Source organism: Maribacter vaceletii (assembly GCF_003634105.1).
GTDB classification, from domain to species: Bacteria; Bacteroidota; Bacteroidia; order Flavobacteriales; family Flavobacteriaceae; genus Maribacter_B; species Maribacter_B vaceletii.
Map to the genome: position 1 here is coordinate 22,121 of NZ_RBIQ01000013.1, position 57,671 is coordinate 79,791.

Genomic DNA, 57,671 nt, shown 5'->3' on the forward strand with positions numbered 1-57,671 from the left:
ATTATCATCGTTTATAATTGTACCAGTTTTAGTATTGGTTGTATTTCCATCTACAAATCCGGTAGTAAATCCGTTTGCTGTAGAAATATTAGAAAGTTGAACGGTAAAGTTCTCATCCGCTTCGATGTTTAGGTCTTCAATGACATCTACAAGAATAGTTTGTGATGTATTCCCGTTAGTAAAGTTGATTGTACCATTAGTCATTGTAAAGTCACTAGCATCGGCAGTACCTACAATAGTATTGTAATCTACAGAAACTGTTTCCCCAGCAGGGATAGTTCCCGAATAGTTTACAACGAATGCAAGTTGTACATTATCTCCAGGATTTCCTTCGTTAACCGCAACGGCTGCATTGTTAAAAGAAATACCATCCCCAGGTGCAGCATTATCATCGTTTATAATTGTACCAGTTTTAGTATTGGTCGTATTTCCATCTACAAATCCGGTAGTAAATCCGTTTGCTGTAGAAATATTATCAAGCAGTACTGTAAAGTTTTCATCGGCTTCAATGTTGGTATCTTCTGTTACTTGCACCGTGATATCCACAGATTGGTTTCCAGAAGTAAATTGTACGGTACCCGAGTTACTTTCATAATCCGAAGCATTAAGGGCAGACCCATCTACGGTAGCATAATCTACAGAAACAGTTTCTCCCGCAGGAATAGTACCAGTATAGGTAACATTAAAAGTAAGGGTTACATTATCTGCAGCCGTATTACCTTCTAGAGTACTAACAGTAGCATTAGAAAAAGAAATACCATCCCCAGGTGCAGCATTATCATCGTTTATAATTGTACCAGTTTTAGTATTGGTCGTATTTCCATCTACAAATCCGGTAGTAAATCCGTTTGCTGTAGAAATATTAGAAAGTTGAACGGTAAAGTTCTCATCTGCTTCAATAGTAATATCTTCCGTTACTTGTATTATAATATTATGGGATAGGATAGTAGTTGTAAACTCTAGAGTACCAGAATTACTTTCATAATCTGAAACATTTAGCGCAGTTCCATCTATAGTTTGAAAGTCAACAGATACCGTTTCTCCCAAAGGAATAACACCAGTATAAGTTACTGTGAAATTAAGATTTACATTATCCGTAGCAATATCTCCTTCATCTTCAGAAATAGTAACAGTAGAAAAAGAGATACCGTCTCCAGGTGCTGCATTATCGTTATCTATAATGATTGCAGTAGCGGAGTTGGAACTAATTGTTACTCCAGAATAAGATACATTACTAATTTGAGTAATTATAGTTTCATTACCTTCTATTAAAATATCTTGAGTTGTTGGGATGTTAATAGTACCAGTTGTAGCTCCATCAGCAATAGTGATTGTTGAATTAGCAGGAACAGCTGTATAATCTGTTCCAGAAGTTGCAGAACCAGTAGTTAGGTCGGCAAAGTCTACAGTAATAGGAGCGCCAGTATTATTGACTGTAGATAGTGTTGCTGTAAATATTGCATCATTACCTTCAGTAGAATTAGTTGCAGAAAGTGCTATGGTTGCATTTTCATCATCAGTAATTGTTATTACAGCTGGTTCTCGTGAAAATACAATGTTAGCAGCTACAGCATTTGTTGTTGGTGTAGTTGGTAAAACACCAGTATAAGAAGGATTTACGTGAAAGTTTTCAGTGCTTTCAAGTGAAGTATCATTATTAATAGTAAAGGATACTGTTTCCGTCTCTCCATCAGTGCCAGTAAAATTAAGTGTTGTTGTTCCAACTGCATTAAAATCATTAGGAGAAATAGCAGTGTTATCTGATGTGTTATAGGTAATATCAAAAGGATATTGAACTTCACCATCTAATATAAAAGTATAGTTAAAAGTCCCATCGGCTTCATTTACTGTTCTGTCTTCTAATATAATTGTTGCAGTATCATTATCATGAATACGTACCATACCAGACCCTGCAATGCCAATACCAGAAATAGAACTGTTATTTACGTTTTGTCTTATTTGTTCAGATGGTTCAGTAATAGCATCATCAATAATTTGAAGAGGAACAAAAAACTCAGTATTTACTGGAGAGTTAGCAGGGAAAGTAATTGTAGTTATAGTTTCTATATAATCACTTCCTTTAGTAGCAGTACCGCCCCATGATATTGGTCTTTCATCACCAATTGTAGAAAAATCTACTGTAAACTCTTCTTCTACACCAACAGCACCTTCATGAGGAGATAAAAACACTCTTAATTGAATAGTGCCCGCGTCTTCAATAATATCATAATTTCCTGTAGAAACGGTTGCTTTATCAGTGTCAATTATAGTACCTACTCCAGTATCATCAATAGCAGTAGTACTATTAGAAGTATCTGTAAATGTAACATCAAAAGTTTGGTTATTTTCAAACCAGTCATCATTTAACGCAGCAACATCAAAAGTTACACTACTTGCATTTGCAGGTAAAGTTACTGTAGAAGGACCTGAATAATCTGCATTAGTTGTTGTGTTATTACTATAGGATAAGTTAAAATTAATATCAGTATCTAAGGGGTCGTTAATAGAGATTGTGAAAGTCATGTTATTTCCTTCATCTGCAGATGCATTGTCTATTGTAACACCAGGTTTAACGTTTAGTGTAACAGTAGAAGTGTTACAAACAGAACTATTAGGAGCAGGCAAACAAACTTGAACTTCAAAAACGTCAGTACCAGTAAAACCAGGGTCTGGAGTATAGGAAAAAGTTCCATCAGTATTTACAATTAAAGTACCATTAAATGGAGGTACACTTGAGTGGTAACTATAATTAGAACCAGCAGGAACATTATCATTAGCACCTACATCTCCATGAAAAATTGTTTCAAAATCAGGGTTAAAAGTATCATCAATAGCATAGGTTTGCATTAAAAAGAATTTACCATCGCCATGATCTGTAGTAGCACCAAGGTATTTTATAGATGTTATGGTTGATCCAACAGGAGCAATACTTGATAATTCATATAAAGCAATTCCAATAGGGGAACCAATATGGGTAACTCTACCGCTATGCCAATAATCAGAAGTTGCTGTATTAGGTGGTGATTGAGGCCCTGGGCCTCCAAGGTGATTTCCATTGTTTATAAATGTTGAGCCAAGTAATTGCTCTGATCCACCACCAGCAGGAATTCCATACATTTCAATATACAAACAGTTATTACCAGCTCTTTCAGTAACTGCTAAAATTCCATCCGGATTTGATGGTATACCTGGACTGTAATTAATTGTTTGTACTTGCGCGTTTGTTGTAGCAACTTGGCTTGGGTCATTACAAAAATCTTCCCCATTATTATCAGCCTGAAAATAATAATTTAAGTTTAAAGATTGGTAGGCAAGAATAGCTTCTGAATTCCAATTAGTACTATTACTTCCAGAGACTACATTATTACCGTCTCTAAATATATTATTTATGGAATGACCTCCAGGTCCTACAGCATTTAATTCATAAGAACTAGGAACAACAAAGGTACTGTATACAATACCATTTATTGTGATGTAATCTAAAGTTGCTGGATCACTATTAGATGTTTGTGTATCTGTCCAGTTAAATGTAACTCCAGTTTTTATTCCTTGCGCAAAACTACTTGCGCTTGAACAAAAGAATATAATGGTCAATAAGGGTGCTAAAAATAATTTAGCAGTTTGTTTAGTAGGAATAAAGTTTTCCATATGATTTGGTTTTGTTGATAGGAAAAAAGTATTTTTATTTTTTACAACATTTTAGTTGACTTTAAAAACAGCATTCATTAAAGCGAAGTCAAAGAACGTTGTTCGCTTGTCTATATTGCAGATTTACTTGTTTAAGCTTTAGCATTAATCGATGATGAACAAAAATGTCGATTAACCGATATTTTTATCGGATGACTATTTTATAACTGAAAATGCTGTTTGTCGATGAAGGGTTAAAAAGGTTCTTTGAGGGGGTGTTTTTAATAGTTAAAATTGATGTGTTTTATCCAATATTTTAGAAGTGAAAGTCAACTAAATATAGTTTTTAACGCAATTTTTATTAGCTAAAATCTGATACATATGTAGGTAAATACATGTTTTTTTAGTAATAATGTTTTTTCATTGTTGTAAATAAAACAAAATAAGTTTAATATTTTAGACTTAAAGAGTAAGTCTGTTCTGTTTTTGTGTAAAATTCCAAGCAATTTATTATTTGCTATTTTTGTAAACAACTTAAAAATTAACATAAAAACATTTATGTCTCATTCTAAGAAAAAAATCGCGATAATTGGATCGGGTTTAGTAGGTTCTTTATTAGCTATTTATTTACGAAAATATGGGCATGATATTACTGTTTTTGATAGGCGACCAGATATTAGAAATGTAAAATTTTCTGGACGTTCTATAAATCTTGCAATGAGTAATAGAGGTTGGAAAGCTTTACATGAAGTTGGTATAGATCAAGAAATAAAAAAAATTGCAATTCCTCTTAATAAAAGAGCCATGCATGTTATTGGAAAGCCTCTTTATTTTCAGAATTACGGTAAAGAAAACGAAGCTATCTGGTCTATTTCTAGAGGGGTTTTAAATAGGAGAATGATTGATTTGGCTGAAGCCTCTGGAGTAATCTTTAAGTTTGAAGAGAAAGTTTGGGATGTAGACCTCCCTTCTGCAGAATTATTTACAGGAGAAACCGAAAAAGGGGAGTGGAAGTCTTATAAATATGATTTGATTTTTGGTTGCGATGGTGCTTTCTCTCGTGTTAGACATAAAATGCAACGAAGAAGTAGATTTGATTACTCTCAAGATTTTATTGATGTTGGTTATAAAGAACTTACCATTTTACCAAATGCAGATGGAACTCATAAATTAGATAAAAATTCTTTTCATATTTGGCCAAGGGGTAATTTTATGTTTATAGCTATGCCTAATTTAGATGGTAGTTTTACATGTACTCTTTTTATGCCTTTTGAAGGAGAAGTATCTTTTGAAAATATAAAAACTAAGGAAGATGCTAAAGAGTTTTTTACTACTTATTTTCCTAATGTAATGCATGACATAGAAAACTTAACCCAAGATTTTTTTAATAACCCTACAAGTGCAATGGTAACCATGAAATGTTATCCTTGGACCTATTGGGATAAAGTAGCTTTGGTAGGCGATTCTGCGCATGCTATTGTACCTTTTTACGGTCAGGGCATGAATGCAGGTTTTGAAGATATTTTTGTTTTAAATAAGCTTATACAAGAGAATAAAGACAATTGGGGAACAATATTTAAAAAATATCAGGAAAGTAGAAAACCTAATGCCGATGCAATAGCAGAACTCAGTTATCGTAATTTTATGGAAATGAGCCATAAAACAGCAGATCCAATGTTTTTGTTGCAAAAGAAAATTGAAAAGCATTTTGCGGCTTTACATCCAGAAAAATGGATTCCGGTATATTCTAGAGTAACTTTTTCTGACAAACCCTATGCAGATGCTTTGGCCTATGGAGACAAGCAAGAAGCCATTATGCAACAAGTAATGAAAATTCCAAACATTGAAACTCTTTGGAACAGTAAAATAGTTGAGGATAAGATTTTAGAACTTCTTTCTTAATAATGAGAAACTATTGTAAAAAAGAAAAGCCATCTACTTAGTAAATGGCTTTTCTTTTGTGTTGGTAATTGCTAATTAAAGTTTAGCAAATAATTTTCCCATTTTTACAGCTTCTTCTTCTGCTAAAACAGGGTCTACTAATATTCTACCACTGTGCTCATCTGTAATAATTTTTTTACGAGAAGCAATCTCTACTTGTACTTGAGGTGGAATAGTAAAGAAAGAACCTCCAGAAGCACCTCTTTCAATAGGTACTACTGCTAAACCATTTTTTACATTAGTTCTAATACGAGCGTATGCTTTTACCAAACGGTCTTCAATTTTTCCTTGGTATTTTTCAGATTCTTCTAAAAGTGCTTTTTCTTCTTTTTCAGTTTCTGCCAAAATTGCATTTAACTCACTCTTCTTATGCTTAAGATGCGCATCTCTTTGAGATAAACGTTCTTTAGTTTCAGAAATAACCACTTTCTTTTGCTCTATTTGAGCTTTAAATTCTTTGATGTTCTTTTCAGCAAGTTGAATTTCTAATTCTTGAAATTCTAGTTCTTTACTAATAGAGTTAAACTCTCTACTATTACGAACATTTTTTTGTTGCTCTGCGTACTTTTTAATTAAAGTTTTCGCTTCTTCAATTAAATTCTTTTTTGCACCAATTTCAAAATTAACAGTTTCAACATCAGTTTTTAACTTGTCTAATCTTGTTTTTAGTCCTAGTACGTCATCTTCCAAATCTTCAACCTCTAATGGTAACTCTCCTCGAACATTACGAATCTCGTCAACTCTAGAATCAATTAATTGCAAATCATACAATGCTCTTAACTTATCTTCTACCGTAGCTTCTGCTTTTTTTGCCATATTTATAAATACTTGATTGGATTTGTTATACTTTCCGATAAATGGATTGCAAAATTAGGGATTTTTTTTGTAAGATAATCAACTAAAAGGTTTTTTGTAAACTGCTCAGTTTCATAGTGTCCAATGTCTGCAATCACAATTTTACTTTCTGCCTGATAAAATTCATGGTATTTTATATCCGAAGAAATAAAAATTTGCGCTCCAGATTGTTTTGCCGCATTAATGGCAAATGCACCGCTACCCCCTAAAACAGCAACTTTAGAGATGTTGTTTCCTAAAAATGTAGAGTGCCTAATTCCAGAAGCCGACATTTGTTTTTTTACAAAATTTAAGAAGTCTTTTTCTTTAGCAGGGGCTTTTAACTCTCCTACCATTCCCATTCCTATATTCTGATTTTTATTTTCTAAAGTCGTAATTTCATAGGCAACCTCTTCATAAGGATGATTTTTAAACAATGCATTTAGAACTTTTTCTTCTTTAGACTTAGAAAATGTAATGTTTATTTGCACTTCTTTTTCATGATGTAGCTTATTAATTTCTCCTAGTGTTGGGTTTGCATTTTCATTTGCTTTAAAACTACCAACCCCCTCTGTGGTAAAACTACAATTACTGTAATTTCCAATATTTCCTGCTCCAGCATTAAATAGGGCTTCTTTTATAGTATCTATAGCGTTAATAGGTACGTAGGTGGTTAGCTTTTTTATAGTGTCTTTCTGTGGAATTAAAATTTTAGTATTTACTAATCCTAATATTTCACAAATTTTTGCATTTACACCAGCTTGGTTGTTATCTAGAGCTGTATGCATGCTGTATATAGCAATGTTATGTTGTATGGCTTTTATAACTACTCTTTCTACATAATTAGCCCCAGTTATTTTTTTTAACCCCTTAAATATTATGGGATGAAAACTTACGATTAAGTTACATTTTTTTATAATTGCTTCTTCTACAACATTTTCTAAAGTATCTAAAGTAACCAGTATTCCTGTTACATCGGCATTTTTGTTTCCAACTAACAAACCTACATTGTCAAAACTTTCGGCATAATTTAGTGGTGCAAATTCTTCTAATATATTGGTAACTTCTTTAACAGTCATTTTTAATTAAGATTATTAAGGTTATCAAAGATAAAATATTATATTTTCGTTCTAATGCAACTATTTAGAAAATTACTTTTTCCTTTTTCATTACTTTATGCTGTAGTGGTGTATTTACGTAATTGGTTTTTTGATATTGGTTTATTTAGGTCTAAATCGTACAAGAAGCCTATAATTTGTATAGGAAACTTAAGTACTGGTGGTACAGGAAAAACACCAATGATTGAAGTTTTACTGAGTTTATTTACAAAAACCCATAAAATTGCGGTGCTAAGTAGGGGGTATGGGCGTAAATCTGATGGCTTTTTATTGGCTACTAAGAATTCTACAGTAGAAGAACTAGGGGATGAGCCTTACCAGATATATTCAAAATTCCCTGAAATTACAATGGTAGTAGATGCCGATAGGCAAAATGGTATTGCTTCTATGGAGTCTAAAAGTTCTTTAGATTTTATTTTGTTGGATGATGGTTTTCAGCATAGAAAAGTTACACCAGGTTTTTCTATTCTCCTAACTACTTATGATAAATTATATGTGGATGATTGGTATTTACCAACCGGAAACTTAAGAGATAGTAAAAAAGAAGCAAAACGAGCATCTATTATTATTGTAACAAAGTGTCCTGATGATTTATCTAACGATGAGCAGCTTAAGATTAAAAAAAGGCTACACGTGCATCCAAATCAAGAGGTTTTATTTACTTACTTTGGTTATAACTCTATTCTAAAAGGAAATTTTAATAAGCCTACTTTAGAAACATTAAAAAATAAAAAAATAACCCTAGTTACTGGTATTGCAAACCCAAAACCTTTGGAAAATTATTTAAGTAAACTGGCTATACAATTTGAGCATTTAAAATATAAAGACCATCATTTTTTTACAGACTCAGAGATTAAGTTATTACAATCTAAAGAATGTATAATTACTACAGAAAAAGATTATGTTAGGTTAAAAGATAAAGTAAGGAACCTTAGTTATATTGAAGTCACTCATCGTTTTTTAAACAAAGGAGAAGAGGAATTAACCAAGCAAATTGAATCTTATTTGTCTAGGAGTCGCTAATTTTTTTATCGAAAATATTTTCTCCAATTTTCTTATAAAATACTTCGGGTTTAAAAGGTTTAGTAACCACATCATTACAACCTGCGGCATAAAAACTTTCTAAACTATCATCTAAAGAAATTGCGGTAAGAGCAATAATGGGGGTCTTAGTGTCAAATTCTCTTATACGAATAGTTGCTTCTTCACCACTAATTCCTGGCATATGAATATCCATTAAAATGGCATCATAGGTATTGTTTTTAGCAAGCTCTACCGCATCCATACCATTACTAGCTATATCGCTAGTAATTTCTTTTTTGGTAAGCATTTTTTTGGTAATTACTTGGTTTATTTTATTATCCTCTACAATCATTAAGTGCAAGCCTTTAAACTCATATTCTTTTTCTGTAATTTCAAAAGGAATATCGTCTACAATGGCATCTTTGCTTTTTACAGTAACTTCAAAAAAGAAAGAACTACCATTTCCTAATTCACTTTCTAATTGTATTTTACTATCAAATAAACCTAATAAACTTTTTACAATAGTTAGTCCTAGCCCAGTGCCGCCATATTCTCTATTAATTTGGATAGAACCTTGTTCAAAACCTTCAAAAATGCTTTCTTGCATTTCTTTAGAAATACCAATACCAGTATCTTCTACTTCAAAATATAAGGTAACATCATCATCTACTTTCTTTAGAAGCTTAGCTATAACTTTTACCTCACCATTTTTAGTAAATTTAAGAGCATTACCAACAAGATTCATGAAAATTTGGGAGAGTTTAAGAGGGTCACTCATTAAATGTCCAGGAATATCCTCATCGTATTGTAAAATAATTTTTGTGCTATTTTCTTTTGCACTTTGTTGTAAAGAGTCAATAACTTCTTTTAAAACCTTTTTAAGGTTAAACTCCATATTTAAAGGCTCTAATTTATCTGCATCAATTTTATTAATCTGTAAAATATCATTAATAAAATTTAATAGGTAATCTCCAGAAAATTTTAATGCTTTTAGATGTTCTTTTTGGTTCTCACTAGGGTTTTCTTCTAGGAGTAAATGGGTGAGCCCCGTTACAGCATATAAGGGTGTCCGTAGCTCATGACTAACTGTAGAAAGAAAATTAGTTTTAGCTTCCATAGCTTGTACAGCACCATCCCTAGCAGCCTGTAATTCTTTGTTTTTAGTTTGTAGTAAGTCGTTTGTTTTTAACTTAATTTGATTGTTTCTATAAAGCGAAACTGCTAATAGCGATATAATAATTAAAAAGGCAGAAGTTAAAACAGCTGTAATTTCTGACCGGTTAGCCGACTCATTTAATTCTTCATTTAATCTTTCTAATCTGTTAATTTCAGACGTTTTAAAATCGTCTCTAATTTTATCTGCAGTTTTTTGTTCTACTTTTAATTTGTCAATATTAAAAACAGAATCTTTTAAAACTACTAATTTTTGACTTTGCTCAAGAGCTAAACTAAATTCGTTTTTCTTTTCATAAGCTGTGGTTAAAAGCTCTCTGGCTTCAAAAACTTCTTTACTAAATTCTTGTTGCTCTGCAAGTTTTAAGGCGGCTTCTCCGTTTGTTATACTTTCTTCAAATTTTTGTGTTTTTATATAAAGTTTAGTTAGCCCAATATGTGCTTTCGTAGCTAAATATTCTTTTTCAAAAACGTCTGTATTAATAACTAAAGAGTTAAAGTTTTTAGAGGCATTTTCATATTTTTCTAAGTTTAGATAAATGTCTCCTTCAGCTAATAAAATATGATTAAAGAAGTTACGGTCATTATTTAACTGTTTAGCCTCATTTAACATAAAAATTGCTTGAAAATTTTTATTGTTTCTATAAAGTACTAGAGCTTCTATAAATTTATGAATGGCATCTCCGTATGGGTATTCTATATCTTTTAACAAAACTTCAGCTCTGTCCCAATAAAAAAGAGTAGTTTCTTCGTTATCTAATTTTAAGTATAACTGAGCAAATTCGTGGTAACTATCTATTAAAGATTTTACATCTTCATTTTTTTCTGCTTGTTCAGAAGCTTTATTTAATGCTTCTAAAGCCAAATCTATTTTATTTTGATTTTTTAATGTTCTAGCTAAATTAAAGTAAGAAACAGCATCTTTTTCTTGTATAGAATCTTGTGAAAAAGAGTAAGAGCATACTAAAAGTAGTACTATTACTAAAAATATGTATTTAAAATTTTTATATGTAGATACAATTTTCAAATGTAATTTTTACGAATCATTATATTAATTAGGTCTATTATTCTGGAACTATAACCAGTCTCATTATCATACCAACCAATAATTTTAACCATTTTTCCGATAACTGATGTCATCTGAGAATCAAACGTACAAGAATACGAACTATTGTTTATATCTATAGATACTATAGGGTCTTCTGTATAATATAGTATATTTTTTAATGTATTGTTTGATGCTTTTTCAAAAGTATCATTAATTTCTTTAATATTTGTAAGTCTTTTTACGTTAAATGTGATATCTGTAAGAGATCCATTTGGGACAGGAACTCGAATTCCACAACCACCAATAACGTTTTCTAGTTTTGGAAAAATTTTTGTTAAGGCTTTTGCAGCCCCAGTTGTTGTTGGAACAATAGATTGCCCGGCAGCTCTTGCTCTTCTTAAATCTTTATGGGGTTGGTCATGTAAACTTTGGTCCGAGGTATAAGAATGTATCGTAGTAATATATGCCTGTTCTATACCACAAAGTTCCTCTATAACCTTTATCATTGGAGCGGCATTGTTTGTAGTACAAGATGCGTTAGATATAATATGGTCATTGTTGGTAAGAGAATCTTCATTAATGCCGCAAACAATCATTTTAATAGCATCTTCTTCTGGGGGTACCGATAAAATTACTTTTTTAGCACCATTGGTAATGTGAAAGTCTAAATCTTTTTTAGATTTAAACTTTCCAGTAGATTCTATAACAAGATCAACAGCTTGGTCTTTCCAATTAATATCTTTTGGATGGTTGTTATTAAATAGCTTTATAAATTGTTCTCCAATAATAATATGATCTTGGTTATGGCTTATGTTTTCATTAAATACGCCATGAATACTATCATATTTTAAAAGGTGTGCTAATGTTTTTGCATCAGCTAAATCATTAATTGCAACTACTTCTAAATGATTATGTTGGTTTAATAATCTACAAACTGTTCTTCCAATTCTTCCAAAACCATTAATACCAATTTTTATTTTTTTCATGGAAAAATAAGCTAAAAATTAGTTTATGTGTTTGTGTGCTTTGTAAGAAGACCTTACTAGAGCGCCACTTTCTACATGTCTAAAACCCATTTTTAAACCAATTTCTTCATACTTCTTAAATTGTTCAGGAAGTATAAATTGTTGAACAGGAAGGTGTTTTTTAGTAGGTTGTAAATATTGCCCAATAGTAACAACATCTACTTTTGCATTTCTTAAGTCTTCCATGGTTTGGATTACTTCTTCTTCTAACTCTCCTAAACCTAACATAATACCAGATTTTGTTCTGTTTATGCCATTTTCTCTTAAATACCTTAATACTTCAAGACTTCTTTCGTATTTAGCTTGTATTCTTACCTCTCTGGTTAATCTTTTTACAGTTTCCATATTGTGAGAAACAACTTCTGGAGAAACTTCTATAATACGATCTAAATGTCTTTCAATACCTTGAAAATCTGGAATTAAGGTTTCTAAAGTTGTGGTAGGGTTCATTCTACGAATAGCTTTCACCGTTTCTGCCCATATTATAGAACCCATATCTTTTAGGTCATCTCTATCTACAGATGTAATTACAGCATGTTTAATGCTCATTATTTTTATAGAACGAGCAACTTTCTCTGGCTCGGACCAATCTACAGTTTCTGGTCTTCCCGTTTTTACACCACAAAAACCACAAGATCTTGTGCAAACATTTCCTAAAATCATAAAAGTAGCAGTACCTTCTCCCCAACATTCGCCCATATTTGGACAACTACCAGAGGTGCAAATAGTATGTAAGTCATACTTGTCTACTAAGCCCCTTAGTTGCGTGTATTTTTTACCTGTAGGTAATTTTACACGTAACCATTTTGGTTTTCCTTTTGGTGGCTTAACATGATTTATAGAATCTGTACTCATAAAAAAAATTTATACAAATATACGAACTAAATTAAGGTCTTCCGTTTCTAAAAAGCTAGATAGCCTTATTAGAAAAATGTATATTTTATTTGTTTCGGGTAATAACTTCTGCCAATAATTTTTTTGCTCTTAAGAGTTTTACTTTCACATTATTAACCGGTTCATTTAATTGGGTAGCAATTGCAGCATAGGAAAGTTCATTAAAATATCTAAGATTAATAACTTCTTGGTAGTGTGGTTTTAATTTTTTTATATGTTGTAAAAGCGTTGCTAAATTCTGTTCTGTTATAAGTTGGTCTTCTGCAGAAGGAGCATCATCTAAAACTTTTTTGTAGTCTTCGTTATTATCTTTTACGTTTATAATATCTTTTTTTCTTTTTCTTAAAAGGTCTACGTGTATGTTTTTAGAAATTGTAATTAGCCATGTTTTAAACTTATAAGAAGAATCGTAAGTGCTTAATTTGTCAAAAGCTTTAGAGAAAGTTTGTATAGTTATATCTTCTGCATCACTTTCGTTTTCCGTTCTTTTTAATTGAAAACCATAAACATCATTCCAAAAGGTATGTAATAATTTACTATAAGCAATTTGATTGCCTAATTTAGCTTTTTCTATAATGTTTTTAATGGTTTGCTTGCTGTCCAAAACAGGGGCTTTAGATAATGACAGTTTATTTGTGATTTTTAACTACTGTAATTCTGGAGTAGTGTCTTTTTTGCAATCTTGTTCGCTTGGCAATTTTCCACACATTCCGCAAGCTTCACCTTCTTTATTTAAAAATGGACTTTGACTAGCGCAAGTGCCAGCAAATTTACCATCTTTTTTAGCCCATATTTTAATAGCAATTCCTGCAAAAGCAATGGAAAGTAGACCTATAGTAAGTAGTATCAACTTCATAAGTAAATTTTTTACAAAGATATAAAAATAAAGCCCCAAAAAGGGGCTTTATGAATACTTTATGAAGGGTTTAATTAATAAGCAATATTAGCAACTATTTTGTTTGTAGTTGGGCTTATGTTACCACCTTTAGGTTCTATTGTTATATAACTAACTGCGTTATCGGAATAGGGAAGTGCTGTTAATTTATCTTTACTAGCAGCTTCTTGAACTATTCCTAAATTTAACATTTCTCCATTTACCTCTGCCCACATTTGGTAACATTGGTCTTCAGGTAATTCAGGTAACTTACTAACGTTTATGTAAGATAATTTCTTTACTGGGTTAATGTAAGCAACAGCTTTTAAATCTCTAGCCATTTTATTACCTCGTACATTGTATTTTTTAGTCTGCGGATTGTTAAGAACAATAAATTGGTTTCTTACGTCTTCCAACTGTTGTCTCATATCTGCTTCTAATGTTTTTATTTTATTAGTAACAATAGTGTTTTCTTGTTGTAAATTCTGGTTTTGATTCCAGAAAAAATAGGATGCACTAGCAAACATACATGCAACAATACTTGCTGCAATTGCATATCTGAAAAATTGCTTACGTCCAGAACGCTCTGATTTTATTCTAGCATGTATTTTTTCTTTAAGACCTTCAGGAGTTTTTATAGCATGTAATTTTGCATAATTCTCTAAGTTGTCTTGTAGCTCATCATAGGTTTTTTTTACTTCCGGATACATCGCTATATAGCGTTCTACTTGCATAGACTCCATATCATTAGTAGTACCTAATAGATATTTTTCTAGTAGATCAGAATCTAAAAATATTTTTATCTTTTCTTTCATAATTATATATTTAATAGAAGCGCAAGTAGTATAACTGGGTTGTATATCTTCTTTAATTCACGTAAACCAATTTTTAATCTAGATTTAATAGTTCCTAAAGGAATATCTAACTCATCACTAGCTTCTTGTTGTGTCATTCCTTGAAAAAACAAAGCTTCTAAAACAATTTGATATTTACTTTCTATCTTATCTAAATTTTCTCGAACGTCAATTAAATCAGGTTTAATACTTTCTACGCCTAAATTATATACGTCAGAAACATCCATTTGGATTTCCTTATCTGTTTTTGTGTTAACACTTCTTAATTTATCTATAGCAGTATTCCTAGTTATTCTAAATAACCAGGTAAATAATTTTGCTTTAGAGGGGTCATAAGAATCCGATTTTTTCCAGATTTTAACAAAACTTTCTTGTAAAACGTCTTGAGCTAAATCATTATTTCTTACAACTTTATGGGCTACACCATATAAAGTATCTCCATAATTTTCATAGAGAAGAGAAATTGCTTTTTCATTTCTCTCTTGCAAAAGTTCTACAATATGTTTTTCAAGTAGTGTGCTCATATAATATTCTAAAGCTTTATAAATATGGAGTTCTCGGCATCCAATAGCTTCTTTTATACCGTATATATTTGTAAACGCTAAATTATTAAATTGATTGTTATACTTAGCGTTATATAAAAAATATTAAAGTTGTAAATGTACAACTGGTTATTGTACATTTATTTTTTGGTTGGTTTGATGTAACCCTCGTATGTAATACGGGGGTTATTTTATTATGTTAACTTCTGGTACAATAGCAATATTAAATTTCATTTGTACCTCTTTTATAATTTTAGATGCTAATTGTACTATTTCTTCTCCAGAAGCATTTCCGTAATTTACTAAAACTAATGCTTGTTTAGTATGTACGCCTGCATCTCCATATCGTTTTCCTTTAAACCCACTTTGTTCAATAAGCCAACCTGCTGGTATTTTATATTCTTTTTCTGATAGTTTATAGAATGGAGCATCTGGATTTTTACTGCTAAATTCTTTAAATTCTTTTTCCAAAATAATTGGGTTCTTAAAAAAGCTACCGCTATTTCCTATTTCTTTTGGGTCTGGTAGTTTACTTTGTCTTATAGCTATAACAGCATTAGAAACATCTTGAATAGTAGGATTTGTAATATTTTCCTTTTTTAATTCTTCTTCTATAGAGCCGTAAGATGTATTTAAGATATGATTTTTTTTGGTAAGCTCTAGAAAAACAGCAGTTATTATATGCTTACCTTTTCCTTCCTGTTTAAAAAATGAGTCTCTATATCCAAATTTGCAGTCTTCTTTAGAAAAAAAATGTTCTTCTAAAGTTTTGGTATTTATAGTTTGGCATTTTACAAAATGGTCTTTTAATTCTACCCCATAAGCACCTATATTTTGTATTGGAGCAGTGCCAACTTTACCAGGAATTAAAGACATGTTTTCTAAGCCACCGTAATTGTTTTTTAGTGTCCACAAAACCATGTTATGCCAGTTTTCACCGGCCATTATTTTTAAGGTTACATGGTTTTCGTCTTCATTAACAACAGTAATCCCTTTAAGGTTAATGTAAATTACAAGCGCATTTATATTTGTAGTAAGTAGCATATTGCTTCCGCCACTTAAAATAAATTTAGAAGGGTAGTCTTTTAGACAAAGAGCTTCTTTTAGTTCTTCTAAAGTAGTAACCTCACAAAAGTATTTTGCTGTAACAGCAATACCAAAAGTGTTGTAATTTTTTAAAGGTATATCTTGTAATATCTGCATTACCCTATATAACTCTTAAGTGCTTCTTTTAGTATAGTAACGGCTCTTTTTAAACTTTCTTGGTCTAAAACATATGCAATTCTTATTTGGTTTAGTCCTAAACCTTTAGTAGCATAAAAACCAGCTGCAGGAGCTACCATTACTGTTTCCCCTTTGTATCTAAAATCTTCTAACAGCCATTGTGCAAAATCATCAGCACTTTTTATGGGTAATTCTGCAATACAGTAAAAAGCACCATTTGGCATTGCAACTTTTACACCATCTATTTTTTTTAGTTCTGTTGTTAATGTGTTTCTTCTTTCTACATATTCTTCTTTTACATCATCAAAATAACTTTGCGGCGTATCTAATGCAGCTTCACTTGCTATTTGTGCATAGGTAGGTGGGGATAGCCTTGCTTGTGCAAACTTTATGGCTGTTTTAATAAATTCTTTGTTTTTAGAAACTAAATACCCAATTCTTGCACCGCACATGCTATATCTTTTAGAAACAGAATCTATTACAATAGCATTGTCTTCCAGACCTTCTTCTTGTAAAATAGAGTAATGTTCTTTGTTGTCATAGGTAAATTCTCTATAAACTTCATCGGCAATTAAAAACAGGTCGTGTTTTTTTACAATTTCTGAAAGCCTTTTAATTTCTTCTTTGCTATACAAGTACCCAGTTGGGTTGCCTGGATTACATATTAATATAGCTTTTGTTTTTGGGGTAATTAATTTTTCAAAATCATCAATAGGGGGCAGTGCAAAATTATTTTCTAGTGTAGAGACAACTGGTACTACTTTAACTCCAGTAGCAGTTGCAAACCCATTGTAATTAGCGTAAAAAGGTTCTGGAATAATAATTTCATCATCATAATCCGCAATACTACCCATAGCAAAAGAAAGTGCTTCAGAACCACCAGTGGTTACAATAATGTCCGAAGAATTAACCGTAATATCATTTTTGGAATAATATGCAGCAATCTTTTCTCTAAATATATCAGAGCCTTCTGTTCTACTGTAAGCAATAACACTTAATGTATTATTTTTTACAGCATCTAGAGCTATCTGTGGGGTTTTAATATCTGGTTGCCCTATGTTTAAGTGTATTACCTTAGCACCATTCTTTTTTGCTTGTTCGGCAAACGGTACTAATTTACGTATAGGTGACTCGGGCATATTAACCCCTTTATTAGAAATATTAGGCATATAACAAATTTTCCACAAAAATGATAAAACCCAACAAGACTTACAATAAATACGAAGGTTTATTTAGAAGACTTTTTTTGTTAAATACCTAGGAAATTCGTCCTATTTTTTATAATTTTTACAACGTAATGTGTTAAAAATTAAAGGTTTGAAGTATAGGTTCTCTTTGTGTGTGCTACTTATTGCGTTCTTTTTTAGTAAAGGACTTTCGCAAACGTTTTCGTTGCCTGCTTCAAAAAAGAGTCAAAAAGTAAAATTTCAACTAATAAATAACTTAATTATAATGCCAATTGAGGTGAATGGCACAGAGTTATCTTTTATTTTAGATTCTGGTGTTCAGAAACCTATATTATTTAACTTATCAGACCGAGATTCTATTCAAATTAATAATGTATCAGAAATAAGTATTAGAGGATTAGGTAAGGGAGAACCAATAAAAGGTCTTAGCTCTATAGGTAACACTTTTAGGCTAGGTGATATTAAAAATCGTAATCAGCATTTATATGTTGTATTGGATAAAGATTTGAATCTTTCTCCTAGTATTGGAATTCCAATTCATGGAATTATAGGATACGATTTATTTAGAGATTTTATTGTAGATATAAACTATTCAAAAAAAGTGATTAGGTTTTATTCTCCAGAAAATTACACTTATAAAGAGCGTAGGAAAAGTGAAACTTTGCCTTTAAATATTATAAGAAAAAAAGCGTATGTTGGCGCTAGTATTTATTTAAATGGAAAAGAAAATTTACCAGTTAAGATGTTAGTAGATACTGGTAGTAGTGATGCTATATGGTTGTTTGAAGATGAAGATATTGATGTTCCTCAAGATAATTATGAAGATTTTTTAGGGAAAGGTTTAGGGGGTAATATTTTTGGAAGACGTACTAAAATTAACAGTATTACATTAGGAACTTTTTCTGTAAAAGATGCTAAAGCTGCTTTTCCGGATATGGAAACTTTTAATTCTATAAAAAGATTGGGAAATAGAAATGGAAGTGTTGGCGGAGAAATATTAAAACGTTTTAATATTGTTTTTGATTATAGAAATAAAAAAATGACGATTCGTAAGAATGGAAATTTTAAAACATCTTTTCAATACAATTTAAGCGGAATAGATTTACAGCATGATGGAGTGCGGTATGTTTCTGAACGTATTGCAAATACAAATGGTCTAGTAAAGAAAAACGATAAATCTTTTGGAAACGTTCAAATTCTTTTAGAGAATACTACCAGATTAAGTTTGGTGCCAGAGATTGTGGTATCTGGAATAAGAATGGGAAGCCCAGCGGAAGCAGCAGGATTACAACAGGGAGATGTAATATTAGCTGTAAATGGTAAAAGCATACATAAATACAAAATTCAAGAGGTATTACAAATGCTAAACGATAAAGAAGGAAAAAGAATTAAAGTACTTATAGAAAGATATAATCAAGATGTACTTTTTAGTTTTGTTCTTAAAAATTTGTTTAAATAAAAAAAGCCCGGTAAAACCGAGCTTTTCTATATATTATTTAAAGTAAAATTATTTTCCTGCTCCAGAATCTTTTACTTCTCCTTTTATTTTTAAAACTTTTGTAGGAGTGTCTGCATTAGAAATAACTGTTATAGCCTTTCTAATAGGACCTACTCTGTTAGTATCGTATTTAACAGAAATTTCTCCAGTTTTACCAGGTAAAATTGGGTCTTCTGGCTTTTTTGGAATGGTACATCCACAGCTAGAGCTAACTTTACTTATAATTAATGGAGCATTACCAGTATTTGTAAATTCAAATACACGTACACCATTAGCGCCTTTAACAACTTCTCCGTAATCTACGGTTTCTGATTTAAATTCAATTTTTGCAGCAGTTTCCTGTGCAGTAAGGCTAAATCCTAATAAACCTACAAATAATACAAGTACTATTTTTTTCATCATTTTTAGTTTTGGGTGAATTTCAAAAATAAATCTTTTAAGATGAACCTCCAAAATTCTTTTGTTATACTGTAACGTTACTTATTTTTGTTTCGTATTTAAAATTAGATGCAATTTAGATATTTTAACATATCTTTTAATTTAAATATTTAGTAACGTAAAAAATATTATTCAAAAACTGTTCCAAAATGGAAATGCCATCAAAATATAACCCCCAATCAGTAGAGAACCACTGGTATGATTATTGGATGAAAAAAAACTTTTTTCATTCTACCCCAGACACTAGAGAACCTTATACAATTGTAATACCTCCACCAAATGTTACAGGAGTGCTTCATATGGGGCATATGCTTAATAATACCATACAAGATGTTTTGGTAAGAAGAGCAAGGTTAATGGGGAAAAATGCTTGTTGGGTGCCTGGTACAGACCATGCCTCTATTGCTACAGAAGCTAAAGTTGTAGCAAAATTAAAAGAACAAGGAATAAATAAAACCGACCTAAGTAGAGAAGATTTTTTAATACATGCATGGAACTGGACAGAGGAGTATGGAGGAGTAATCCTTGAGCAACTAAAAAAACTTGGTTGTTCTTGTGATTGGGAACGTACTAAATTTACTATGGATGACGATATGTCTGCCTCTGTAATAAAAGTTTTTGTAGACTTATTTAATAAAGGTAAAATTTACAAAGGAAACCGTATGGTAAATTGGGATCCTGAAGCTAAAACTACCCTTTCTGATGAAGAAGTAATCTATGAAGAAAAGCAAGGTTTATTATATTATTTATCATACGCTATTGAAGGGTCAGACGAAAAAGTTACAATTGCTACCACAAGGCCAGAAACTATTTTAGGAGATAGTGCTATCTGTATAAATCCAAATGATGAGCGTTTTACGCATTTAAAAGGTAAGAAAGTAATAGTTCCTTTGTGCGATAGAGTTATTCCTATAATTGAAGACAATTATGTAGATATGGAGTTTGGTACTGGTTGTTTAAAAGTTACACCAGCACATGATATTAATGATAAGGCATTAGGAGAGAAGCATAATTTAGAAATAATCGATATTTTTAATGAAGATGCCTCTTTAAATAGTTTTGGGTTACACTATGAAGGTAAAGACCGTTTTGTAGTACGTAAAGAGATATCTAAAGAACTAGAAGAGAAAGGTTTTTTAATTAAAACAGAACAACATATTAATAAAGTAGGAACTTCTGAAAGAACAAAAGCGGTTATAGAACCTAGACTTTCGGATCAGTGGTTTCTTAAAATGGAAGAGCTTGCTAAGCCAGCTTTAGATGCTGTTTTAAAAACTAACGATGTAAAATTATTTCCTAAAAAGTTTGAAAATACTTATCGTCATTGGATGGAAAATATTCGTGATTGGAATATTTCTAGACAATTATGGTGGGGGCAGCAAATACCAGCTTTTTATTTTGGTGATGGACAAGATGAATTTGTAGTTGCAGAAACCATTGAAGAAGCTTTAGAGTTAGCCAAAATTAAATCAGGTAACTCTAATTTAAGTCAGGAAGACCTAAATCAAGATCCAGATGTGTTAGATACTTGGTTTTCTTCTTGGTTATGGCCAATAAGTGTTTTTGGCGGAATTTTAGAACCAGAAAATGAAGAGATTCAATACTATTATCCAACAAACGATTTAGTAACTGGGCCAGATATTTTATTTTTCTGGGTAGCACGTATGATTGTTTCTGGATATGAATATAGAGATACTAGGCCTTTTGAGAATGTTTATTTTACAGGATTGGTAAGAGATAAGCAACGCCGTAAAATGTCTAAGTCATTAGGAAATTCTCCAGATGCTTTAAAATTAATTCAAGATTATGGAGCAGATGGGGTTCGTGTAGGTCTGTTACTAAGTGCTGCTGCTGGTAATGATTTAATGTTTGATGAAGCACTTTGCCAACAAGGAAAGAATTTTGCAAATAAAATCTGGAATGGCTTTAGATTAGTAAAAGGGTGGGAGGTAAAAGATTTACCACAGCCTGAAGCATCTAAACTTGGAATTGAATGGTATACTGCTAAGTTTAATGAAACCTTAGTAGAGATAGAAGACCATTTTAGTAAATACAGAATTTCAGATGCATTAATGGCAATTTATAAATTAGTTTGGGACGATTATAGCTCATGGTTATTAGAAATAATTAAACCTGCCTATCAAAAACCAATAGATAAAACTACTTTTAATGCTGTAATTAATTTGTTGGAACAAAATCTAAAATTATTACACCCATTTATGCCTTTCTTAACAGAGGAGGTATGGCAGCATATTACAAAAAGAACGTCAGAGGAGGCACTTATGGTGTCTAAGTGGCCAGTTTCTAAGGAGAAAAATAAAGATATAATTTCGGAATTTAATTTTGCATCGGATGTTATTTCGGGCATAAGAACTATTCGTAAAGAAAAGAATATTCCTATGAAAGAGGCTCTTTCATTATCCGTTTTAAATACCGAGAAAAATAACGATACATGGGACTCTATTATTCGTAAGTTAACTAATGTAGAATCTATAACCTATGTAGATACTGCTGTAGAAGGAGCATTAACATTTAGAGTAAAAAGTAATGAATACTTTATTCCAATGGAGGGAGCTATAGATGTTGAAGCCGAAATTTTGAAGATAGAAGAAGAATTAAAGTATACAAAAGGATTCTTAATTTCAGTTCAAAAGAAACTTTCTAATGAGCGTTTTGTAAATAATGCTCCAGAAAAAGTTATTACAATTGAAAGGCAAAAACAGAGTGATGCAGAGGCTAAAATTGAAACCTTAGAAAAAAGTTTAGCAAGTTTAAAATAATTATATAATAGATAATAAGATGAAAATAATTGGAATAGGTAAAAATTATGTAAATAATTTAAGTGAAATGCCAAAAGGAGAAGTTGTTCCTTTGATTTTCACAAAACCAGACAGCTCATTACTAGAAAATGATGAGGATTTAGAGTTGCCTACATTCTCTGATGATGTTTGGTATGAGGTAGAACTTGCCTTTAGAATTGGTAAAAAGTGTAAAAATGCAACAACAGAAAATGCTTTAAGTTTTGTTGATGCTGTAGCTTTAGCAAATGATTTAACTGCAAAAGATGTTCTAACAAAAAGTAGAGTACCAAATAAAGGCCCTTGGGCTTTAGCAAAGGGTTTTGATGGGGCTACACCAATATCTTCTTTTTTGCCTATTTCAGATTTTTCAGATGTTAAGAATATAAATTTCTCTATGACTGTAAATGGCGAAGAAACGCAAAAAGGTAATAGTAGTTTAATGATTACTACTTTAGAGGAGTTAATAATATATGTATCAGGAATAATGACACTAAACCCTGGAGATGTTTTATTATCAGGAACACCTGCAACTGGCGCTAATAAAGTAAACTCTGGAGATCATATGGTTGGTTTTCTAGAAGGGAAACAAATGTTTAGTACAAAGGTGAAATAAAGAGTGCATTTCTTTAAGATAAAAAGAGCCAAGTATTTTACTTGGCTCTTTTTATTTAAGTTCTTTTTCAACTAATAGAATATACTCCCTCATAGCATCTTCTACAGAGTATTTTTTCGCTTGTATTAATGCATTAGCTTTAAAAGCATTAATTAAAGGGGTTTTACTTCCTGGAGAGCTATGATTTTTATTAGCAATTCTGTAGTAGGCATATAGTTTTAATAAAATATCTGGGGGAATAGGATCATTATAACTATTAATATAATCTACAGTTTTAAGGTAATTATTATATAGTTTTTTGTTTTTCATTTGTGTCTACAAAACTAGCAATACATGTTTTAGCTCCTTTAACTTTTTGGTTTAGCTTAACTGTAATAGCACAGTCTAAAGGTAAGAATAAGTCTACCCTTGAGCCAAATTTAATAAACCCAGCATCATCACCTTGTTGTACACTATCTCCTTTCTCAGCATAATTTACAATTCGCCTTGCTAGAGCTCCAGCAATTTGTCTGTATAAAATATCGCCAAATTTAGGGGTGTTTATAACTACGGTGGTGCGTTCGTTTTCTTCACTAGCTTTAGGATGCCATGCTACTAAATATTTGCCTGGGTGGTATTTAGAAAATTTAATACTTCCGCTTGCTGCATACCTAGTAACGTGAACATTTAAAGGAGACATGAAAATAGAAACTTGTTTTCTTTTTCCTTTAAAGTATTCATTTTCTTCTACTTCTTCAATTACTACTACTTTACCATCTACGGGGGCTAAAATTTCATCAAAACTTTTTACAGCAACCCTTTTTGGGTTTCTAAAAAATTGGAGAATTAATATAAGTATTGCAATAGCAACAATTTGTATTCCCCAACGTAACCAAAGAGGAGTAACATAAAATTGTGCTGAAAGAATAAGTATACTAACAATAAAAAAAGTTGTTAGTATTATGGTTTGGCCCTCTTTATGAAACATAATTGAATATATATAAAATTAAATAGGCAAACGGTGCCGCAAATATTAAACTGTCTAATCTATCTAACATACCGCCATGACCAGGAAGTATTGCACCACTATCTTTAACACCAGCAACCCTTTTTAATTTAGATTCTATTAAATCTCCAAGGCTACCAGTAATTACAATTATAGTAGATAAAATAATCCATTGCATTGGGCTAATTAGTGTTTCAAATTCACTAATAATGTACGCTGCTATTAGTGCAAATATAAAGCCTCCAACGGAACCTTCTATAGTTTTTTTTGGAGAAACTGAAGAATAAAGTTTTGTTTTTCCTAAACTACGACCTACGAGATAGGCAAAAGTGTCATTTACCCATATTAAAATAAAAATTCCCATGATTAGAATTTTTGCAAATTCATTTTCTTGGTAAGGTATCATGGTTAAAAATATACACCCGCCACCTACATAAAATAGACCAATAACAAACTTTTTTGAGGTGTTAAATGGTTTGCTTTTTTTTGAAAATAAGAAATATAAAAGAGCAAAATCTACTACTAAAGTTATGCTTAGTAAAAGGTTAATAAGAATTTTATCGTGAATAAAATATATAAACAACCACCATAGCGCTAAATAGGCCATAAATATATAGTAGCCTTTAAGCTGAACTAATTTTTTATATTCATACAGACAAGCTAGGCCAAAGGCCATAAACAAAAAATCAAAAGCATCTGAATTTAAAAAAACGGCAGACAGTAGTAATATAATGTATACGGCTCCTGTTAATGCCCTTCTTAAAATTTCTTTCATACTATAAATCTTCCAAAAATAGCAGGTATAAATTTTTTGTTGTACTACCGTATGTTAAAAAATCATCTGCATTTTCTTTTGTAGCATGAAAGTGTTTTAGAGTAGTAATGTTTGCAGGAATACTATGTCCGTATTTTTTCTTTATTGTTTTTAAGCCTTCGCCAATATTTTCAACTAACTGGCTCGTAGTAGCAAACACGATAACATTGTCAGGAAGTTCATTTAATTTTTTTTCATTTAGTTGATTGGAGCAAACTAAAATAGAACCGTTTTGAGCTATTAAGTGTTCACAGGTGGTAAAAAAGACTTCACTATCATTTGCTTGTGCTGTAAATTTTACACCCTCCTTAGAAAATTTAGTTTTTAGCTGTTTGTTCATCACAAAAAATGGAGAGTTTTCCCAATTATTTTCTTGAACAATACTTTTTAATGCTAAAGATATTTCATTAAAAGAGTCACAATACAAAAATTTACCGCCATTTTTTTTAAAATGGATGGTAAATTTTTCATCTACAGGTAGATTTAAATCTGGCATATGGACCCCTCTGGTTTCCGCAGTTTCTTTGGAAATTTTCTTTTTGCCACCGCCAAAAAGGATATCAAATAGCCCCATTTAATTTTTTAAACTTCTGTTTTTATTACTTCGTAGTATACTTGGACAACGAATATATTTAATATTTATTATTTATTCGTGTCTTCTTGCGTGTTATTAACTGTAGTATCTTCAATAATGGTACTTTCTAGTTTTTTATCTTCATCGGTAAATAACCTTTCTCCAAATATTTTTTCTAAATCCTCTTTGAAAATAACTTCTTTCTCTAAAAGACGTTCTGCTAATACTGTAAGCTTATCTTTATGTTCTGTTAAAACTTCTATGGCTCTTTGGTATTGCTCTTCAATAATTTTAGAAATTTCTTCGTCTATTTTCCTTGCAGTTTCTTCGCTGTAAGGTTTGGAGAAACCATAAGAATCTTGTCCTGAAGAATCATAATACGTTAAGTTTCCAATTTCATCATTAAGTCCGTATACAGTAACCATAGCTCTTGCTTGTTTGGTAACTTTTTCTAAATCACTTAATGCGCCTGTAGATATTTTATTAAAAATCACTTTTTCTGCTGCTCTACCACCTAAAGTAGCACACATTTCATCTAGCATTTGCTCAGGGCGTACTATTAACCTTTCTTCTGGTAGATACCAAGCAGCTCCTAGAGATTGCCCTCTTGGAACTATAGTTACTTTTACTAATGGAGCAGCATGTTCTAACATCCAACTAGTAGTTGCATGTCCAGCTTCGTGGTATGCTATTGTTTTCTTTTCTCCAGGAGTAATTATTTTATTCTTTTTCTCAAGACCACCAACAATTCTATCCACTGCATCTAAGAAATCTTGTTTGTCTACTGCTTTCTTTTCGTTTCTAGCAGCAATTAATGCCGCTTCATTACAAACATTAGCAATATCTGCTCCAGAGAATCCAGGAGTTTGTCTTGCTAAGAATTCTAAATCTAAAGTTTCTAATGTTTTAATTGGTCTTAAGTGAACTTCAAAAATTTCTTTACGTTCTCTAATGTCTGGGAGGTCTACATAAATTTGTCTATCAAATCTACCAGCTCTCATTAAGGCTTTGTCTAATACATCTGCCCTGTTAGTTGCTGCAAGTACAATAACATTAGTATTAGTGCCAAAACCATCCATTTCTGTTAAAAGTTGGTTTAAGGTATTCTCACGCTCGTCATTAGATCCTGTGAAATTATTTTTTCCTCTTGCTCTACCAATAGCATCAATTTCGTCAATAAATATTATAGCAGGTGATTTGTCTTTGGCTTGTTTAAATAGGTCTCTAACTCTAGATGCTCCTACACCAACAAACATTTCTACAAAATCTGAACCAGAAAGAGAGAAGAAAGGAACTTTAGCTTCCCCAGCAACTGCTTTAGCTAATAATGTTTTACCAGTACCTGGAGGGCCTACTAATAATGCACCTTTTGGAATTTTACCACCTAATGAGGTGTATTTGTCTGGGTTTCTTAAAAATTCTACAATCTCTTCAACTTCTTCTTTTGCACCTTCTAAGCCTGCAACGTCTTTAAAAGAAGTTCTTGTGTCTGTTTTTTCATCAAAAAGTTTTGCTTTAGATTTTCCAATATTAAATATTTGGCCACCAGCACCGCCGCCGCCGCCGCCAGACATTCTACGCATTAAGTATATCCAAATGCCAATAATTATTACAAATGGTAATAGGGATATTAAAATATCAGCAAAAAAGTTAGATTCTTTTCCAAATTCTACAACTGTATCTAAATTATTTTCCTTTTTTATTGCTGTAATTTCATTTTGGAAAATTGCTAAATCTCCATAATCCAAAGTGTATTGTGCTACAGAACCAGAAGAAGGTATTATAGGTTTAGAAACAATGTCTTTATGTACCTCTTTTTCTAAAGCTTCATTGGTAAGAAAAACCTTTGCTTGGTTTGTGTTGGTAATGATTAATATTTTATCTACATCGCCATTACGTAAATAATCCTGTAATTCTGATGTTGTAGTTTTTTTAGCACTTGAAAAATTTTCACTACTAAAATATTGAAAACCTATTAGTAGAACAGCTATTATGCCATAAATCCACCAAGAATTAAATTTAGGTTTTTTTGAATTTGTATTGTTGTCTTTTGCCATTCTTTTATTAATTATTTATGCTAGTTTCTATGGTAGAAAATTTTGCGTCACCCCATAGACCTTCTATGTCGTAAAATTCGCGTACTTGTTTTTGAAAAACATGTACTACTACATTTACATAATCCATTAAAACCCACTCTGCGTTATCCTCGCCTTCTACATGCCAAGGTTTATCTTTAATTGCTTTGCTAACTGTTTTTTGGATAGAGCCGACTATTGCTTTTACGTGTGTATTAGATGTACCGTTACAGATTATAAAATAGTCGCATACTGTATTTTCAATTTCTCTTAAATCAAGTAAGTTTATATCAACTCCTTTTACTTCTTCAATTCCTTGTAAAATTAATGCAATTAACTCATCTGGACTAACTTTCCCTTTCTGCATTCAAAATTTTTAGTTTATACAAAGTTATTATTTTTTTGTTCTTTTACCTCTAGTTTTTAACAATACATTATAAGTTTGTCAAAAAGAATATCAATGGAGATAATCAAACTTAATGCCACGAGCTCTACAAATGTGTATTTGAAAGACTTAATGTTATCTTCTTCTGTTAATGATTTTACAGTTGTTACAGCAAAAAAGCAAACATTTGGTAGAGGGCAAATGGGAACTTCTTGGAACTCTGAAGATGGTAAAAACCTGACTTTTAGTGTTTTAAAAAAGTTTGATAATTTTCCTATCGTTAATCAATTTTTATTAAGCATTTGTGTTTCTTTATCTATCTATGAGACGTTACATAAATTAAAAGTCCCTAATTTAACTATAAAGTGGCCAAACGACATTCTGTCAGGTACTTCAAAAATTTGTGGAATACTTATAGAAAATTCACTTTCTGGAAGTAAAATACAAACTTCAATAATTGGAATAGGGTTAAATGTTAACCAAATAGTTTTTAATAACTTATTAAACGTGTCCTCTTTAAAATTGTTGTTGGGTAAAAGTATTAATTTAGAAGAGTTATTACAATTAATACTTAAAGATTTAAAGGAACACTTATTTTCTTTTTTAAATAAAGATATACAAGGGCTGCGTTCTGTTTATGAAAGTAAGATGTTTAGGCGTAATAAACCATCTACTTTTGAAGATAATAATGGTAATATTATAATGGGTTTTATTAGGGGAATTTCCCCACAGGGAAAGCTCCTTGTGGAGTTAGAAGATTCTATTCTAAAAGAATATGGATTAAAAGAATTGAAGCTTAAGTACTAAATTTTTGTAAGATTTTCAGATAGTGTCCCCATAAAGTTTGTAATAGGAGATTTTATCATCATAGCCATCATAGCATTAAATTCTCCTAAAAAACTTAAAACTACTTCGCTTTCATTTGTATTTACAGCAGTAATGTCTGCTGTTAAAGTAAAGGGTAATTTTTCACTAGCAGCTCCTAGTACTAATTTGCTATAAGGTGTTTGCGATTTTCTTTCTAATACAATTTCTGGCATTCCTTTTAAAGCAAATAGGAACCTATCTTCAGATAATACTTCAAACTTTGCTATATTATCGGGCATTAATTGCTCAAAATTTTCAAGATTAGTTAAAAATTCAAAGGTTGCTTTATCTCCTTTTGCAATTTTCTTTTTTGGGGTTTCTAAAAACATAACTTTATTATTGGTTCCATTGGGATGGGCTTTTACGCCACTCCATTAATGTGTTTAATTGCTCTTCTTTTATATATCCTGTATTAGAAGCTTGCTCCATTAAATGCGCATAGTCTCCTAATGTATTAAGTGCTACATTTTTTTCTTCAAAATTCTTTTCGGCTACATCAAAGCCATAAGTAAAAACAGCTACCATGCCTTTTACATTAGCATTTTGTTCCCTTAAGGCGTCTACGGCTTTTAAACTACTCATTCCTGTGCTAATTAAATCTTCAATAACTACTACAGTTTGGTTTGCTTCTAAATAACCTTCTATTTGATTTTTTCTTCCGTGAGATTTTGGTTCTGGACGAACATAAACAAAAGGTAATCCTAAATAGTCTGCTACTAAAGCTCCCATTCCAATAGCTCCCGTAGCAACGCCAGCAATAACATCTGGCTTACCGTAAAGTTTGTCTACTTGTTTTGCTATTTCTTCTTTAATATAGTTGCGTATTGTAGGATAAGAGAGTATAATTCTGTTATCACAATATATTGGAGATTTCCATCCAGAAGCCCATGTAAAAGGATTTTCTGGTTTCAACTTTATTGCATTAATTTGCAATAGTAGTTCTGCTGTTTTTTTAGCTGTATCTTTATCTAAAACCATAACGCAAATGTATAAAGTTTTTGTGAATGAATTGCCTCTTATTTTAACAAATAAAATGCCAGAGACAAGTAGTAGTAATGTTTTTTTATTAAACGACGAAGATGCTATAGACGAAGCAATTAACGCGTTAAATAAGAAAAAGTTTTTTAAAGCCTACATATATCATCCTGTTGCAGAGGAGATATTAATAAAATTTACAGAAAAAATTCCTTTAGTTGCTGCAGCAGGTGGTGTAGTAACTAATGACAAAGGAAAAGTACTTTTTATTTATAGAAATGATAAGTGGGATTTACCTAAAGGGAAATTAGACCCAGGAGAAACTATAGAAGAATGTGCTATACGTGAAGTGGAAGAGGAAACAGGTGTGAGAGGTTTAGAAATTCAGAATTTTTTAAAAACAACCTACCATATTTTTAAAAGACATAATATTTATAAGCTAAAGGAAGTGCATTGGTTTGCTATGAAAACCAGTTTTGATGGCGAGTTAAAAGGGCAAAAAAGTGAAGGTATTGAAAAAGTAAAATGGAGAGGTCCTAAAAAAATTAAAGAGCTTTTGCGAAATTCTTATGTGAATATTAAAATACTTTTTGATGAATAAGAAGTGTTAATCTTCTTTTAGAACTCTGTAAACTGGATAGCTTAAGTGTTCTTTTTCATAATATTTAGATTTTTTGTATAACCAGTTTAGTTGCTTTTCCCAATTAGTGGCGAAAGTAGAATCGGTTATTTTTTTTAAATTAAACTCTTTCAGTAAAACTGAATCTTTTTCTAATATTTTTATAGCAGTATCTTCAAAAATATAAGGAGAAAAATGTTCTTTTTGTTGAAGAATAGTGTCAAAGAAATTCCAGTTAAAAAAAGAATCTACACAGGCTGGCTCAAGTGTTTCTATTATATATCTAATACCAGTTTGGTTTGTGGGTATTATGTAATCTCCTTTATGTAACGCTGTTTTGTTAAAATATTTTTCTACGGTTGTATTATAGTGGTTATAATGCCCTTCATAGGAATATGTATTTGTTTCAAAACTTTTTATCCTATAGTTTTCTAAATTAACAACAGTATCCTTTTCTACTAGGGAATATTCTATATTGTTTAGGGATAAAAGGTCTACAATTTTGATCCATTCTTTTTTAATAATGTAAGCTTTGGGTACGGTTATAGAATCTGTTGCTTTATAATAATTTTGATATTTTACTTCTTTTGTAAAAGGTTTTGTTCTATCGTATTTTAATCTAGGTAGGCCTGTTATTTCGCTAATAAGGGTATCAGCTTTAAAACCTTTAAAATTTAGTTTTGTATTTTTCAAAGTATCTATTTCCCATCCAATAGGATAATGTTTTAAGGTGCTTATGTTTTTTACAGCTTCTTTTCTTATTTCTTTTATTTTCTTATAGTTTTTCTCACTTATAGTTATCATAGATTGTAATAAGCTATACGTGCCTAAAACCCTTTTCTTGTATGATTTTAACATATGTGTTTCTACCATTAAACCTAGGGTATTCCATAATGTAGTGTATCCTGTAGAGTATCTGGGGTTATCCATAAACTGAGAAAAACCAATTTCTGGAGCCTGGTTATATACATTTACAAAGGGGGTTATATCCCAATTCTTTTTTTCTAACTCAGTTTCTAAATTTGGCATAAGTTCTTTGTGTAAATAGTTGCCTAGTTTTCCGCCAAGTTTATTGTGTTGGGTAAATAAATGTGTAAGTGTATATTGGTAATCAGCACCATTGCTTACATGATTGTCTATAAAAATATCGGGTTTTACAAGATGAAAAATTTGAGAAAAGGTTTTAGAGTTTTTAGTGTCCGATTTAATAAAGTCTCTATTTAAATCATAATTTAACGCATTTCCCCTAAACCCATAAGATTCAGGCCCGTTTTGATTGGCTCTTGAATTAGAATTTCTGTTTAAAGCACCACCAATATTATAAATTGGGATAGTGGTGAGAATAGTGTTTTTTGGTGTTTTTGTTTCTTTATTTGCTAGGTCTCTAAATAGTAACATTGTGGCATCTATACCGTCTGGTTCTCCTGGGTGAATACCATTGTTTACTAGTATTGTAATTTTTTTAGGGTCTATTTTCTTAAAATTAAATTCGCCCTCAGGATTAAAAGTTACCAAATGTAATGGGTGTCCACTATCTGTTTCTCCAATGGTTTGTACATTAATGGAAGAATACTCTTTAGCTAATTTTAAGTAAAATGAAATGACTTCGTCATAAGTTGCGGTTTGCTGTCCAGAAGATTTTTCAAAAGGGGTGGAAAATTCTGCTTTTTTTTCTTCCTCAGTAGTTTCACAAGAAAATAGTAAAACTAAACTTAGTATGCTTAATAAGATTCTCATTATCATTTATTTAAAATACGATTACAAGTAAAATGTACTGTATTTTATTATGACAAAAATAGGTAAAATCTTATAGTTATGCTTTAAGCTACTTTTGTAATTTGCTCCATTTCTTCTTTTTTAATTGGTTTATTATTAAAAGTGATTAAATGGTGTGTTTGTTCTTTGTAATGGTTCCAATTGTTACGGTCAAAATCATCTATAGAGGAAGTAACTATATTAATACGAACAGTTTCTTTTATTGGAAGCTTAATAAATTCTTCAAGAAATTGCCACCCATCCATTATTGGCATATTTATGTCAAGAAAAATTACTTGCGGTAATGGAGTATTGTTATTTAACATGTCTATAATTGCATCTATAGCAGCTTTCCCATTTACAAATTTGTAAAGTTGTTCATATTCCGTAACCAACCCTAGCATTTTTTGTATGCCAAATACGGTTATTGGGTCATCGTCTATTATACAGATAGAATTAATCTTTTTCATTGAAAAATATGTTAAATGTGGTTCCTACTCCAACTTCACTAGTAACAGTTACTTTACCATTCATAGCTTCAATTTGATTTTTTGTAATGTATAACCCAATCCCTCTAGAATCTTTATGATTGTGAAAAGTTTTATACATACCAAACAATTTAGAGCCATATTTTTTTAAGTCAATACCTAACCCATTATCCGAAATACTAACAACAGAGTAATTATTTTCTTTCTTATAGCTAATTTTTATAATAGGATCTTTGTCTGGGTTTTTGTATTTTACACCGTTAGTAATAAAGTTCATTAATATGCTATCTATATATGCAGGAATTACTTTTATTTTAGCATTTATAGGAATTTTATTTACTATTGTTGCTTTGTTTTGAACGATATAGGCAGATAAGTTTTGCTTAACATCTTCTATTTTACTATTTAGTTTAATAGGTTTTTTTTCTATGTTAATGTTAGTGCTAATAGCAACTACTTCATTAAGGTTGTCTAAGGTTTCTAATAAATTATCAGAAGCATTCTTAAGCATATTTAAGATGTTTTCTTTTTCTGTTTCTTCTTTTTCATTTGCTAAGAAATCTAGAAGCATGGAGAAATTGGCGGTATGAGATCTTAAATTGTGTGAAACAATATGTGCAAAATTTATTAATTTTTTATTCTGTAATGAAGTAACATTTATTAGGTGCCTTAATTCTTCTTCTTTTTGTTTTAAATGCGTAATATCTGTACTTATACCTACAATACCATACGCTTCTCCTTTGTCATTAGTAAGGGGTATTTTAGACACAAGAAACGTTGTGGCATTGCCATCTTTTTTTATGCTAACAGTTTCTTTGTTTAAAATTGGGCGAAGTGATTTTATGACACTCACATCATCTTTTATATTCTCTACAGCAACTTCTTTAGTAAAAAAATCGTAATCATTTTTGCCTAATAATTCACTTGGACCACTTACGCCCATATATTCGCATTCAGATTTGTTTACTAAAATTTTTCTAGACTCTCTGTCTTTAATATATACATTTAAAGGTAAGTTGTCTATTAATGTTTTTAATAAATGCTCGTTCTCTTTTACTTTATTATCGCCTTCTACTTGGTCAGATATATCTTGAAAAGTTCCTATTAAACCAATTAGCTCATTATTTTTAAATATTGGTTGTCCAGATGCTATTACCCATTTTTCTACCCCGTTAGCAGAAACTATCTGTGATTTTTCGCTCCAAGGTTTTTTGTTTATCATTGCATTATGAAATGCCATGGAAATAGTATTTCTACTAATTCCATCTTTATAAAAATTTATTGCTGTATCTACATTAGGAATAAAGTCTAAAGGTACCTCATGTATGGTTTTTGTAATGTCGCACCAATTTAATTTGTTGGTTTTTATATTATAATCCCAAGTACCAATTTTAGTAATTTCAGATTTTTCTAAAAGTAGGGCTTCTAATTTTTCTATCTGTATTTCATTTATTACTCTGGAGGTTATATTTTCTGCTTGTATAATAACACCAACAATATTTTCATCACTATCATACCAAGGTATATTAGACCATTCAAACCATTGAGTATTGCTATTAGGATCTTTAAATTCTATATCAAAAAGTTCACTTGGTTGCCCTTTTAAACATTTATCAAGAATTAATCTCCATTCTTCATTTTTTTCACCATCTTTAAAGAGGCTAAAAATTGATTTTCCAAAAACGTTTTTAGTTTCAAAATTAAATTCTTTGATCCATTGGTTAGAGGCATGGATTACTTCGAACTTACTATTAATAAATGCAGTAGCTTTTGGCAGCTGCTTTATTAAATAATTATTAGCAAGTTTTAAGTCCTTCTTAAGCATGTTGTCGTATTTTCCTACTAATGTAGTTGTATCATGCCATATAAATAAAGGTTTGTTGTGAACTCGCAAAAAGACGTTGTGTTTTAATCAATTCCTATAGGTAAAGATAATAAATTTTATTAAATGAAAGTATTTTCTTACTAAATATTATACATATTGAAAATGAAAACCTCATGAAAAACAAGGTTTTCATTTGTATTGTAAGAATAGTCTTATTTGTGAATTTTTTTAGTTGGCTTTTACTGTATCTGGAACTAATAAAGAATAGTTTCCGCCATTACGAATTACGTCTCTTACAATTGAAGAGCTTATGTAAGATTTTCCGGAAGATGTAAGAAGAAAAACGGTTTCAATTTCAGAAAGATGTCTATTGGTATGTGCTATAGCTTTCTCGAACTCAAAATCTGCTGGATTACGTAATCCTCTTAAAATAAAGTTTGCCTCTACTTTTTTGCAGTAGTCAACTGTTAAGCCTTTATAGGTGTTTACTTTTATTTTGGGTTCATTTTTAAATGCCTCAGAAATAAAACGTATTCTTTCTTCAAGGCTAAACATGTATTTTTTATCTGCATTTATTCCAATTGCAATTATTAATTCATCAAAAAGAGGTAGTCCTCTAGTAATAATATCATGGTGCCCCAAGGTAAGCGGGTCAAAAGACCCAGGGAATATTGCTCGTCTCATGTTAGTAAAGTTACATGTTTTATTTTAAAGTTTCTTCTATGGCACTTTTAAATAGCTCGGCTAAAGATATTCCAGCTTTTTGTGCTTGTTGTGGTAAAATACTTTCTGTGGTTAAGCCTGGGGTGGTATTCATTTCTAGCATATATGGCTCATCGCCAATAAAAATAAATTCACTTCTAGAGTATCCAGTCATCTTTAAAATATCATATGCTTTTTTTGCAGCTGTAGTAACATTTTTAAGTTGGGTGTCATTTATTCTAGCAGGAGTTATCTCGGTAGATTTACCTTCGTATTTTGCTTGGTAATCAAAAAAATCATTTTCAGTTACAATCTCTGTAATTGGCAAAACTATAGTTTCTCCCTTATATTTTATAACTCCCACAGAAACCTCTGTGCCGTCTAAAAAACTTTCTATTAATATTTCATCATCTTCTTTATAGGCATTTTTTATAGCTGCTTGTAAATCTTCTTTTTTATGCACTTTAGAAATACCAAAGCTGCTACCCGCTTTATTAGCTTTTACAAAGCAAGGAAGTTTTACCTTATTAATTATGGCATCTTCATCAATTACATCTCCTAAATTTAAATAATAAGATTCTGCAGATTTAATTCCGTAGGCTTTTAAAACACTTAGTAAATCTCTTTTATTAAAGGTTAAAGAAGATTGGTAATAGTCGCAAGAAGTTTGCGGAATGTTTAGTAACTTAAAATAAGCTTGCATAAGACCATCTTCTCCTGGAGAGCCGTGTATGGCATTAAAAACACAGTCAAAAGTAATGTGTTGGTTTTCTATAGTAATAGAAAAATCATCTTTATTTATAGGGTATTCTTTATTATTTGAATCTACATATACCCACTTGTTTTTAAATATATGTACGCGGTAAGCGTCAAAAAGGGTACTGTCTAAATAGTTGTAAACTACATTACCACTGGTTAATGATATTTTGTACTCACTAGAGTAACCTCCCATAATTATGGCTACTTTTTTCTTCATACTATAACTTTACTATTTCTTAAAAATAAATAACAAGGTATCAAAGTAAAGAAAAAAGCAATCCGTTTCCTATATTTGTCGGGTCAATTATACTCCATGAGAAATTTATTTAATTTTTTAAGAAGCAAATCTTTTTTAATTCAAATAGGATTGGCTTTAGTAGTTTCAATAGTTTTAATATTTGTAATGTTAAATTGGTTAAATAGTACCACCAATCATGGTGAGTTTGTGGAGGTGCCAGATTTTTCTAAAATGTCTGTTATGGATATGCGCAAGGCAGTAGAAGAAGCAGATTTGCGTTATGAGGTTTTAGATTCGGCAAATTATAATCCAGATTACCCAAGGTTTTCTATTATTGAGCAAAATCCGCAAGCAGGTAATAAGGTAAAAGAAAATAGAAAAATATATTTTACAGTAAACCCATCTGGTTACAAAAAAGTAACCATTCCTAAAATTATACAGGTTACGCAAAGAAATGCTAAGTCTATGCTTAGGGCAGTAGGGTTAGATGTGCAGCGTGTAATTTATATAGATGAACTTGGTAAGGATATGGTGTATTCTATAAAGTATAAAGGAAAAGTAATTCATCCAGGAGATAAATTACCAAAAACTTCTAAAATAGAACTAATTTGTGGTAACGGAAAAATATCCGATAGAGCACAAATTAAAGCAGATTCAGAATAAAATATATGTTACCATTAGAAGAGGGGCCAGAGCCAAATGAAGAGGAGCTTTATGAACACCATAAAGTTGTAGCATCTAAGGGTCAAATACCTTTACGGGTAGATAAGTTCTTAATGAATTTTATTGAAAATGCTACACGTAATAAAATTCAGCAATCTGCAAAAGGAGGCCATATTTGGGTAAATGGTAAAGTAGTTAAGCAAAATTATAAAGTAAAAGCTGGTGATGAGGTAAAGGTACTTTTTGAACATCCGCCACATGAGTTTTTATTAGTACCAGAGAATATTCCTTTAGATATTGTTTATGAGGATGATGTACTCATGGTGGTAAATAAACCAGCAGGAATGGTAGTGCACCCAGGTCATGGAAATTATTCTGGCACTCTAATAAATGCACTTATTTATCATGTAGATAATTTACCAGCAAATAGTAATGAGCGCCCTGGTTTAGTACATAGGATAGATAAAGATACTTCTGGTCTTTTGGTTATAGCAAAGACAGAAGCTGCTATGACGCATTTATCTAAACAGTTTTTTAACAAAACTTCTGAAAGAGAATATGTTGCTTTAGTTTGGGGCAATATAGAAGAAGAGGAAGGTACTGTAGAAGGGCACGTAGGAAGGCATCCTAAGAACAGATTGCAAATGCATGTTTTTCCTGATGGAGAGCAAGGAAAAGAGGCAGTTACCCATTATAAAGTTATAGAACGTTTAGGCTATGTTACCTTGGTTTCTTGTAAATTAGAAACAGGAAGAACCCATCAAATAAGAGTGCATATGAAACATATAGGGCATACACTTTTTAATGATGAGCGTTACGGAGGCGAAAAAATATTAAAAGGAACCACCTTTACTAAATACAAACAATTTGTAGAAAATGCTTTTAAAATATTGCCAAGACAGGCATTACATGCAAAAACTTTAGGATTTGTACACCCAGTTACAGGAGAAAAAATGAATTTTGATTCTGAAATTCCAGAAGATATTGCAAATTGTATAGAAAAATGGAGGCAATACACCAAGCATAGTCAATAGTATAAGTTTCTTTATTACTGTTATTGATAAGTCTTTTTAAATGAGATTGTAAATCCAGTAAATCCTTTTTATTTTTATACTCTAATTGCAAGAAAATGAAAATTGTTATTTCTCCAGCAAAGTCTTTAGATTTTGATAGTAAATTACCAACAGAAAGGTTTACACAGCCAAAGTTTATAGAACAGGCAGTAAAGCTAAATACCATTTTGGCTAAGAAAAAGCCTAAAGATTTATCCGAATTAATGCATATTTCAGATAAATTGGCGCAATTAAATTGGCAAAGGAACCAAGATTTTACAGTTCCTTTTACAAAAGAAAATGCAAGACCTGCAGTTTATGCTTTTAGTGGCGATGTATACCAAGGGTTAGATGCTTATTCTTTAAAAGAAGATACGTTAGATGTACTTCAAAATTCTCTAAGAATATTGTCTGGACAATATGGTATTCTTAAACCACTAGATTTAATGCAAGCTTACCGTTTAGAAATGGGGACTAAGTTAAAAATAGGCCGTAAAGCTAATTTATATGAGTTTTGGAAAAAAGAACTTACCAACCACCTTAATTCCGAGCTAGAAGAAGGAGAACTTTTTGTGAATTTAGCAAGTAACGAGTATTTTTCTGCAATAGATACTAAAGTTTTAAAAGCTCCAGTAATAACCCCAATTTTTAAAGATTGGAAAAATGATAAACTTAAGATAATTAGTTTTTTTGCAAAAAAGGCAAGAGGTTCTATGGTTCGTTATATTGTAGACTCTAACGCTACTACTTTAGAAGATATAAAAGGTTTTAATTTAGACGATTACCAATTTAGTAAGGAGCATACTCTTAAAGAGAACGAGCCAGTTTTTATACGATAAAATATATTTTTTCTTCTGTCGTTTTCCTATGTATAGGATAAATTTATTAGTATGAAAAAGCAAATTGTATTTCTGGTTTTAGTTTTTATAGCAATAGTAGGTTGTACAGATAGGGATGATAATGTATCAAAAGTAAATCTTAGAATTAAAAATACAAGTACTGTAAATTTTGATGAGGTTACAGTTGTGTCTAGTGAAAATGTGTATAGTAATATTGCTGTAGATGCCTATTCAGATTATTTAGAGTTTGATGAATTATATTCTTACGCCTATGTGCAAATTTTAGCAGATGGGGAGACCTACACTTTACAACCCATAGATTTTGTTGGTGAAACACCTTTGGCAGTAGGATTTTACACCTATGAATTGGGTATTGATCAAACAGGAAACGTAGTTTTAGTCTTAAAAACGGATTAACAAATTTTCAGTAAAAAATACTTTAAATTTTATTTTTCACTAAAAAATCTATAATTACTTAGGAATTGCAATAAAATTGTTAAGAATTTTAGACATATCATATTATTATACCATCGCAAAAAACAGTAATTTTGATTTTAGTACTAACTATTAATTAAAATCATAATTACTGTGAAAATCAATACCGTTTTAGTTGCAAATAGGGGAGAAATAGCAATACGTATTTTTAGAGCTTGTGTAGAAATAGGTATTAAAACTGTTGGTATTTATACCTATGAAGACCGTTATTCCTTGCATAGATATAAGGCAGATGAATGTTATCAAATAGGGGAAGACAACGAGCCTTTAAAACCTTATTTAGATATTGATGCTATTATAAAAGTTGCAAAAGAAAATGGTGTAGACGCTATTCATCCAGGATATGGTTTTCTTTCTGAAAATGCAGATTTTGCTCAAAAATGTGAAGACAATGGTATAAAATTTATTGGTCCTAAAGTTTCTGTATTAAAGGCATTAGGAGATAAAATTACGGCAAAAGAAGTAGCAGTTGCGAATAATATACCTATTATTCAAAGTAGCGATAAGGATTTAACAACAGTAGAAATTGCAATTGCTGAAGCAAATAGAATAGGATATCCTATAATGTTAAAAGCAGCCTCTGGAGGCGGCGGTCGTGGTATGCGCGTTATTCGTACCGAAGCAGATTTAAAAAAGGCTTTTCCAGAAGCACGAAGAGAATCGCTCAATGCTTTTGGTGATGACACGGTTTTTCTAGAAAAATTTGTAGAAAATCCAAAACATATTGAGATTCAAATTGTAGCAGATGAACATGGGAATATGGTGCATTTGTTTGAGCGAGATTGCTCGGTACAAAGACGATACCAAAAAGTTATAGAGTTTGCCCCTTCTTTAGGATTACCACAAGAAACAAAAGATAGTTTATACACCTATGCACAAGATATTTGTAAAGCAGTAAACTATAATAACATTGGTACGGTAGAGTTTTTGGTAGATGATGATGGTAGTATTTATTTTATAGAAGTAAACCCAAGAGTACAAGTAGAGCATACTGTAACCGAAATGGTTACGAATATAGACCTTATAAAAACACAAATTTTTATTGCTGGCGGTTATAAATTGGCCGACAAGCAAATAAAAATAGAAAATCAAGAATCGGTAACAATTTCTGGGTATGCGCTGCAATGTAGAATTACTACAGAAGACCCAGCAAATGATTTTAAACCAGATTATGGTATAGTAACAACTTATCGTAGTGCATCTGGTTTTGGTATTCGTTTAGATGCAGGTAGTGTGTATCAAGGAGTTGCAATATCCCCTTTCTTTGATTCTATGTTGGTAAAAGCATCGGCAAGGAGTAGAACTTTAGATGGTTCTTGTCGTAAGATGATAAGAGCTTTAGCAGAGTTTAGAATCCGTGGTGTAAAAACAAACATTGCCTTTTTAAATAATATTTTACAGCATCCTACTTTTAGAAATGGAGATGTTACGGTTAATTTTATTCAGAACGAGCCAAAGTTATTTGAGTTTATAGAACCAAAAAACCGTGTAAATAAATTAATTCAATTTTTAGGAGATACTATTGTTAATGGTAATCCTGATGTAAAAAAATTCAATCCTAATCATGTTTTTTCTAAACCTATAGTTCCTTCTTTCCCAAAGAATGTAGATTATACAAAAGGAACCAAAGATTTGCTAACAGAATTAGGACCAGATAAATTTTCGCAGTGGTTAAAAAATGAAAAGAAAGTTCATTTTACAGACACTACAATGAGAGATGCGCATCAAAGTTTGTTGGCAACAAGAATGCGTACTATAGATATGCTTAAGGTTGCAGAAGGTTTTGCAAAAAACCATCCAGAAATTTTTAGTATGGAAGTTTGGGGAGGTGCTACTTTTGATGTTTGTTTACGTTTCCTACAAGAAAATCCTTGGGAGCGTTTAGCATTATTACGTAAAGCAATGCCAAACGTGTTACTACAAATGTTAATTAGAGGTTCTAATGGTGTAGGTTATAAAGCATATCCAGATAATTTAATAGGCGAATTTGTAGAAAAATCTTGGGAAACAGGGGTAGATGTATTCCGTATTTTTGATTCTCTAAACTGGATGCAATCTTTAGCACCATGTATAGAGCATGTTCGTACAAGAACTGGTGGCTTGGCAGAAGGTTCTATTTGTTATACAGGAGATATCCTAGACCCATCTAAAACAAAATACAACCTAAAATACTATGTGCAATTAGCAAAAGATATAGAAAATGCAGGAGCACATATTTTAGGAGTAAAAGATATGGCTGGTTTGCTTAAACCAAATGCTGCTTATGAGTTAATTGGTACTTTAAAATCCGAGATTAATATTCCTATTCATTTACACACGCACGATACTTCTTCTACCCAAGCCGCAATGTATTTAAAAGCTATAGAAGCAGGGGTAGATGTGGTAGATGTTGCTTTAGGAGGTTTGTCTGGATTAACATCGCAGCCAAACTTTAACTCGGTAATGGAAATGTTGCGTTTTCATGAAAGAGAAAATATATTAAATGCAGAAAAACTTGCAGAATATTCTAATTACTGGGAAACGGTACGTAATTACTACTATACGTTTGAGTCTGGATTAAAATCTGGTACAGGAGAAGTGTATAAGCATGAAATTCCTGGCGGACAATATTCTAACCTAAAAGGGCAAGCAATTGCATTAGGTTTAGAGGATAAATTTCCAGAAGTAACCAAAATGTACGGCGAGGTAAATACCATGTTTGGCGATATTGTAAAAGTAACCCCAAGCTCAAAGGTAGTTGGCGATATGGCGCAGTATATGATAAGTAATAGCCTAACAGTGCAAGATGTTTTAGAAAGGGGAGAAGATATTTCGTTCCCAGAATCGGTAAAGAATTTCTTTCGAGGAGATTTAGGCCAACCAGTTGGTGGTTTTCCTAAAAAACTTCAGAAAATAGTTCTTAAAGATGAAAAACCATATACCGAAAGACCAAATGCACATTTAGAGCCGGTAGATTTTGAAAAAGAATTTAAAGCCTTTAAGCGTAAATTTAAAAAAGGAATGGGTAGAGATTTAGAAATGACCGATTTCTTATCCTATAAGTTATATCCAAAAGTATTTACAGACGCTTATAATAACCATGTTAAATACGGTAATGTTGTAAACATACCTACCAAAAACTTTTTCTATGGCATGGAAGTAGGAGAAGAGATAATGGTAGAGTTAGATCAAGGTAAAAAAGTACTCATTTCTTTAATGCTAAAAGGAGAACCAGATGAGGCGGGTAATGTTAGTATTTTCTTTAAGATAAATGGGCAGTTACGTAATGTGTTGGTAAAAAACACATCGGTAAAAGTAGAGAAGGTAGAGAATAAAAAAGCCGATATTTCTAATGCTAAAGAAATAGGAGCACCATTACAAGGATTATTATCTAGTGTATTAGTAAAGAAGGGAGAAGCGGTAAAAAGAAACCAGCCTTTATTTATTATAGAAGCCATGAAAATGGAAACTTCGGTTACTGCAACTGCAGATGGTGTGGTAGATAGAATCATTTTAAACGGCGGTTCATTAGTAAATTCTGAAGATTTGGTGGTAGTTCTTAAATAAAATGTAAAAAAAATAATGAATTAAACCCCTTTTGTTACTAATACAAAAGGGTTTTTTTTGTCCAAAAAGCTTTGGTATTTTTACTTTTTCAAAACCTATATAAACATTGGCAAGAAATAAAATAGTATGAAACAAACACCAAGGCTAGAGGAATTTAAAAAATCGGTCACCAATAGATTTAATGTCTATAATAGCCTGTTTTTAAATTTACCTTACCGCAACATAGAGAATGTAGGAATGGTAATTCCTTTAATGTTAGACCAGTGTCAAAAAGGACTTAAATCAGGGAAAAACCCAAAAGAAATTTTAGAAGGTTTTTTTGAGAATTATGTAGATATAAAATCCGAAAAAGATAGGATAGATTTTATGTTCCGCATCATACAATACGTAGAACGTCAAGTGGTGTTGTATGATAGTGTAGAAGATGCCGCATTTCCAAAATTATCGGAACATAGTAGCAACCTTACTATTAAAGACTATTTTGAGCTTGTAGACAAGAATAAGAGTTGGGATAAAATAGCAGAACAATTATCTACTTTTAGTTCTAGATTAGTTTTAACGGCACACCCTACACAATTTTATACGCCAGCAATATTAGATATTATATCAAAATTAAGAACATTAATTTTAGAAGATAATATAGATGATATTGATGTTACCTTACAGCAATTAGGACTTACATCGCTTATAAATTCTAAAAAACCCACTCCTTTAGATGAGGCTAAGAATATTATTTACATTCTTAGAAATGTGTATTATGATGCAGTTGGGGAATTGTATGCCTACTTAAGAAAGAATATTAAGAACGCCGAGTTTGAAAACTACGATATCATAAAATTAGGTTTTTGGCCAGGAGGAGACCGTGATGGAAACCCTTTTGTAACGGCAGATATTACTAGTGATGTTGCAGATGAGTTACGTGTAACTTTAATGAAATGTTATTATAATGATTTAAAGAAATTGCAGAAAAAGTTAACCTTTGGTCCTGTTCAAGATTCTATTGCAGAGCTAAGAGCAAACTTGTATACAGCCATGTTTAACCCTAAAAAACATGTTGGTTACGCAGCTATTATTGGTCCTTTAGAAAAAATAAGAACCATTTTAATAGAAAAATTCCATGGGTTGTATTTAGCAGATTTAGATTACTTTATGGATAAAGTAAAAATCTTTAAAACGCACTTTGCTACCTTAGATGTTAGGCAAGATCATAGTATACATACCAAAGTAGTAGAAACAATATTAAAGCAAAACGGCTTAATAAAAGAAGACCTTTCTGAGTTATCTGAAGATGAATTAGTAGATCTGTTATTACATAAAGATTTACAATTAAAAGCGGAAGATTTTGAAGAAGGTATTGTACAAGATACTATTAAGAATATTGGCCAATTAAAAGCAATACAAGAGAAAAACGGTCAAGAAGGGTGTACAAGATATATTATAAGTAATTCTGAAGATATATTCTCAGTCCTTTTTGTTTTTGGTTTATTTAGATGGTGTGGTTGGGATTCTAAAGAAATTACTTTTGATATAGTACCACTTTTCGAAACCATGAATGGTATGGATACTTCAGAAGATACGATGCAAAAATTATTTAGCATACCAGAATATATGGCGCATGTAAATCAAAGAAGCAAAAAGCATACTATAATGCTTGGTTTCTCTGATGGTACAAAAGATGGTGGTTATTTAAAAGCAAACTGGTCTATTATAAAAACTAAAGAAAGCCTTTCTGGAGTATGTGCTAAACATAATGTAAAAGCCATATTTTTTGATGGTCGTGGTGGCCCACCAGCACGTGGAGGCGGAAAAACACATCGTTTCTATGCAGCACAAACTAAAGACATTGCAAACAATGAGATACAATTAACTATTCAGGGGCAAACTATAACTAGTACGTATGGTACCAAAGAACAGTTTATGAATAATTGCGAGCAGTTATTAACGGCAGGATTGTCTAATAATTTCTTTGGAGACAAGAATGTAATTTCTAAAGACCAAAGAGGATTAATAGAAGAACTTTCAGAACTTAGTTTCTCTAAGTATGATGCTTTAAAGCACCATGATAAGTTTATGCCGTACTTAGAAAATAGAAGTACGCTTAAATATTATACCAAAGCAAATATTGGTAGCCGACCAGGAAAAAGAGGAAACAAAGCAAAATTAGAATTGTCAGATTTACGTGCCATTTCTTTTGTTGGGTCTTGGAGCCAGTTAAAGCAAAACGTACCAGGTTACTTTGGTTTAGGAACAGCAATAAAAGCTATGAAAGACCAAGGTAGGCTAGAAGAGGTTAAAGCATTATACAGAGATGTTCCTGTATTTAGAGCTTTAATGTCTAATAGTATGATGTCGCTTTCTAAATGTTATTTTGAGCTTACTAGCTACATGAAAGAAGATGAGGAATATGGAGATTTCTGGATGATTCTTTTAAACGAGTATAACTTATCTAAAGAAATGTTATTGCTAGTATCGGAGTCTAAAATCTTAATGGAGAAAGAGGCTGTTTCTAGAGAGTCTATTAAAATTAGAGAGAATATTGTATTACCATTATTGGTAATACAACAATATGCCCTACAGAAAATAGGTGCAGACTCTTCTTTTAAAGAATTATATGAGAAGATTGTAACACGTTCTCTTTACGGTAATATTAATGCCAGTCGTAACTCAGCATAAGAGAATACAATTTAATATAAGAACACCCTTTTTAGTTTTACACTAAAGAGGGTGTTTTGTTTTAAAAAAAATGTTTCTACCTTAGGGTTATGCAACACTATTAAATTTTAGATATATTGGCATTTGCCATAGTTACGCCAATAAAAAAACAGCTATTTAGTTCTATTATTTTATTAAAAACAAAGCTATTGTGGAGGACATTTAGTTGTGGAATAAAATAATTACTATATGCTTTAAGGTTATAAAATGAAGAAAAAAACAAAGTATACTATTATAAGATTTATAGGATTATTTATTGCTTATATACTAATTAGGTTTCTTCTTCATTATTTATTTGAAGACTTAAGTACCCTATATATAAGAATAATTTCTTTTGTTTTAGCTACGTTGCTAGTACCTAAAATTAAAACTTACGAAAGCCAAATGGGAACACAATTACAATTAAAATGGTTTTTTTGGAAAAAGCCTGTAAGTCTATAAAAGGTATAAATATTTCTTATTGGTTTTATTAAAATAGTAGGGTAGAAGCCTATTAAAAATGTAATTTTTTTTGTTATTTTATAATTAGTTGCGCTTTTATAGAATTAAAAAATAGCTACTATGCAAAAACTAATAACTGTAACAGGACTACTTGTGTTCTCTGTATTTACTACACCTCTTTTAGCACAACAAGATGTATTTATTAAAGAATATTTAGAGCGATTAGAAAAATCTAAGGAATACTTAATTCTTGTGGCAGAAACAATGCCAGAAGATAAATATACTTTTAAAGCAACGCCAGAATCTATGAGTTTTGCAGAAAATTTAATGCATATAGCTTGGGCAATGGATTGGCATAGTCAATCTTTAATGGGAGAGCGTAAAGCCAGAGACTGGAATACTGATACAGAGCTAAAAGTTGATGCAAAATCTAAAAAGGAAATGATTGCTACGGTAGAGAAAACTTTTGCTATAACCACAGAATTTATATCAAAATTTGATGTAAATAAACTGGATGAAAGGTTAGATTATTTTGGAGCCAATAGAACAAAAAGGCAAATTTTATTATTACTTACAGATCATATAACACATCACAGAGGACAAATGCTTGTTTATATGCGACTAAATAAGCTAAAACCACCAAGGTATGTGCTTTATCAATAAAATAGAAAATTAAAAATTTTAAAGACTTTTTTAGAGTGCTTACTATTTCTTCTAATGATCAGCATGTATTTTACGGTTGTTTTATTTATGACTGCATTGGTGTAGAATAGAAAGTACTTAGGTTTTAAAAAAAAAAGCGGCATTTTGAGTGCTGTCTTTTTAAAAGAGGAAAAATGTACTGGTTAATAAAAAAAGCGTCATTTCGAGTGTTTTCTCTGTAAAAGAAGAGAAGGTGTACTGGTTCTAAAAAAAGCGTCATTTCGAGTGTTTTATTTTCCTGCAAGGAAGATAAAATGTATCGAGAAAAGCTTTTTTTTACCTAAAAAAGTCATTTTTTCTTCCAAAACATATAAAAAAGATGCTAAAAAGTACTTTTTTTAGAAACCAATAATAAAATAAAAACAACCAAAAATGAGGGTTTTGCCCTCAAAAACCTAGTTTTCACTTATACAAACCGTAGTTATGTACTTTTAGTTAATAACTATTAAAAGGTATTACGCTTTTCTATTTTTTAGATTACTTTTTTATTAAGATTTTTACTGCAAATAAAAAATGTGGGCTGTTTACAAGGGGGAGATTGGTTTGTGCATCTTTGTTGTGATAACTAAAAAAAATATAATAATATGGGATTAGGGAATTATGAACTTAGAAATTTAGATAAAGTGTTTAATAATACTCCGAAAATTAAAGTTCCTTTTTTTCAAAGACCTTATTCTTGGAAGAAATCAGAACAATCTCAATTTCTTGAAGACTTATTCAGAGTTCACGATGAAAAGTTATCTAGTTATTTCATCGGATCAATTTTTCTTAGAGAAGCTACAGAAGATGAAGAAGAATTCTTAATTATTGACGGACAACAAAGAATTACGTCTGCAACGATTTTGATATCTGTAATAAGAGATATACTTAGACAGTACAATGACCAAAGGCACCTAAAAATAGAATCTCGTTATTTGTTTGAAGAGGATATGATAACAAGTGAAAAAGAGTATAAAATAAATTTAAATGATGTCAACAGAAACTTTTTTAGAGAGAAAATTTTAGATAAAGAAAAAGCTTCAAAAAAAATTGAGAATTTTAAAAAAATCTCTCAAATCAGTGATACAAATAAATTACTTTTAGATTGTTATAAATTATATCATAAGTCATTATTAGATTGGATTAAAGGTAAAGAACATCCTGAAAACTTAACTAGTTTACTCTTATTACTTAAAACACTTACAGATAAATTTCAAACACTATCAATAATTGTAACAGACGACAATGAGGCATTTACAATATTTGAAACTTTAAATGACCGAGGACTTGATCTTACAATTTCTGACTTGCTTAAGAATTATTTATTTTCTATTATTTATGATTCTGCAGATGAAGACGACACAAGACTATTAGTAACTCAGTGGGACGCTATGGTTGAGAAACTTGGAAAATCAATAAGTGGTTTTTTTAAGCATTATTGGAATTCAAAAAATAAACCCATTTCCGAAAAACAAATATTTAGAGAATTAAAAGATAAGATTAGAACTAAAAAACAGGTTTTGTCTTTTCTGAAAGAAATATTTACAGAATCAGAAATTTATTATTTTCTTTTAAATCCAGAACATTCATATTGGAATAATAAAACTACCGAGGGCTTACTAGATGAAGTGACAATATTAGGAATGAGACAATGTCTTCCGGTTTTATTATCTGCTAAGATTAAGTTTACTCAAGACGAGTTTGTAAAAACTATTGAATCATGTATCGGACTTTCTTTCAGATATAGTACTGTATGTAATCTACATAATAACAAGCTAGAAGGTTTATATAGTAACATTTCTAATCAAATAAGAGATAATAAAATAAAAACTAACTCCAAGGTCAGAGAGATTTTAAAAACACTTGATCCGAAGGACTCAATATACGTGGAGTCTTTTAAAAACCTTAATTATAAGAGTAATAAAACCCCAAGATATATTCTAAAAAAAATTAATAATAACCTTGATAAAGGTAACGAAATTGTGAGTTCAGATATGATTACCTTAGAACATATTGTGCCTGAAAAACCTATTGAGGCCTACGCGGATTTTTTCAAAAAGTATAAAATAATACATAAGGAAGTAGTTTATAAATTATATAATATGACAATATTAAGTGAAGAATACAATAGAATTGCTTCCAGTCAGCTTTTCAAAAATAAATTAGAAATGTTCAGCAAGTCTAGACTTCCTATTAATACAAAAATGCAATCTTTTACGGAGTGGACTAAAGATCAAATGACAGATTGGGGTGAATATTTGTTAACTCAATCTAAAATAGTCTGGAAAATATAACTAAGAGCAACAATTTGTATAGTGCATATGCACTCAATGGGGTGAAAATGCCCCCGCTAGCGCGAGCGTCACGCTCGTGCCGTTTAGAGTAAACCAAATGAAACTAAGTTTACAACGTAGTACCGTTTATGAGTAAGCGATAGGGTAAGCAATAAAAGTTAGGTTTTAAGTTATGAATGTTTTGTATAAGAGATGGAGCTTAGAAGCTGCAAACTTCGAAAAGTGTCCGTTGGCATTCAGAAGATTAATTTTTCCTGAAAGTTTAGGAGCAAGCTTTACCTTCATTAAAATTGCGGAAATGAAGCTCTTTCCTTTTCTTAATTTTTTAGGGTAATTTAGATGTCTACAATTTATATTTAAATATTAAAAAATGAAAAGTTTTTTGTACTTGGTTTTAATAATTGCTTTAACGTCTTCCTGTAAGCAGAAAAAAGACAATAAATGGATTCCTATTTTTAATGGCAATAACTTAGAAGGGTGGTCACCAAAGTTTACAGGTCAAGAATATGGGGATAATTACTTAAATACCTTTAGAGTAGAAGACGGGAAGTTAATTGTTTCTTATGATGATTACGATAATTTTGATAACAAATTTGGGCATCTTTTCTACAAGGAAAAGCTTTCAAAATACAGATTACGATTAGAATATCGCTTTCTTACAGGCTTGGTTTCTGGAGCACCATCTTGGGCCTTTAAAAACAGCGGTATCAAATATCATACCCCGCACCCTTCTGAACTACCTCTTAACCAAACTTTCTTAACTGCAGTTGAGGCTCAGATATTAGGGGGCGATGGCGAAACAGAACGATTTACAGGAAATGCATGTACCGCTGGAACACATATTGAAATGAATGATAGTTTAATTACAGAACATTGCTCAATCTCAAGCTATCCTGCTATTAGTGATACCCGTTGGGTAAAGATGGAGATTGAAGTGCATGGAAGCGAAAAAATAATTCACAAAATTAACGGCAAGGTAGTAATAGAGTACTCCAAACCCCAATATGATGACACTGATGCATTTGCACGGGAGCTCCTGGAAAAAGGGCGTCCAAGGATTATAAGCGAGGGATATATTGCACTTCAGGGAGAGGGTAATCCTATAGAATTCAGAAATATAGAGTTATTGAAACTGGATTAATAATTGTTAAACATTTTTATGTAATATAGAGGGTGTTATTAACTCCACTAGCGCGAGCATCTCGCTCGTGCCGTAAAGAGTAGACCAATTGAAATAATAGTTTAGCAAGTTAAAAGGAATAAAAAATAAAATTTATTTTGTTACATTACAATTAGTTATACTTTTAAGTATTTAAAATAAAAATAGTATGAAAAAAATAGGCATTGCTATTACTGCATTGTTCTTCTCCTTTTTATCCTACGGGCAAGAATATAAAGAAGAACTAAAAAGGGGTACATTTAATTTTCAGGTAACTGTTTCTAGAATTATACATGCACCCAGAGGCGTGTCAGAACAAAGAACTATTTTTTCTGCCAACGTACCTTTAGAATGTTCTTATTACATTAATAGCGCAGAATTTGAAACTTCTAGAGAAAATTTAACACAAAAAAGCCATGCTTTAGGAGCTATACAAATAGAAATGCGATACCAGTTCTACGAGTTTCTTTTTAAAAATTACCCTAAAGAAATGGATAAATACAAGCATTTAGGATATGCTGTATTATGTGATGTGGTAGAAAGTACAGATCCAAAACCTGTTTTTAGAAAATACATGCAATCTTCTATGCGTGCCGTAAAAATGAAAGGTTTAAATACCATACCATCTACACCATTACCAGATTACGATGCTACAAAGATTATTTATGTTGACAATTTTTCTTACCAAGAGGGTAATATACGTGTAGAAAAATCAAGAGTAGGGAATAGGTTAGACGTTAAACACATCCGCACTAAAGATTATAAAGCGTTAGAAGAAAAAAAGAATGATTTTTCGTCTAGAGACCCTATCTATTTTAGACAAGAAAATTGGAAATATCAGCAAAACTCATCGTCTAGTAGAGGTCGTTCTCCTCGTTAGTACGAGTGATTTTTCTTTTTTTCATAGAAAAATAGTATCGAGAACTTTTTTAAGCATAATAATTTTCTGAGAATGAGGGCTTATGTTAAAAAATAGCATGTTAATAAATATGCCAAAAACTATATGTTTTGGTGTTATTTATTTCTTTTCTTGTAAACAGTTTATATATCCTGATAGCTGGAGCTACCCAACATTTGAAAAAGCTACTTATGAAAAAAAAAGGCATACATATTCTCATTCAACTAATACTTGTTTTTTCTAGTTGTTACGCTCAAGATTTTAAAAACAACAAAATCAAGATGAATAATGAGGTAAAAGAGTTAGTGAAATTGGGAAAAGATTCAATTATTCAATTGGCGTTACCTTTAATTGATGAAAAGGCAAGTTTAGAAAACTTTACTCATACAAGTGTCCAAACAAATGGTAATGAAATTTATGTTGTATTTTCAAATCCTATAATGTACTTGCCAATCAATACCATATTTTACGATATTGTAGGTGTAAACCTGACTACAAAATTAAGTTTTAAAAGTAAAGTTGTAAACCCTATAGGTTTTACTACAGAAAAAAGTATTCCGTATTATAAACAAACAGAAGATTTTAAAAAGAAAATTGAATTTGTAATTGCAGCAATTGGTTCTTTTGATACTGCTGATATAATCAATTTTAAAGATCAGATGCGCATTCTTGAAAAGGAAGACTACTACGATATTAGTGTTGTTTCGGAAATGCAAGAATCGTGGTATAAAGTAAAAAAAATAACAGGAGAAATGTATGATGAAGGACACGCTCATTTAGAGCCAGAACCTTATTTTGAAAACGATAAAGGAACGTTTAAAGAAATACATTTTCCTGAAAAGGATAAATAATACCTATTGTCCTGAAATAGATAGAAAAACGAATGAATCCAAAAGAAAATTTAAAGAAACTAGGATTACAATTACCAGAGGCATCCACCCCAGGAGGTAGTTATGAATCGGTAAATATCAGAAAAGATATTGCATATATTGCTATTCAATTTCCTATTTTAAATAACGAATTCAAATACCAAGGGCGTTTAGGAAATGAAATTTCAACTGAAGATGGATTTAAAGCAATGGAATTATGTGCATTGAATGTTTTGGCACAGGTAGATAAGAAAATAGGATTCAATAAAATTGTTGGTCTAAATCATATAGATGCTTATTTTCAATCTGGAGAAGATTGGGATGATTCACCAGCAATTGTTAACGGAGCTTCTGAATTATTTGTAAAAGTATTGGGAGATAAAGGGAAACACTCCAGAGCTATTTTTGGAGTTGAAAAACTACCAAGAAATTTTAGTGTAGGTTTAACCGTCTCTTTTACAATAGAAAAGGAGTAAAGTTACACTCCATAACAAATAATTACTTTTTTAGATGTTATTTATCTGTCAAATAACTAAGTATATTTTATAAAGAGTAGGAGTTAATAAGAGTAGTTTGTTGTTTATTAAAAAAGCTTGCGTAAATTTATAAGGTAGCCAACTAAGGTTTCCAGAATTTTTAAGCACTAAAAAACATCAAAATGTATAAAAAAATAAGTATTATCGTAGTATTGAGTCTTTCCGTACTAATTACAAGTTGTAAAGATGCTCCTAAAAAAACTTTAGAAAAGCAAGAAGATAAAATCGTTTATGCCAGTGATGTTATTCCGTTTTTTAACGACTGGAAATTAATTTTAGGAGATGGTTCTAATGTAGGGAATGCGATTAATTTTGAGAATAAAAATTTCTTTTACACGGTAAAAGAAGGGAATACTAATTGGGTGGTGTATAAAGCACCAAACGGTGGAGATACCCATGGAACCTCTAATAACACAAGAACAGAGTTAGCACAAGAAAAAAAATGGTATCCTAAAACTGCAAATGACAAATTAACTGCTACTCTAAAAGTAATGAATGTATCTTCTACTGGCGATGCTCGTGTAGCGGCAACGCATGCAGTTGTAGTAGGGCAAATACATAGTGCAGATGCGCATGAAAATGAGCCACTTAAAATATTCTACAAAAAATATCCTGGACATACAAAAGGTTCTGTCTTTTGGCATTATGAAATTAATACAGCAGGGGAAGATAATTCTGGAAGATGGGATTTTTCATCTGCCGTTTGGGGTAATGATTTTTCTGTGGTTGGTACTGGCGAAAACACCTACCCAGAAGAGCCAGAAGATGGCATTGCTTTAGGTGAAGAGTTTAGTTATGAGATTGTGGTGAAAGAGGGTATTATGAACTTAAAATTCACTAGTAAAGGACATGAAACTAAAACCTTTACCAAAAATCTAATAGAATCGGAATATACTACGAAAGCAGATATTCCTGCGCAAACGCAAGCATTATTTGTGCCAATTGGACAAGATGGTGTAGAACGCAAAAGTGCATATACAGGAGAAGGGCTTTTCTTTAAATTAGGAGCTTACAACCAAACCAACGGAAAATCTCCAGAGGTTAATAAAAACTGGTGTTCTGGAGCAGAAACACATGGAGGTGATATACAGAAACAATATGAAGATGGTAATTATGCAGAGGTTTGGTTTAAAACTGCTAAAATAGAAATAAGTAAAGATGCTGTTTCTAACCAAGGTTATTTTACCAAAAATGATTAGTGCTAGATAGCTTTTATTACTTTTTAATGGCGTAATTTACACGTTTAAAATACATAGCGTTATGAAAAAAAGTACCTTAAAAAAAAGTGTTTTAGCAAATCTATTTGTACTAGGATTACTGTACAGTTCTTGTGCTCCTAAAATAAATGAGAAAAGCTCCAACACTAAAAATAAAATGGATGGGGTTTGGAAATTGAGTCATTTTTATCATGTAGCAAACGCAGATACGCTTTTTACTAATACCAATAAAGTACAGCATAAAATTTATTTAAATGGTTTTGTAATTTGGAACGCAGATCCAGCTCCAGATACATCAGAATGGCATGGATTTGGAACCTATACATTTAAGAATGATACTATTACAGAGGTGTTAACCTCTATGTCTACCTCCATGAAGAGTGATGTTAATACGTATGTTATTCCTATAGAACATAATGGCAAAACCTATAAGCAAGTAAATACCTATACCAGAAACGATACTATTTTTAAGAATATTGAGGTTTATAAAAAGTTAGATTAAACTATTTTTCTTAAGTTTTTAGTGAGATATTTATAGGTTTTTCACATTTTATTTTATAATAAAGTAGTAAATAGGTTATTTTATTAGTGATTCTTAATTATTTTGCAGTAGAAAATATCTAATATAGACTTTAAGATGTTTTTAATAGTAAAAATAAAATGAAGAAGATATTTGTAGTAATAGGAGTTCTTTTAATGGCAGCGTCTTGCAATAAAAAAGAAGTCTCTAAAAGTATATTTGTAAAAAATATAAAAGAATTAAACAACGCTATTACTAATGTAAAGCAAGGAGAAGAAATTGTACTTGCAAATGGAATTTGGAAAAATGCAGAAATTAAGTTTTTTGCACTTGGAGCAAAAGATGCTCCAATTACTTTACGAGCAGAAACACCAGGAAAAGTTTTTATAGAAGGCAAATCTTCTTTGCATTTAGGAGGGCAGTATTTAGTAGTAGACGGCTTATATTTTAGAAACGGGTATTCTCCAGAAAATGGTGTTATTAGGTTTATGATTAATACTGACAGTATTGCACATAACACTAGAGTTACCAATACGGTAATAGATGGGTTTACAAGACCAAATAAATGGGAAAATGACCGTTGGATAGAGTTTTACGGTAGGCATAACCAACTAGATCATTCCTATATTGCAGGAAAATCTAATGATGGCGAAACGCTTAGAGTATTTTTTACAGGGAATGAAAATATTAAAAATCACCATCAAATAATACATAACTATTTTGGGCCACGACCAAGAAAAGGAGGGCCAAGGGCAGAAACTATACGTGTGGGCGATAGTAAAACAAGATTTGCACCTGGTTACGTAAATGTTTCTAATAATTATTTTGAAGCTTGTAATGGCGAGGTAGAAATTATATCGGATAAGACCAACTACAATTCTTTTACCAATAATATATTTTACAAGTGCGAGGGTTCTTTGGTACTAAGGCACTCTAACTACGCTACGGTTAATGCCAATATTTTTATTGGAGGAGACGATTCTAATTTTTATGGAGGTATTAGAGCCGTAAATACCGGGCACTGGATTACCAATAACTACTTTTATAAGATTAAGGGCGAAGAATTTAGAAGTCCGTTAGCGGTCATGAACGGTATTCCTATGACCCCTTTAAATAGGTATAAACAAGTTGCAGATGTAGTAGTGGCGTATAACACTTGGGTAGATTGTAAGTCGCCCTGGCAAATAGGCGTTGGGCAAAATACTGCTAGTGCAGGAGTGCTACCGCCAAGCGAAGTGCGCTCTGCAGCTCCAATACGTTCTATTATTGCTAATAATATTATTTACAATACCAAAGAAGATGCTGCACCAGTAGTTAACCATGATAAGATGGATGGTATACTTTTTAAGAATAATATTCTGGATAATAATGGTAAAGCGTTTACAGAATTTGGAGTGCTTAAAAACGAAACTATAAAAATGAAGCAAATAAACAATTGGTTATTTGTACCAGAAGACACTCAAAATGATAGTTTAAATGAGGTGTATTATGGGTTTGATTTTAAACTTATTACAGCAGACCTTTTTGGGGTAGATAGAAGTAAATCTAATAAAATTGGAGCTGCTATTACTATTGCTGCTGCCAAAAATTTTAGGATTAATAAGAAAAATTATGGGCCAGATTGGTTCTCAACAGAAAGTAAGAATGTAGCACCTAATATTCTAACTGCTTCTTCCAAGAAAGGAGAGTTGGCAAAAATTATAGCAGAAGCAAAATCTGGGGATATTATTCATTTAACAGATACTCTTTACACTATAAATACGGCATTATCAATAAACAAAGATGTAACAATTAGTTCTAAAAGAGAAAACAAGGTACAATTGTTATTTACAGGAGATAGCAATACATCAGCCTTTAAAATGCATCCAAAAGGAAGTCTTCATTTAAATAATCTTTCTATTACAAGTAAAACCAAACAATTGGCATTTGCACCATTAAAAGAAAATATGGCATCGGCCTATAAACTGTATATAAACAATTGTATGCTTTCTAATTTTAAATATGTATTACAGGCCACTAAAGGTTCTTTTGCTGATACGATTAACATACAGAATACTACCATTAAAAATTGTGAAAATGGTATAGTATTAACTGCCGAAGAAAAAGGAGATTATAATGCAGAGATGGTTACAATTAATAAATGTACTTTTAAAAATATAGATAAAAATGTACTTTATTTTTATAGAGGAGGTTATGATGAATCTACCATTGGAGGGAATTTAAAAGTAACAAATTCTGTTTTTGAAAATTGTGGTAGCAAAGAAAAAAGTGGCACTATGCTAAAAACCCCAGGGATTATAAATGTTACTCTTATGGGTAATACATTCCAGAACAACCCTGTAAAATTAGTAGCCTTATTGTGGGGCGAAAAAAACAACCATCATAGTACTAATAAAGTGCTTAATTCTGGACTAATAAAAGTAGAAGAGCAACATAAGTTAGATATACTTTATTAAGAAAACTGCCAACAAACCACCAACCATGAATAAATTAAAAACAGTAATTAAAAATCTTGGACCAGGATTATTATTTGCGAGTATGGCCATAGGCACTTCGCACCTAGTACTGTCTACCAAAGCAGGAGCTCAATATGGTTGGCTTATGGTAATACCAATAGTAATAGCCAATATATTAAAATATCCATTTTTTGAATTTGGAATACGATATACCAATGTAACTGGAAAAAGCATTATAGAAGGCTACCGTAATAGAGGAAAAGGGTATTTATGGTTATATGCCTTTATTACATTGGCAACCTCAATTGCTACTCCTGCGGCATTATGTTCCATTACCGCAGGGCTTTTTATTACTATTTTTGGAATACAAGGAGTTTCTATTACTACTGTAGCTTTAGGCTTATTTGTTTTTAATAGTATTATTTTAATTATTGGTAAGTACAAATTACTAGAAGCCATGCTAAAATTTGTTGTTCCTATTCTCTTTGTTGCATTATTAGCTACTACTGTATTGGTAATTAATAAAGGAGCAATAACTCCTGTTACAGGTTTTGAAGCACCTAAATTTTTTGATGAAATGGGAGTTTTGTTTTTAATTACCCTAATTGGTTGGATGCCTACTGCAGTAGAAGGTAGTAGTTGGTTAAGTCTTTGGACGGTAGAGAAATATAAAATATCTAAGAAAAAACCTAGCTTAAATGAAGCTTTACAAGAGTTTAATTCTGGGTATCTTATGACCGCTATTTTGGCAATTTTCTTTTTAATTATTGGTAGTACAACACTTTTTGGTTCAGGAGTAGAACTAAGTGGAAATGCAGTAACTTTTTCTGATCAGGTAATACAAATATTTACAACGCATATAGGAAGTTGGGCATATGTATTTATTGCCGTAGCAGCTTTTGCCACCATGTACAGTACTTGTTTAACAAACCACGATGCAATAGCAAGGGTAAGTATAGATGTTATTTCGAAAATTGCAGGAGATAAAAAAGAATCAGTCTCTAGAAAATATTATTCCATTAGTGTAATTATTCTTTCGGTAATGAGTATTGTAGTACTATATGTTCTTGCTGCGAATATGAGCTTAATTTTAGGTGTAGCAACAGGAGTTTCTTTTGTGTTAGCTCCTGTGGTAGGATATATGAATTTAAAAAATGTAATGAGTAATGAAATTCCAAAGGCAGACCGCCCAAATTTAAATTTACAAATACTAACCTACGTAGGTATTTTTTTCTTGTCTTTACTAGCGGTTTATTATGGTTGGATGGTAGTTTTTTAGTGAATAAATGATTTTTAATAAAAAACAACTTTTAGTATTAAATTGAGCTCTTTTGTTTTTTTTAGGTAAAAGGACACTTATTATACATTAAATTTGATAAGATTTGAAATGCAATTTTAGGAAGTGGTATGAAAAAAAATATAATATCTTTTTACACGCTATAAGAAAATACTGAAAACCCTTACTACTATTTAAATGAAGCTTCAAGAATATCTTAAGAATATTAAATCAATGTCAGA

The 57,671-nt window shown here is 31.2% G+C and carries 50 protein-coding genes (1 of these 50 cut by a window edge); 24 read left to right on the top strand and 26 right to left on the bottom strand.

Annotated features, from left to right (window positions below; all coding sequences use genetic code 11):
* A partial coding sequence (locus CLV91_RS16925) for a Calx-beta domain-containing protein (RefSeq protein ID WP_245987203.1) occupies positions 1-3,648 on the bottom strand: 3,648 nt, incomplete at its 3' end.
* Positions 3,649-4,185: 537 nt separating this feature from the next.
* Between CLV91_RS16925 and CLV91_RS15750 the strand changes: the two genes are divergently transcribed.
* Positions 4,186-5,529, top strand: a complete 1,344-nt coding sequence (locus CLV91_RS15750; protein ID WP_121069193.1) for an FAD-dependent oxidoreductase — start codon at positions 4,186-4,188, stop codon at positions 5,527-5,529.
* 75 nt (positions 5,530-5,604) lie between these two features.
* Here CLV91_RS15750 and CLV91_RS15755 read toward each other — a convergent pair whose 3' ends face one another.
* A complete protein-coding gene (locus tag CLV91_RS15755; RefSeq protein ID WP_121069194.1) occupies positions 5,605-6,384 on the bottom strand; it encodes a zinc ribbon domain-containing protein in 780 nt (259 codons plus the stop codon).
* Between the two features lie 2 nt (positions 6,385-6,386).
* On the bottom strand, positions 6,387-7,481 hold the full coding sequence (locus tag CLV91_RS15760; RefSeq protein ID WP_121069195.1) for a Nif3-like dinuclear metal center hexameric protein: 1,095 nt from the start codon (positions 7,479-7,481) through the stop codon (positions 6,387-6,389).
* Between the two features lie 54 nt (positions 7,482-7,535).
* On the opposite strand from CLV91_RS15760, the gene lpxK reads away from it, so the two are divergent.
* Positions 7,536-8,543 (top strand): tetraacyldisaccharide 4'-kinase, encoded by a 1,008-nt coding sequence (gene lpxK, locus CLV91_RS15765; protein ID WP_121069196.1) that lies wholly within the window; start codon positions 7,536-7,538, stop codon positions 8,541-8,543.
* Here the strand turns inward: lpxK and CLV91_RS15770 are convergent.
* From CLV91_RS15770 to CLV91_RS15810, 9 genes are all read right to left on the bottom strand, one after another.
* Positions 8,530-10,743: a tetratricopeptide repeat-containing hybrid sensor histidine kinase/response regulator gene (locus tag CLV91_RS15770; RefSeq protein WP_245987204.1), complete on the bottom strand. Its 2,214-nt coding sequence runs from the start codon at positions 10,741-10,743 to the stop codon at positions 8,530-8,532. The two genes, lpxK and CLV91_RS15770, sit on opposite strands and share 14 nt — an antisense overlap.
* Positions 10,740-11,750 carry a type I glyceraldehyde-3-phosphate dehydrogenase gene (gene gap, locus CLV91_RS15775; RefSeq protein ID WP_121069197.1) on the bottom strand — a complete coding sequence of 337 codons (1,011 nt, stop codon included), beginning with the start codon at positions 11,748-11,750 and terminating at the stop codon, positions 10,740-10,742. The genes CLV91_RS15770 and gap overlap by 4 nt, the downstream gene beginning before the upstream one ends.
* Before the next feature lie 18 nt (positions 11,751-11,768).
* Positions 11,769-12,644 carry a lipoyl synthase gene (lipA, locus tag CLV91_RS15780; protein ID WP_121069198.1) on the bottom strand — a complete coding sequence of 292 codons (876 nt, stop codon included), beginning with the start codon at positions 12,642-12,644 and terminating at the stop codon, positions 11,769-11,771.
* A gap of 85 nt (positions 12,645-12,729) precedes the next feature.
* Positions 12,730-13,287 (bottom strand): RNA polymerase sigma factor, encoded by a 558-nt coding sequence (locus CLV91_RS15785; RefSeq protein WP_121069199.1) that lies wholly within the window; start codon positions 13,285-13,287, stop codon positions 12,730-12,732.
* A 42-nt stretch (positions 13,288-13,329) separates the two neighbouring features.
* Positions 13,330-13,539, bottom strand: a complete 210-nt coding sequence (locus CLV91_RS15790) for a membrane or secreted protein (RefSeq protein ID WP_121069200.1) — start codon at positions 13,537-13,539, stop codon at positions 13,330-13,332.
* 74 nt (positions 13,540-13,613) lie between these two features.
* Positions 13,614-14,372, bottom strand: a complete 759-nt coding sequence (locus tag CLV91_RS15795; RefSeq protein ID WP_121069201.1) for an anti-sigma factor — start codon at positions 14,370-14,372, stop codon at positions 13,614-13,616.
* Between the two features lie 2 nt (positions 14,373-14,374).
* Positions 14,375-14,935, bottom strand: a complete 561-nt coding sequence (locus CLV91_RS15800; protein ID WP_121069202.1) for an RNA polymerase sigma factor — start codon at positions 14,933-14,935, stop codon at positions 14,375-14,377.
* Between the two features lie 204 nt (positions 14,936-15,139).
* Positions 15,140-16,156 carry a UDP-N-acetylmuramate dehydrogenase gene (gene murB, locus CLV91_RS15805; RefSeq protein WP_121069203.1) on the bottom strand — a complete coding sequence of 339 codons (1,017 nt, stop codon included), beginning with the start codon at positions 16,154-16,156 and terminating at the stop codon, positions 15,140-15,142.
* Entirely contained in the window at positions 16,156-17,346 is a 1,191-nt protein-coding gene (locus tag CLV91_RS15810) for a pyridoxal phosphate-dependent aminotransferase (protein WP_121069204.1), read from the bottom strand. The genes murB and CLV91_RS15810 overlap by 1 nt, the downstream gene beginning before the upstream one ends.
* Before the next feature lie 148 nt (positions 17,347-17,494).
* On the opposite strand from CLV91_RS15810, the gene CLV91_RS15815 reads away from it, so the two are divergent.
* Entirely contained in the window at positions 17,495-18,823 is a 1,329-nt protein-coding gene (locus CLV91_RS15815) for an aspartyl protease family protein (RefSeq protein ID WP_317124785.1), read from the top strand.
* A gap of 48 nt (positions 18,824-18,871) precedes the next feature.
* Here the strand turns inward: CLV91_RS15815 and CLV91_RS15820 are convergent, their stop codons facing one another.
* Positions 18,872-19,264 carry a DUF1573 domain-containing protein gene (locus CLV91_RS15820; RefSeq protein ID WP_121069205.1) on the bottom strand — a complete coding sequence of 131 codons (393 nt, stop codon included), beginning with the start codon at positions 19,262-19,264 and terminating at the stop codon, positions 18,872-18,874.
* Between the two features lie 185 nt (positions 19,265-19,449).
* Here CLV91_RS15820 and CLV91_RS15825 point away from each other — a divergent pair, with 185 nt between their 5' ends.
* Both CLV91_RS15825 and CLV91_RS15830 read left to right on the top strand, forming a co-directional pair.
* Complete coding sequence (locus tag CLV91_RS15825) at positions 19,450-22,080, top strand: valine--tRNA ligase (RefSeq protein ID WP_121069206.1); 2,631 nt, start codon at positions 19,450-19,452, stop codon at positions 22,078-22,080.
* 19 nt (positions 22,081-22,099) lie between these two features.
* Positions 22,100-22,714: a fumarylacetoacetate hydrolase family protein gene (locus tag CLV91_RS15830; protein WP_121069207.1), complete on the top strand. Its 615-nt coding sequence runs from the start codon at positions 22,100-22,102 to the stop codon at positions 22,712-22,714.
* Positions 22,715-22,765: 51 nt separating this feature from the next.
* Here CLV91_RS15830 and CLV91_RS15835 read toward each other — a convergent pair whose 3' ends face one another.
* The 6 genes from CLV91_RS15835 to rsfS all read right to left on the bottom strand — a co-directional run bounded on the left by CLV91_RS15835 (position 22,766) and on the right by rsfS (position 27,529).
* The gene (locus CLV91_RS15835; protein WP_121069208.1) at positions 22,766-23,023 is read right to left on the bottom strand and encodes an acyl-CoA-binding protein; all 258 of its coding nucleotides are present in this window, start codon (positions 23,021-23,023) and stop codon (positions 22,766-22,768) included.
* Positions 23,001-23,681: a phosphatidylserine decarboxylase family protein gene (locus CLV91_RS15840; protein ID WP_121069209.1), complete on the bottom strand. Its 681-nt coding sequence runs from the start codon at positions 23,679-23,681 to the stop codon at positions 23,001-23,003. Before CLV91_RS15840 ends, CLV91_RS15835 begins: the two co-directional genes overlap by 23 nt.
* A complete protein-coding gene (locus CLV91_RS15845) occupies positions 23,671-24,474 on the bottom strand; it encodes a phosphatidate cytidylyltransferase (protein WP_121069210.1) in 804 nt (267 codons plus the stop codon). Before CLV91_RS15845 ends, CLV91_RS15840 begins: the two co-directional genes overlap by 11 nt.
* Before the next feature lies 1 nt (position 24,475).
* The gene (locus CLV91_RS15850) at positions 24,476-25,087 is read right to left on the bottom strand and encodes an LUD domain-containing protein (RefSeq protein WP_121069211.1); all 612 of its coding nucleotides are present in this window, start codon (positions 25,085-25,087) and stop codon (positions 24,476-24,478) included.
* 68 nt (positions 25,088-25,155) lie between these two features.
* Positions 25,156-27,144 carry an ATP-dependent zinc metalloprotease FtsH gene (gene ftsH, locus CLV91_RS15855; protein WP_121069212.1) on the bottom strand — a complete coding sequence of 663 codons (1,989 nt, stop codon included), beginning with the start codon at positions 27,142-27,144 and terminating at the stop codon, positions 25,156-25,158.
* Between the two features lie 7 nt (positions 27,145-27,151).
* Positions 27,152-27,529: a ribosome silencing factor gene (gene rsfS / locus CLV91_RS15860; RefSeq protein WP_121069213.1), complete on the bottom strand. Its 378-nt coding sequence runs from the start codon at positions 27,527-27,529 to the stop codon at positions 27,152-27,154.
* A 93-nt stretch (positions 27,530-27,622) separates the two neighbouring features.
* Here rsfS and CLV91_RS15865 point away from each other — a divergent pair, with 93 nt between their 5' ends.
* Positions 27,623-28,354 (top strand): biotin--[acetyl-CoA-carboxylase] ligase, encoded by a 732-nt coding sequence (locus CLV91_RS15865; protein ID WP_121069214.1) that lies wholly within the window; start codon positions 27,623-27,625, stop codon positions 28,352-28,354.
* Here CLV91_RS15865 and CLV91_RS15870 read toward each other — a convergent pair.
* On the bottom strand, positions 28,351-28,743 hold the full coding sequence (locus tag CLV91_RS15870) for an SRPBCC family protein (protein WP_121069215.1): 393 nt from the start codon (positions 28,741-28,743) through the stop codon (positions 28,351-28,353). The genes CLV91_RS15865 and CLV91_RS15870 overlap by 4 nt on opposite strands.
* 7 nt (positions 28,744-28,750) lie before the next feature.
* Positions 28,751-29,392 carry an orotate phosphoribosyltransferase gene (pyrE, locus tag CLV91_RS15875; RefSeq protein ID WP_121069216.1) on the bottom strand — a complete coding sequence of 214 codons (642 nt, stop codon included), beginning with the start codon at positions 29,390-29,392 and terminating at the stop codon, positions 28,751-28,753.
* Between the two features lie 7 nt (positions 29,393-29,399).
* Here pyrE and CLV91_RS15880 point away from each other — a divergent pair, with 7 nt between their 5' ends.
* Positions 29,400-29,990: an NUDIX hydrolase gene (locus CLV91_RS15880; RefSeq protein WP_121069217.1), complete on the top strand. Its 591-nt coding sequence runs from the start codon at positions 29,400-29,402 to the stop codon at positions 29,988-29,990.
* A gap of 6 nt (positions 29,991-29,996) precedes the next feature.
* On the opposite strand, the gene CLV91_RS15885 is transcribed toward CLV91_RS15880, so the two are convergent.
* The 5 genes from CLV91_RS15885 to CLV91_RS15905 all read right to left on the bottom strand — a co-directional run bounded on the left by CLV91_RS15885 (position 29,997) and on the right by CLV91_RS15905 (position 35,754).
* The gene (locus CLV91_RS15885; RefSeq protein ID WP_121069218.1) at positions 29,997-31,745 is read right to left on the bottom strand and encodes a M14 family metallopeptidase; all 1,749 of its coding nucleotides are present in this window, start codon (positions 31,743-31,745) and stop codon (positions 29,997-29,999) included.
* Between the two features lie 83 nt (positions 31,746-31,828).
* The gene (locus CLV91_RS15890) at positions 31,829-32,233 is read right to left on the bottom strand and encodes a response regulator (protein ID WP_121069219.1); all 405 of its coding nucleotides are present in this window, start codon (positions 32,231-32,233) and stop codon (positions 31,829-31,831) included.
* Complete coding sequence (locus tag CLV91_RS15895; protein ID WP_121069220.1) at positions 32,220-34,076, bottom strand: PAS domain-containing protein; 1,857 nt, start codon at positions 34,074-34,076, stop codon at positions 32,220-32,222. Before CLV91_RS15895 ends, CLV91_RS15890 begins: the two co-directional genes overlap by 14 nt.
* A 228-nt stretch (positions 34,077-34,304) precedes the next feature.
* Positions 34,305-34,760 carry a pantetheine-phosphate adenylyltransferase gene (gene coaD / locus CLV91_RS15900; protein WP_121069221.1) on the bottom strand — a complete coding sequence of 152 codons (456 nt, stop codon included), beginning with the start codon at positions 34,758-34,760 and terminating at the stop codon, positions 34,305-34,307.
* A 19-nt stretch (positions 34,761-34,779) separates the two neighbouring features.
* A complete protein-coding gene (locus CLV91_RS15905; RefSeq protein ID WP_121069222.1) occupies positions 34,780-35,754 on the bottom strand; it encodes a D-alanine--D-alanine ligase in 975 nt (324 codons plus the stop codon).
* A gap of 96 nt (positions 35,755-35,850) precedes the next feature.
* On the opposite strand from CLV91_RS15905, the gene CLV91_RS15910 reads away from it, so the two are divergent.
* The 17 genes from CLV91_RS15910 to CLV91_RS16000 all read left to right on the top strand — a co-directional run.
* Entirely contained in the window at positions 35,851-36,438 is a 588-nt protein-coding gene (locus CLV91_RS15910; protein WP_121069223.1) for a PASTA domain-containing protein, read from the top strand.
* 5 nt (positions 36,439-36,443) lie between these two features.
* Entirely contained in the window at positions 36,444-37,472 is a 1,029-nt protein-coding gene (locus tag CLV91_RS15915) for an RluA family pseudouridine synthase (protein WP_121069224.1), read from the top strand.
* 95 nt (positions 37,473-37,567) lie between these two features.
* Complete coding sequence (yaaA, locus tag CLV91_RS15920; RefSeq protein ID WP_121069225.1) at positions 37,568-38,329, top strand: peroxide stress protein YaaA; 762 nt, start codon at positions 37,568-37,570, stop codon at positions 38,327-38,329.
* Positions 38,330-38,380: 51 nt separating this feature from the next.
* Entirely contained in the window at positions 38,381-38,746 is a 366-nt protein-coding gene (locus CLV91_RS15925; protein WP_121069226.1) for a hypothetical protein, read from the top strand.
* Between the two features lie 171 nt (positions 38,747-38,917).
* On the top strand, positions 38,918-42,370 hold the full coding sequence (locus CLV91_RS15930; protein WP_121069227.1) for a pyruvate carboxylase: 3,453 nt from the start codon (positions 38,918-38,920) through the stop codon (positions 42,368-42,370).
* A gap of 126 nt (positions 42,371-42,496) precedes the next feature.
* Complete coding sequence (locus tag CLV91_RS15935; RefSeq protein ID WP_121069228.1) at positions 42,497-45,043, top strand: phosphoenolpyruvate carboxylase; 2,547 nt, start codon at positions 42,497-42,499, stop codon at positions 45,041-45,043.
* Positions 45,044-45,643: 600 nt separating this feature from the next.
* The gene (locus CLV91_RS15945) at positions 45,644-46,186 is read left to right on the top strand and encodes a DinB family protein (RefSeq protein ID WP_121069230.1); all 543 of its coding nucleotides are present in this window, start codon (positions 45,644-45,646) and stop codon (positions 46,184-46,186) included.
* A gap of 623 nt (positions 46,187-46,809) precedes the next feature.
* The gene (locus CLV91_RS15950; RefSeq protein WP_121069231.1) at positions 46,810-48,498 is read left to right on the top strand and encodes a DUF262 domain-containing protein; all 1,689 of its coding nucleotides are present in this window, start codon (positions 46,810-46,812) and stop codon (positions 48,496-48,498) included.
* A 370-nt stretch (positions 48,499-48,868) separates the two neighbouring features.
* Positions 48,869-49,639, top strand: a complete 771-nt coding sequence (locus tag CLV91_RS15955) for a 3-keto-disaccharide hydrolase (RefSeq protein ID WP_121069232.1) — start codon at positions 48,869-48,871, stop codon at positions 49,637-49,639.
* A 187-nt stretch (positions 49,640-49,826) separates the two neighbouring features.
* On the top strand, positions 49,827-50,537 hold the full coding sequence (locus tag CLV91_RS15960; protein ID WP_121069233.1) for a hypothetical protein: 711 nt from the start codon (positions 49,827-49,829) through the stop codon (positions 50,535-50,537).
* A gap of 209 nt (positions 50,538-50,746) precedes the next feature.
* Positions 50,747-51,406 carry a hypothetical protein gene (locus tag CLV91_RS15970; protein WP_147406432.1) on the top strand — a complete coding sequence of 220 codons (660 nt, stop codon included), beginning with the start codon at positions 50,747-50,749 and terminating at the stop codon, positions 51,404-51,406.
* 32 nt (positions 51,407-51,438) lie between these two features.
* Entirely contained in the window at positions 51,439-51,900 is a 462-nt protein-coding gene (locus CLV91_RS15975; RefSeq protein ID WP_121069236.1) for a RidA family protein, read from the top strand.
* Positions 51,901-52,082: 182 nt separating this feature from the next.
* Positions 52,083-53,159 (top strand): polysaccharide lyase family 7 protein, encoded by a 1,077-nt coding sequence (locus tag CLV91_RS15980; RefSeq protein ID WP_121069237.1) that lies wholly within the window; start codon positions 52,083-52,085, stop codon positions 53,157-53,159.
* 61 nt (positions 53,160-53,220) lie between these two features.
* Positions 53,221-53,679, top strand: a complete 459-nt coding sequence (locus CLV91_RS15985) for a hypothetical protein (RefSeq protein ID WP_121069238.1) — start codon at positions 53,221-53,223, stop codon at positions 53,677-53,679.
* Positions 53,680-53,837: 158 nt separating this feature from the next.
* A complete protein-coding gene (locus tag CLV91_RS15990) occupies positions 53,838-56,153 on the top strand; it encodes a chondroitinase-B domain-containing protein (protein ID WP_121069239.1) in 2,316 nt (771 codons plus the stop codon).
* 25 nt (positions 56,154-56,178) lie between these two features.
* Entirely contained in the window at positions 56,179-57,432 is a 1,254-nt protein-coding gene (locus tag CLV91_RS15995) for an NRAMP family divalent metal transporter (protein WP_121069240.1), read from the top strand.
* Between the two features lie 231 nt (positions 57,433-57,663).
* Positions 57,664-57,671, top strand: partial view of a Crp/Fnr family transcriptional regulator gene (locus CLV91_RS16000; RefSeq protein WP_170146776.1) — the beginning only. The gene runs 532 nt beyond the window's last position; the window shows 8 of its 540 coding nt (coding positions 1-8); it begins with the start codon at positions 57,664-57,666; the stop codon falls past the right edge of the window.

What these genes read in the sequence shown, in the direction of transcription:
- CLV91_RS15750 (WP_121069193.1), top strand. Translation starts at nt 4,186, where the DNA reads ATGTCTCATTCTAAGAAAAAAATCGCGATAATTGGATCGGGTTTAGTA.
- CLV91_RS15755 (WP_121069194.1), bottom strand. Translation starts at nt 6,384, where the DNA reads ATGGCAAAAAAAGCAGAAGCTACGGTAGAAGATAAGTTAAGAGCATTG.
- CLV91_RS15760 (WP_121069195.1), bottom strand. Translation starts at nt 7,481, where the DNA reads ATGACTGTTAAAGAAGTTACCAATATATTAGAAGAATTTGCACCACTA.
- lpxK (WP_121069196.1), top strand. Translation starts at nt 7,536, where the DNA reads ATGCAACTATTTAGAAAATTACTTTTTCCTTTTTCATTACTTTATGCT.
- gap (WP_121069197.1), bottom strand. Translation starts at nt 11,750, where the DNA reads ATGAAAAAAATAAAAATTGGTATTAATGGTTTTGGAAGAATTGGAAGA.
- lipA (WP_121069198.1), bottom strand. Translation starts at nt 12,644, where the DNA reads ATGAGTACAGATTCTATAAATCATGTTAAGCCACCAAAAGGAAAACCA.
- CLV91_RS15790 (WP_121069200.1), bottom strand. Translation starts at nt 13,539, where the DNA reads ATGAAGTTGATACTACTTACTATAGGTCTACTTTCCATTGCTTTTGCA.
- CLV91_RS15795 (WP_121069201.1), bottom strand. Translation starts at nt 14,372, where the DNA reads ATGAAAGAAAAGATAAAAATATTTTTAGATTCTGATCTACTAGAAAAA.
- CLV91_RS15800 (WP_121069202.1), bottom strand. Translation starts at nt 14,935, where the DNA reads ATGAGCACACTACTTGAAAAACATATTGTAGAACTTTTGCAAGAGAGA.
- murB (WP_121069203.1), bottom strand. Translation starts at nt 16,156, where the DNA reads ATGCAGATATTACAAGATATACCTTTAAAAAATTACAACACTTTTGGT.
- CLV91_RS15810 (WP_121069204.1), bottom strand. Translation starts at nt 17,346, where the DNA reads ATGCCTAATATTTCTAATAAAGGGGTTAATATGCCCGAGTCACCTATA.
- CLV91_RS15820 (WP_121069205.1), bottom strand. Translation starts at nt 19,264, where the DNA reads ATGATGAAAAAAATAGTACTTGTATTATTTGTAGGTTTATTAGGATTT.
- CLV91_RS15825 (WP_121069206.1), top strand. Translation starts at nt 19,450, where the DNA reads ATGGAAATGCCATCAAAATATAACCCCCAATCAGTAGAGAACCACTGG.
- CLV91_RS15830 (WP_121069207.1), top strand. Translation starts at nt 22,100, where the DNA reads ATGAAAATAATTGGAATAGGTAAAAATTATGTAAATAATTTAAGTGAA.
- CLV91_RS15835 (WP_121069208.1), bottom strand. Translation starts at nt 23,023, where the DNA reads ATGAAAAACAAAAAACTATATAATAATTACCTTAAAACTGTAGATTAT.
- CLV91_RS15840 (WP_121069209.1), bottom strand. Translation starts at nt 23,681, where the DNA reads ATGTTTCATAAAGAGGGCCAAACCATAATACTAACAACTTTTTTTATT.
- CLV91_RS15845 (WP_121069210.1), bottom strand. Translation starts at nt 24,474, where the DNA reads ATGAAAGAAATTTTAAGAAGGGCATTAACAGGAGCCGTATACATTATA.
- CLV91_RS15850 (WP_121069211.1), bottom strand. Translation starts at nt 25,087, where the DNA reads ATGGGGCTATTTGATATCCTTTTTGGCGGTGGCAAAAAGAAAATTTCC.
- ftsH (WP_121069212.1), bottom strand. Translation starts at nt 27,144, where the DNA reads ATGGCAAAAGACAACAATACAAATTCAAAAAAACCTAAATTTAATTCT.
- rsfS (WP_121069213.1), bottom strand. Translation starts at nt 27,529, where the DNA reads ATGCAGAAAGGGAAAGTTAGTCCAGATGAGTTAATTGCATTAATTTTA.
- CLV91_RS15865 (WP_121069214.1), top strand. Translation starts at nt 27,623, where the DNA reads ATGGAGATAATCAAACTTAATGCCACGAGCTCTACAAATGTGTATTTG.
- CLV91_RS15870 (WP_121069215.1), bottom strand. Translation starts at nt 28,743, where the DNA reads ATGTTTTTAGAAACCCCAAAAAAGAAAATTGCAAAAGGAGATAAAGCA.
- pyrE (WP_121069216.1), bottom strand. Translation starts at nt 29,392, where the DNA reads ATGGTTTTAGATAAAGATACAGCTAAAAAAACAGCAGAACTACTATTG.
- CLV91_RS15880 (WP_121069217.1), top strand. Translation starts at nt 29,400, where the DNA reads ATGTATAAAGTTTTTGTGAATGAATTGCCTCTTATTTTAACAAATAAA.
- CLV91_RS15885 (WP_121069218.1), bottom strand. Translation starts at nt 31,745, where the DNA reads ATGAGAATCTTATTAAGCATACTAAGTTTAGTTTTACTATTTTCTTGT.
- CLV91_RS15890 (WP_121069219.1), bottom strand. Translation starts at nt 32,233, where the DNA reads ATGAAAAAGATTAATTCTATCTGTATAATAGACGATGACCCAATAACC.
- CLV91_RS15895 (WP_121069220.1), bottom strand. Translation starts at nt 34,076, where the DNA reads ATGCTTAAGAAGGACTTAAAACTTGCTAATAATTATTTAATAAAGCAG.
- coaD (WP_121069221.1), bottom strand. Translation starts at nt 34,760, where the DNA reads ATGAGACGAGCAATATTCCCTGGGTCTTTTGACCCGCTTACCTTGGGG.
- CLV91_RS15905 (WP_121069222.1), bottom strand. Translation starts at nt 35,754, where the DNA reads ATGAAGAAAAAAGTAGCCATAATTATGGGAGGTTACTCTAGTGAGTAC.
- CLV91_RS15910 (WP_121069223.1), top strand. Translation starts at nt 35,851, where the DNA reads ATGAGAAATTTATTTAATTTTTTAAGAAGCAAATCTTTTTTAATTCAA.
- CLV91_RS15915 (WP_121069224.1), top strand. Translation starts at nt 36,444, where the DNA reads ATGTTACCATTAGAAGAGGGGCCAGAGCCAAATGAAGAGGAGCTTTAT.
- yaaA (WP_121069225.1), top strand. Translation starts at nt 37,568, where the DNA reads ATGAAAATTGTTATTTCTCCAGCAAAGTCTTTAGATTTTGATAGTAAA.
- CLV91_RS15925 (WP_121069226.1), top strand. Translation starts at nt 38,381, where the DNA reads ATGAAAAAGCAAATTGTATTTCTGGTTTTAGTTTTTATAGCAATAGTA.
- CLV91_RS15935 (WP_121069228.1), top strand. Translation starts at nt 42,497, where the DNA reads ATGAAACAAACACCAAGGCTAGAGGAATTTAAAAAATCGGTCACCAAT.
- CLV91_RS15945 (WP_121069230.1), top strand. Translation starts at nt 45,644, where the DNA reads ATGCAAAAACTAATAACTGTAACAGGACTACTTGTGTTCTCTGTATTT.
- CLV91_RS15950 (WP_121069231.1), top strand. Translation starts at nt 46,810, where the DNA reads ATGGGATTAGGGAATTATGAACTTAGAAATTTAGATAAAGTGTTTAAT.
- CLV91_RS15955 (WP_121069232.1), top strand. Translation starts at nt 48,869, where the DNA reads ATGAAAAGTTTTTTGTACTTGGTTTTAATAATTGCTTTAACGTCTTCC.
- CLV91_RS15960 (WP_121069233.1), top strand. Translation starts at nt 49,827, where the DNA reads ATGAAAAAAATAGGCATTGCTATTACTGCATTGTTCTTCTCCTTTTTA.
- CLV91_RS15970 (WP_147406432.1), top strand. Translation starts at nt 50,747, where the DNA reads ATGAAAAAAAAAGGCATACATATTCTCATTCAACTAATACTTGTTTTT.
- CLV91_RS15975 (WP_121069236.1), top strand. Translation starts at nt 51,439, where the DNA reads ATGAATCCAAAAGAAAATTTAAAGAAACTAGGATTACAATTACCAGAG.
- CLV91_RS15980 (WP_121069237.1), top strand. Translation starts at nt 52,083, where the DNA reads ATGTATAAAAAAATAAGTATTATCGTAGTATTGAGTCTTTCCGTACTA.
- CLV91_RS15985 (WP_121069238.1), top strand. Translation starts at nt 53,221, where the DNA reads ATGAAAAAAAGTACCTTAAAAAAAAGTGTTTTAGCAAATCTATTTGTA.
- CLV91_RS15990 (WP_121069239.1), top strand. Translation starts at nt 53,838, where the DNA reads ATGAAGAAGATATTTGTAGTAATAGGAGTTCTTTTAATGGCAGCGTCT.
- CLV91_RS15995 (WP_121069240.1), top strand. Translation starts at nt 56,179, where the DNA reads ATGAATAAATTAAAAACAGTAATTAAAAATCTTGGACCAGGATTATTA.